This window comes from Rahnella inusitata (assembly GCF_965118895.1).
Lineage (GTDB): Bacteria > Pseudomonadota > Gammaproteobacteria > Enterobacterales > Enterobacteriaceae > Rahnella > Rahnella inusitata_A.
Genome location: NZ_CBCPJJ010000001.1, coordinates 288,358 through 346,028 on the forward strand (window position 1 = coordinate 288,358; position 57,671 = coordinate 346,028).

The following is a 57,671-nucleotide window of genomic DNA, read 5'->3' on the forward strand; positions in this document are numbered from 1 at the left end:
AAGCTCAGCAAGATTGATCGCTGGGGATCGATGATGGTGCAGGAAGCGCTGGCCGATCAGTTCGGATTGCTGATGTGCCTGACGCCGCAGGTCGCCGATGGATTACAGCTCGACCGTAACGTGCTGGCGCGGATCTACTTCCTCGAGATCCTGCGCTATCTGCGCCGGGGGCCGTCGAGTTACCCCGACGCCGGAGCGGCCTGGATCCAGTTCAATTATTTGCGTGAACACGGCTGCATTGAGCTGTCGGCAGAGACCATCGGTTTTCACCCTGAGCTGTTCTTTACCCAGATGGCCAGCCTGACGCGGCTGATGAGCGAAGAACTGCTGGGTGGAGATACTGAGCGTGCGAAAGCCTTTATGCAGCAGCATTGCCCGCACACCAACCCTGAAGACGTTGAGATCCTGATGGCGCGCCTGGGCACCACTAACGACATGATCGAGTACAACCAGCTGATCAAGCGAGTCCCGCTATGATGCCGTTTTCCAATGGATTTTTGCTCAGCCTGTCGTTGTGTCTGGACATCGGCATCGCCAATATTGCGATGATCACGCTGGCGATGCAGCGCGGCTATTTTCACGGTTTCTGGCTGGGGATCGGCACCTGTATCGGTGACCTGATTTACGCGGTGCTGGCGCTGGCAGGGATGACGATTTTGCTGCAATACCAGAGTGTACGCTGGGTGTTGTGGGTCGGCGGTTCCCTGATGCTGATGTGGTTTACCTACAAAATGATCCGGGCAGCGCTGGCACCGGCAGAGAATATGTCCGCCAGCGATAACGGCCAGCCGCGCTCAGTGATGCGTAATTTCGGGCGCGGCGTGGTGCTGGCGATGTCGTCACCGACGGCGATCTTGTGGTTTGCGGCGGTCGGCGGCGCGCTGATTTCCCGCATGGGGCAGGGCGGTACGGCGAATGCTTCATGGTTCCTGACCGGCTTTTTTATTGCTGGCGTATTCTGGACGGTGGTGTTGTGCTGCGTCGGCAGCTGGGGCGGGAAAATGCTGGGCACTAAAATGCTGAAATATTCCTACGTCGCCTCGGCGGCGATCTTCTCGTATTTCGCCATTTACGTGGTTATCTCCGGTTACCGCGAATTTATTTTGGTATAGGCGTCAATGGATCGCTTAACTGCGTACACCGCAGGCATGCAGCGACTGCGAATACAGATGGGGAGTGATCCCCATCATTTTGCGGAAGGTATTAATGAAGTGACTTTGATCGTAAAAACCGAGACTGATAGCCACGTCCAGCGCATTGTTGTTTTTACGCAGCTGATTGCGGGCTTCCAGCAACCGTAACTGCATGTGGTACTGCAAGGGCGGCATACCGATGTGCTGGCGGAACAGCCGCACAAAATGGAATTTACTCAGCCCGCTGACCTGCGCCAGCGTGTCGAGGTGGATCTTGCGGGTCAGGTGATCGCGCATGAAATCCAGCGCCAGCGTGACAGGCCGCAGCGACTGCTCCTGCTCTTTCGCCGGTTCTTCCAGCAACGCGCCCAGCAGCCACAATAAGTTTTGTTCCTGATCGTCGTCGTTCAGGGTGCGTTTGTAATGGCGCAGCGCGGAAAACAGCGCCGGATTACTGAGCACGCCTTCGGTCAGCACCGGCGCGCAGTGATCGGAACGCAGATTGTGATCAACCGAGACCTGTCGCAGCAACGACTGGGGAATATGTACGCTGAGGAATTCGACTTTCTCATCGCCAAACAGTGAGGATTGCACGGTCGAAGGATTATAAATTGTGATTTCCCCGGCGCGAACCAGTTCGGTTTTGCCGTGCAGCCAGATCTCTTCCGTACCGGTCAGATTGGCGCTAATCACATATTCGTCGTGGGTGTGACGCGGGAATGAGGAGTTACTCGCGGTCAGATGCGAGCACTCAATATCGTTAGCCATCGTCCATTCAGAAATTGAAAGAGACACGTAACACCCCAGAATTCATTGCGGCGAAAAAGCAGGCATTTCTTATTTTCGATTTTTTCGATCAAATCCTTTTCATTCTTGCTACATGTCCGGTTTTTGTAAACTCTGAACACGTAAAAGAGCGCACCAACCGGAATTTTAGGATTTTGCCCATACCTCTCCGGTGATGCGCTGGCCGGGTTTTGTGAGGCGTAAATGTTAATCAACAGGCTTAATCGTTATTTTTTAATAGCCATTGTCGCCGCTTTATAAAACGAATAACCCGCCAGCGCCTTTTGTTTTACATCCCAAAAACAATTTATAAACCCGCAGAAAAAGCAATGTGGCAATACGTGCCAGATTTCGCTGCGTATTTTGTTTATTGCCTGCGTTTGGCCTTCAACGGCTTGTCATTTCGGCTATTAATAAGGCAAAATATGCGCCCCGCAAAACGGGGATAACCCGTTTTGACGTCATTTAAGAACACATTCTTCTTACAAGAAAACATTCAAAAACCAGAGGCCGGGCTTCGTACCGGATAGATATTTACTTTCAAATACCGACAGTCATGTCGCAAGGAAACATAAATGGTGCATCACTCTCTTTATGTGGCGTTCTCCGTCATGGGAATTAAAAATCATGTCAGATAACGTCATCTCAGGTAGCACTTCCCGCGTGGAGCTGCGTAAAACACTTACGCTGGTTCCGGTTGTGATGATAGGCCTGGCCTATATGCAACCTATGACCCTGTTCGATACGTTCGGTATTGTCTCTGGTTTGACCGACGGCCATGTGCCGACGGCTTACGCCTTCGCCCTGATTGCGGTCCTGTTTACTGCGCTGAGCTACGGCAAGCTGGTGCGCCGCTATCCTTCGGCGGGATCGGCCTACACCTACGCACAAAAATCTATTCATCCGGTGGTCGGATTTATGGTCGGCTGGTCGTCTTTGCTCGATTACTTATTCGCGCCGATGATCAATATTCTGCTGGCAAAAATCTATTTTGAAGCGCTGGTGCCTTCGGTGCCGTCGTGGATATTTGTCGTGGTGCTGGTCGGCTTTATGACCCTGTCGAATCTGCGCAGTATTAAAACCGTTGCCAACATTAATACGCTGGTCGTGGTGTTGCAGATTATCCTGATAACGGTGATCACCGGCATGGTGATTTACGGCGTTGATCACGGCACCGGTTATGGCACGCTGACCAGCACTAAACCGTTCTGGGGTGAGAATACGCATACTGTACCGCTGATTACCGGCGCGACGATTTTGTGTTTCTCATTCACCGGTTTTGACGGTATCAGCAATCTTTCGGAAGAAACCAAAGATGCCGGGCGCGTTATTCCACGGGCGATTTTCCTGACGGCGCTCATTGGCGGCGCGATTTTCATCACTGCAACCTATTTCCTGCAACTCTATTTCCCGGACATCTCCAGCTTCAAAAACCCGGATGCGTCGCAGCCGGAAATTATGTTGCAGGTCGCGGGCAGGGCGTTCCAGTTCGGCGCGCTGATTTTCTCCAGCATCACCGTTCTGGCCTCCGGCATGGCGGCACACGCTGGCGTTTCCCGTCTGATGTACGTCATGGGCCGCGACGGCGTCTTCCCGAAACGCTTCTTTGGCTATATTCATCCGAAATGGCGCACGCCGTCCTTTAACGTGATTCTGGTCGGCGCGGTTGCGCTGATGGCGATTAACTTCGATCTGGTCACGGCAACGGCGCTGATTAACTTCGGTGCGCTGGTGGCCTTTACCTTCGTTAACCTTTCAGTGATTTCGCAGTTCTGGATCCGTGAGAAGCGCAACAAGACCTTTATGGATCACTTCCAGTATCTGTTCCTGCCGATGTGCGGCGCGCTGACGGTGGGCGCACTGTGGGTGAATCTGGAAGAAAGCTCGATGATCCTGGGGCTTATCTGGGGCGCGGTCGGTTTCGTCTATCTGGCCTGCGTAACCAAAAGCTTCCGCAATCCGGTGCCGCAGTATGAGGATGTGGCGTAAGGCTTTCGGCAGATACAGTGGCTAAAAATAAAGAGCGACTCATTTCACAATGCGTCGCTCTTTTTGTTTTTCCTCTGTCACGCTATTCCTGCCAGCCGAAGGAAAGCCGTTACCACTGCCGCCGCGATAATAATCACGATCAGCGGCGCCTTTCGCCATGCTAAAAACAGCGCCACGCCGACGCCGGTCACGCGGGCGAATCCGGCAAACTGCGCGCCTTCAAACAGCGCAGTTGTGGCGGCAACCGCCAGCAATAGCGTCGTTGCTGAGTCTGATAGCATCGTCTGCGTTGCAGGGGATAAATTCAGGCGCGAGCCCAGACGGTAACCGGCTACGCGCATCAGGAAGGTTCCGGCGGCCAGCACGGCAATACCGGCAACCCAGAGCGTTTGCTGCGTCATTTTCTATTTCTCCAGGTCAGTAATCCCAGCAGCGAAAACAGCACCGGCATACCGGCGGGAACGAACGGCACCGCCGCTACCGAAATCAGCGCACCGGTCGACGCGGGGATGAGTGTCCGGCGATTTTTCAGTGCCGGGAATATCAGCGCCAGCAGAATGGCGGGGAAAACCGCATCCAGCCCGATAGCCTTAATATCAGGAATAAATTGCCCGATAAATGCGCCCGCGATAACACTGACCGGCCAGAACAGCGCGATACCTGCGCCGCACAGCCAGTACGCCGTTTTGCGCTTTTCATGCGTCGGCTGGGAAATCCCGAACACCACGCTTTCGTCATTCATGATATGGCAGCCGAGCCAGCTAAGGTGCTTATGGCCGACCAGATCTTTGACCGCAATACCAAACGGCAAATGTCGCGCATTCACCAGCAATCCGGCCGCCGCGGCGGCGAACGGGCTGCCGCCTCCACCGACAATGGCGATAAACAAAAACTCCGAGGCACCGGCGAGTACCAGCAAAGAGAGTGTGAGAGGCACCCATAGCGGGAAGCCGCCGGCAACCGCCAGAGAACCATAAGAAATACCGACCAGACCGTCGGCCAGACAGACCAGAAAGATGGCTTTCACCACATCATTTCCGAGCGGAGAAAAGAGTCGCTGACGCATAATTTAATCCCATAACGAACGAATAATCATTATAATGAACGTATCTGGGTCGTTCTTCAAGTCGAACGATCGTTCGTTATAGATAAAAAGGGACTGCAATGTCACAACCTATCAGCGTTATTTCAAAAGGTCTGGTGCGCGAACGTCAGCGGACCGGACTGTCACTGGCGGAAGTTGCCCGTCGGGCAGGGATAGCGAAATCCACGCTGTCGCAGCTGGAGGCGGGTAACGGCAACCCGAGTTTAGAAACGCTATGGGCCCTGTGCGTCGCGCTGGATATTCCTTTCGCACGCCTGATGGAGCCTGAGCAAAATAAAATGCAGGTGATCCGCCGTGGCGAGGGCCCAACGGTGGTCGCAGAGCTGGCGGATTACAAAGCGGTGCTGCTCGCCACCTGCCCGCCGGGCGCACGTCGGGACATTTATCTGCTGACTACCCAGCCGGGCGCTGACCGCGTCTCCAGCCCTCATCCCCAGGGTTCGGTCGAGCACATCATTATCACGCAGGGCCGCGCGCTGGTCGGTCTGGTGGAATCGCCGGTTGAGCTAAACGCCGGTGACTATATTTCCTATCCGGCAGACGTGGAACATATCTTCCGCGCGCTGGAACCGGACACCATGGCGGTACTGGTGTCGGAGCAGAGCTGATCAAAACGTAATCAGTCTTCTGGTCACTTTGTTTTTTAGCAGCAGCGTGGAAGATGCCACAGAAAGCAAAAACGTTAGCAGGATGACAAAGAGTTTGGCGGTCAGGGAATGGATCGGGATCCACTCGATCAGCAGGTTGAAAAAGCTGTAGTGGAGGATATAAACGCCGGTCATGGTTTTACCTAGCGCGCCAACCATTTCGCCAACCGGCCTTTTTATGGCGTCCGCTTTCACACCGTTGGCCGCGATAATGATCAGCACCACCAGCAGGTATACCTGCGAACCGGTCAGAATGAAGCTGTTTTGCTCGACCTTGAAGAGTGAAAAGAAAAAATGCTTTTCGTACATCCAGGTAAAAATATACACAAAGGGAATGGCAATCGCGGCAGCAACCGCCACTCGCGGGCGGCCATACAGCCGTGAAATCTTGTGGTCGAAGAGCAACTGGCCGGTGAGATAGTAAAGGATCCACGTCCAGATGCGGAACTGCGCAGGGATGGAGAAGACCTGATTTTGCGGATGATAGAGCGCCAGCAGGTCGTAGGCGAAGGAGAAAATCAGTAACGCGCCAGTCACGCAGGCCAGTATGCAGGTGCGCTTTGCCAGCCATTCCACCACCGGATGAAAGGTATAGATAACAACCAGCGAGAAGATAAACCACGGCTGGATCAGATACCCTTTCTGATAGGGTTCCCACAGGTAATAGACGGTGAACCAGAAAATAAAGAGGGTTAAAATTGCGCGAATTTTTCTCATCTGCCACTCCGAGGTGTTTTCCTCTGAGCAGGAACCCGCGTCCATATAACCGTTGACGACGAAAAACAGCGGCGTCGCAATGGTCGAGATGAAGGTCAGAAAAGCCAGAATCGTGTCGTAGTTATAGTTGTAATCGTCATACGTGTTGTACACGGTGAAAAAAGTCACGGCAGTCAGGCAGCCGAGGGTTTTAATAATATTGAGTCCCGTGGTGTTCATTATTTGCTGCGTTTTCCTTCACGATGAAAACAGTTGTAAATCACAGGCAGAACCAGAAGCGTCAGCACTGTGGCAAAGCCCAGTCCGAACATGATAACAACGGCCATACTTTGGAAAAATACATCAAGTAACAACGGCGCGAGACCCAGCACGGTAGTAAAGGCGGTCAGCAGGATAGGGCGCAGACGCGATGTCGCCGCATACACGATGGCTTCTGCCTGACTTTTTACCTTTTTCTGCTGATTGATTTCTTCGACCAGCACGATCCCATTGCGGATCAGCATCCCGCTCAGGCTGAGCAGGCCAATCAGCGCCATAAATCCAAACGGAATACCGGTCAGCAGGAAACCCAGGGTGACGCCGATCAGTGCCAGAGGAACGGTCAGCCAGATGGCGATGGCATTTTTTACCGAGCTGAACATCAGCACGGTGATGATGAACATCATCAGGAAGCCGATCGGCAGCGTGGTGAATAATCCCTGTTGCGCCTCGGCGGAATTCTCCGCGTCACCTCCCCACTCAATGCTGTAGCCGTGCGGCAGTTGCAGTGCTTCCACTTTCGGTTTGATGCGCGCCAGCATATCGCCGGAGGTTTCACCGGTGGCCGCGTCCGGGTCGGTCTGTACGGTGAGCATACGCATACGGTCACGGCGCATGATGAGCGGATCTTCCCATTCGACGCGGAACTCGCTCACCACGTTGCTCAGCGGAATAAATTGCTGACGCGTCTGGCTCCAGACCATAATGTTCGCCATATGATCCACGTCCAGCCGTTCGTCAGCCGGCGGTCGTAAGACTACGGGCATCAGCGTCGAGCCGTCACGGTAAATCCCCACTGTGCTGCCGCTGAAATTCATCTGCAACGCACTGTCGACTTCTCTCCTGTCGACGCCCAGCTCGCGGCCAAGGTAGGGCGAGAAGGTCGGACGGACCATTTTGCTGCGCTCCTGCCAGTCGTTGCGCACGCCGTCGGCAGTGCCGTCATCGAGGATAATCTGATCCACCTGACTGGCGATATGGCGCAAAGTATCCGGATCCGGCCCTTTGATCCGCACCTCGATCGCGCTGTCGCCTGAGGGACCAAACATAATGCGTTTGAGCCGCGCATTCACTTCGGGGAAGTTTTGGTGGATATTCTGCTCGGTGCGTTGGACAAGCCCGGCGATTTTGCGCTGATCGTCCATCCGCACCATGATTTGGGCATAGTTGGAATACTGGCGCTGGCCGTTGTAGGTCAGAATAAACCGCATCCCGCCCTGACCGATGGTGGTCACGGTATTTTCGACGCCTTCCTGTTCGTTGATATTTTTTTCGATTTCTCTGGCGACTTTTGCGGTGTAATTAATGTCGGTGCCGTAAGGCAGCCAGAGATCGACGAAGAAAATCGGCGTATTCGAAGAAGGGAAGAAGTTTTGCCGCACGAAGCTGAACCCCCAGACCGAGGCGACCAGCAGCGTTGCCAGCACGGTAAGGGTGAGCGTCTGACGGGTCAACAGCGCATTGAGCATGCGGCGGTAGACGCGAAATATCCAGCCGCCGTAAGGGTCAGCCTGCTCATCCGGTTTCCTCTCCGCCAGCGGCATATTGGCAAACGCCCATTTCACCAGCACCGGCGTCAGTGTCAGCGCCGTCACCCAGCTAAGCATCAGTGAAATCAACAGCACCTGGAACAGTGATTTACAGTATTCGCCGGTCGAATCCTGTGAGAGACCGATGGGCGCAAACGCCAGAATGGCGATGACCGTCGCGCCAAGCAGCGGCAGGGCAGAGCGTTTGATGATATGCGAAATGGCGTTCATCAACGGATTGCCTTGCTGACGGGAAATCAGCACGCCTTCCACCACCACAATCGCATTATCCACCAGCATACTGAGCGCGATAATCAGTGCGCCCAGCGAAATACGCTGAAGCTCAATGCCGGACAAATACATGATAAGCAATGTACCGAGCACGTTCAGCGCGAGAGAAACCGCAATAATAATACCGCTGCGCAGCCCCATGAAGATAAGCAGAGTACCGACCACAATCGCCAGCGCCATCAGGAAATTAATGATAAATCCGTCGACGGATTTTTTAACTTCGGCGGCCTGATCGTAGAATACTTTAAGCTCGATTCCGGCGGGTTTCTCAGCCTGCAGATCCTGCATTTTGGCTTTGATGGCGTGACCGATATTCATCACATTGACGCCGGGAATATAAGAAACGCCGAGGGTCAGCGCGTTACGTCCATTGGCGTGATAAATATTACCCGGATGATCGGTGACACCCTGAGAAATGACGGCAATATCCCGCAGATAAATACTGTGCGTCGAGCCCGCCGGGCTTATCAGCACATCATTAAGCTCATCAATGTTTTGAAATCCGCCGGTGGGATGCAGGCGGATCGACTCACTGCCGACGGTCATGCTGCCTGCATCAGAGACGACATTTTGCCGGTTGAGCACATCCGCCAGCCGCGCCAGCGTGACGCTGTACGCCGCCATTTGTGCGCGGGAAATTTCGATCGTCACCTGCTCAGGAATGATGCCGCCAATCGCGACTTTGCCGACGCCGGGTACCAGCACCAGTTCCCTGCGCAGTTGTTCAGCGTATTTACGCAACTCAGGATTAGTAAAACTGTCGCCATAAATCGAGAAAAAATAGCCGTACACGTCGCCGAAATCATCGTTAACAAACGGCGGGCTGACGCCGGGCGGAAACTGCAACGTGGCGTCGTTGACCCGGCGACGCAGCTCATCCCAGATCTGCGGCAGCTCAGAAGAGTGATAGCGGGAATCGATATTGACGGTGATTTGCGATAAGCCGACGGCGGAAATCGAGGTGATATTATCGACGTAAGGCAACCGTTGCAGGGCGTTCTCCAGCGGTAGTGTGACTTCTTCTTCCACCTGCTGCGACGACGCGCCGGGATATTGCACCGAAACGACGGCGGTTTTGATAGTAAACGCCGGATCTTCCAGCCGCCCGATGTTGAATAACGCGATCAGCCCGCCCACGCCGAGCAGAAGGATCACCAGCCACACCCGCGTCGGGTTATTGATAAAACTGTCGTTGATCCCCATTACAGACCCCGTTCCCGCGTCCAGATGCGCACCGGCTGTTGTGCGTGTAACTCACCCACGCCGGCCGCCACCACCCGTTCTCCTTTCTCCAGTCCGGTGGTGATTTCAATCCCCCGCGACGTCAGTTCCCCCACTGTCACCTTTCTGTCCTCAACGTGCAGTTTGTCGCCATCTCCGGCGATCACCCAGACATGTGCTTCGTTGCGCTGCTGGCTGTCCGGGTTGAAGACCGCTTCCACCGGGATCACCAGCATATTATCAGACGTTGCGGTCGCGAGGTTAGCCGGATTGATCGTCACCGTGCCGCTGAGCCCCGCCACTGCCGGGAAATTTTCAGGACGCGGCATGGTCAGCGTAACCTGCCACGTTAAGGTATTGGCTTCGCTGCTGGCGGTATGTTCTTTATAGCTGGCGGTAAATTCACGTCCGGGCAGGGTATTGATACGAACCAGAGGGCGATACTGCGCGTTACGGATATCCAGACTGGTGAACAGGTTTTCCGGCACGCTGAAGATAACGTCCAGCACATCTGAACGGCTGAGCATGGCAACCGGCTGTCCGGCGGCGATGACCTGATGATTACGCACGTTCAGTCTGGCGACAACGCCGCTGAACGGCGCGATAAGATTCAAATCATTGAGTTCTTCCTGAGCAATTTTTAAGGCGGCGACGGCAGAATCGCGGCTGGCTTTATGCACTTCCAGCTCAGCCTGTGAGACCACGTGTCGCCGGGCAAGGGTTTGGTAACGCTCGAACTGGCGCTGCGCCAGCTTTGAAGCACTGCGGCGATCGTTAAGCCGCTGACGGGCGTCATTGTTGGAAAGGCGGGCGAGGACTTGCCCCTGTTTGACCGCCTGCCCTTCGCGCACGTCTAAGGCATCGAGCTGACCTGCGCGTTTGAAGGCAATTTCCGTATTATCACCCGCCAGGATCCGCGCCGGAAAAACCCGCGTACTGGCAAGGCTTACCGCGTCTGCCGTGGCAACTTTAACCTGACGCGGTAATACCGGCGCTTCAGGGGTTTTCTGGTCGCAGGCGCTTATCAGCAACGCAATGACCAGCGAGAGAGAAAAACGAATTTTCAATATACTTCCCCTCATTGAACAACCCGTGAAAATAATAAATACAAACAGAATGTGCAGGGTTTTTTCTGTCACCCGGCTGCTTATTTCATTCTGTCTGTGTTTCATTAAGGTGTGAGTGAGTTATTGTTTTTGTTTGCTTATTTGATTTTCCGTTCCGCTTATTAACACTATTTAACACGGTATATTATAGTTTATACAGCTTTACGCATCTTGCCAGAAACCTGCACGATAATTCGTTCGTTATTCTCTTTATTCGTGAACCATTTCAGGGGTCAAAGAATTATGGATAATACAACGCCACGCTCTGTGGAACCGACATCATCGGATAAACTTTGGTATCAGCTAAGCGTAGAAGAAAGCCTCGCAGGGCTGCAGTCCGGTCTCTCCGGGCTCACCGCAGAGGAAGCCCGGAATAAACTCAGGCAACATGGCCCGAATGTTTTACCGCAAAAAGAAGGTAAGTCTTTATTTATTAAGTTTATCTCTCACTTTAAAGATATTCTCATTTATATATTACTGGCTGCCGCCGTTGTCACCGGGATTATGGGGCACTGGGTGGATACGCTGGTCATATTAGCCGTGGCGGTTATTAATGCACTGATAGGGTTTATTCAGGAAAATAATGCTGAGAAATCATTGAAGAGCATTCAGAATATGCTGTCCAGTGAGGCACTGGTATTACGTAACGGACAACACGTTACCGTAGGGACGGATGAAATCGTACCGGGGGATATTATTCTGTTGCGGCCAGGGGACAAAATCCCCGCCGATTTACGCCTGATCGACGTGCATAATCTTCGTGTTGAAGAAGCCATTCTGACCGGTGAATCCACCGTTGTCTCGAAAAAAACTGACCCGCTGGAAGGTGAGAAATCCATTGGCGATCGTAAGAACCTCGCCTACTCAGGCACTACCGTAAGTTCCGGGACGGCCAGCGGCGTGGTGTTCGCCACCGGCGGCCATACGGAACTCGGGCATATTAACGAGATGCTCTCATCGATTGAAGACAACAAAACGCCGCTGCTGGTGCAGATCGACAAACTGGGGAAATCTATCTTCGTCATTATTTTGTTCATGATGGCGGCGCTGCTGATCTTCGGTTATTTGCTGCGGGATATTCCATTCGGCGAGCTTCTGCTTTCGGTCATCAGCCTGGCGGTGGCGGCGGTGCCGGAAGGGTTACCGGCGATTATTTCGATCATTCTGTCGCTGGGTGTTCAGGCGATGGCGCGATCTAAAGCCATCATCCGTAAGCTTCCGACCGTCGAAACGCTGGGCGCGATGTCGGTCATTTGCTCAGATAAAACCGGCACGCTGACCATGAACGAGATGACCGTCAAAGCGGTCATTCTGGCGGATAATGTCTGGACGGTGGAGGGCAGCAGCTACGAACCGACGGGGAGTTTCACCGTCGCGGGGCAGGTGAGCCCGCAACCGGCGGATTCTTCGCCGCTACTGACGCAGTTCCTGCGCACGGTGGATATCTGTAATGACAGCACGCTGTCGCAGGATGCGCAGGGGCACTGGAAAATCACCGGCGGACCGACTGAAGGCGCGCTCAAAGTGCTGGCCGCCAAGGCGCGTCTGCCTGAAGTTTCGCATCAGGTGAGCAGCAAAATCCCGTTTGATTCGCTCTATAAATACATGGCGATTGCCTGCGAGAAAAACGGTCAGTCGCAGGTCTTGCTGACCGGTGCGCCGGACGTGTTGCTTAAACTGTGTCAGTTCCAGCAAACGCCGGAAGGGGCGCAACCGCTGGATCTGGCTTACTGGGAATCGGCGATCACACAGTACGCCAGCGAAGGGCTGCGCATGGTTGCGGCGGCGTGGAAACCGGTCGATCAGCCGGTGGCCTTACTTGATCACCCGGAGTTGCATCAGGGCATGGTGCTGATAGGCATTGCGGGCATGATGGATCCGCCGCGGCCTGAAGCGATTGTCGCGATTGGTGAATGCCAGCAGGCGGGGATCCGCGTCAAAATGATCACCGGCGATCATCAGGAAACCGCGATGGCGATTGGTAAGATGTTGGGGATCGGCAACAGCGAAAACTCCATCACCGGCTACGAGCTCGAGCATATGGATGATGCACAGCTCAGAACGGCCGCCGTGCAGTTCGACATCTTTGCCCGCACCAGCCCTGAACATAAACTCCGGCTGGTTAAAGCGTTGCAGGAGACCGGTGAAATTGTCGGCATGACCGGTGACGGCGTGAACGATGCGCCTGCGCTGAAACAGGCTAACGTCGGGATCGCAATGGGGATCAAAGGCACGGAGGTGACGAAAGAATCTGCTGATATGATCCTGGTGGATGATAACTTCGCGACCATCGCCAATGCGGTCAGGGAAGGGCGCCGGGTTTACGATAACCTGAAGAAAACCATCCTGTTTATTATGCCGACTAACCTTGCTCAGGGGCTGCTGATAATTATCGCTATCCTGATGGGTAACCTTCTGCCGCTCACGCCGGTGCAAATCTTATGGATGAACATGGCAACCTCCGCAACGCTCTCCTTCGGGCTGGCGTTTGAGAAAGCCGAAAGCCGCGTAATGCGTCGTCCGCCACGTAATGTCAGTGCGCATGTGATGGATAAATACGCCATCTGGCGCGTAGCGTTCGTTGGCTTACTGATTTCTGTCAGCGCCTTTATGCTGGAAGCCTGGCTGCAACCGCGTGGCTATGAACCGGAATTTATCCGCACCGTGCTGTTACAGACGCTGGTGACCGCGCAATGGGTTTACATGATCAACTGTCGCGATTCGGATAAATTTTCTCTCAGCCGGGGGCTGCTGCAAAACAAAGGCATCTGGATTGTCACCGTCGTGCTGTTCACCCTGCAGGCCATCATCATTTACGTCCCGCTGATGAATACGCTGTTCGGCACGCGTCCGCTGCCGTTCATTTATTGGATAATCGGATTGCTGATAGGCGTGGCGCTGTTCGTGATTGTCGAGATAGAGAAGGTGCTGACCCGAGGATGGCGCAAAGCGGGATGATGTAATTGTGGCGAATCAGTACCCACAGATAGCAAAAAACCAGCCGTTAGGCTGGTTTCTTTAAATATGGTGCCCGGACTCGGACTAACGCCGCAGGCGTTTGAACAACGGCTTTGCCGTTGGCCCGCAGGGCGAGCCTGCTAAGGCGAGTCATCGAACGGAGTTCGATGGAGAGTCCGTACCACAGAAAGCAAAAAACCAGCCGTTAGGCTGGTTTCTTTAAATATGGTGCCCGGACTCGGAATCGAACCAAGGACACAGGGATTTTCAATCCCTTGCTCTACCGACTGAGCTATCCGGGCAACGCGGCGCATTAAACCGTATTGGGCATGTATCGTCAACGGGTTTTTATGACAAACGGCGGGTTGGTCACTCGAGTGATGTTTTTTACAACGATTTGCCGGTTTTCCCTTCAACGTATTTACAGAGCCACGAAAGCCTCTGCGGCCTGAGAAAATTCGCGCTCCGGCGGTGTCGCATTCTGTAAGAATTTGGCGCTATGTTCAGGGTTGAACAGGGGGTGAAAAGATGACATTATTGCGCCGATTTATTAAACAACTCCCGTTCCCGTTTTCACGCGACAGCTCAAGAGGGTTGCGGCATGGCTGGTTTATCACATCGCGCTTTACGGTTTTCCTCTAAGCGCAGAAAACATCTGATGATGATCTCCGGGTGCTGTAAACGCCACGATTTCAGTTTTCCTCCTTTTGCAGATCCTTTCATGCGGTAAGGCTACCGTTTGCCCGCTGTAGGCATTATTAAAAACAGAGAATTCACCGACTGCTCTGATTTTACTGTTGTCTATCAGACGTGGCTGAGCCTGAAACGCCAACTGTCACCACCTTGCCGCACCGGCATCGTCACGTCACATTCGACGTCTCACTCAGGCCAACGTCAATTGCCGGGCTGGACTCTGCGCATTGTTTTCTTGTGACGTAAGTACCAGCTCATTGCCGTGCCCTGTGGCACACCCTCTTACTTAACCGTTTGAGAGTCTGAATGAAACTTTTAAAACTTGCAGCAAGCACCTCCGTTTCCCCTTATCTCCAGACCGCGCGTCTGGTGGCTGACCTGCGTCGCGCCGATTTTGCCGACGTCGCCGCCATCATTATCTCCGTCGGGGATTTAAACCACGGCAGGCTGGCAGAAATTGAAAAGCTGGGGTTTGGTATTCCCGCGTTTGTGGCTGTGCAGGGAACCGAGCAGGTTTCGCCTGAGTTTTTACCAGCGCTGAAAGGCGTGATCACCTTATCGGACGCCAATCAGGCATTTTATGCCGCGCAGATTGAATCGGCGGCGCAGGCCTATGAAGAAGCTTTGTTTCCGCCGTTTTTCGACACGCTGAAAAAGTATGTCGAAATGGAGAACTCCACCTTCGCCTGCCCGGGGCATCAGGGCGGTGAGTTTTTCCGTCGCCATCCGGCAGGGCGTCAGTTCTATGATTTCTACGGCCCAAACATTTTCCGCTCTGACATGTGCAATGCCGACGTCAAGCTGGGCGATTTGCTGATCCACGAGGGCTCGGCGAAAGATGCGCAAAAGTATGCCGCCAAAGTCTTTAACGCGGATAAAACCTATTTCGTGCTCAACGGCACGTCGGCGGCGAATAAAGTGGTGACCAATGCGCTGCTGACCCGCGACGATCTGGTGCTGTTCGACCGTAACAACCATAAATCTAACCACCACGGCGCGCTGCTCCAGGCGGGCGCGACGCCGGTATATCTTGAGACGGCGCGCAACCCGTTCGGCTTTATCGGCGGTATCGATGCGGCCTGTTTTGACGAAGACTATTTGCGCCATCAAATCAAACAGGTTGCGCCGGGTCGCGCCGGTGAGAAGCGTCCGTTCCGCCTGGCGATCATACAGCTCGGCACCTATGACGGCACCGTATACAACGCGCGTCAGGTGGTCGATAAAATCGGGCATCTGTGCGATTACATCCTGTTTGACTCCGCATGGGTCGGTTACGAGCAGTTCATCCCGATGATGAAAGAGTGCTCGCCGCTGCTGCTGGAGCTGAACGAGAACGATCCGGGCATCATTGTCACGCAATCAGTCCACAAGCAGCAGGCCGGGTTCTCACAGACTTCGCAGATCCACAAAAAAGATAACCATATCAAGGGGCAGAAGCGCCATTGCAGCCATAAAAAGCTCAATAATGCGTTCATGATGCATGCTTCCACCAGCCCGTTTTATCCGCTGTTTGCCGCGCTGGATGTCAATGCGCGCATACACGCCGGTGGCAGCGGTAAACATATGTGGATGGAGTGCGTGAAGCTCGGCATCGAAACCCGCAAAATGTTGCTCGAACAGTGCTCGATGATTTTGCCGTTCGTGCCGCCGGTTGTTGACGGTATCGCCTGGCAGAATCATGAAACGGAGCAAATGGCCAACGACGTGCGCTTCTTTGATTTCGTGCCGGGTGAGCGCTGGCATGCCTTCTCGGGCTATGCCGAGAAGCAATATTTTGTCGACCCGTGCAAACTGCTGCTGACCACGCCGGGCATTGATGCAACGACCGGAAAGTACACTGAGTTCGGCATTCCGGCGACCATCCTGGCGAACTATTTGCGTGAAAACGGCATCGTGCCGGAGAAATGCGACCTGAACTCGATCCTGTTCCTGCTGACCCCGGCGGAAACCCCGGCCAAAATGCAGTTGCTGGTCGAGGAAATCGCGCGCTTTGAGCAATACATCGAAGAAGATGCCCCGCTCAGCGAAGTGCTGCCGACGGTGTATCGTAAAAACGAAGACCGTTACCGCAATTACACCATCCGCCAGCTGTGCCAGGAGATGCATAATCTGTACGTGAGTTTTGACGTCAAGGAACTGCAAAAAGAGATGTTCCGTCAGAAGAGTTTCCCGCAGGTGGTGATGAACGCACAGGACGCGCATAACGAGTTTATCCGCGACAACATTGAGTTGGTGCCGATTGGGGAAGCTGAAGGCCGTATCGCCGCAGAAGGCGCGCTGCCTTATCCTCCAGGCGTACTTTGCGTGGTGCCGGGCGAACAGTGGGGCGGCGCGGTGCAGCGTTACTTCATGGCGCTGGAAGAGGGCATCAATCTGCTACCGGGCTTCTCCCCTGAGTTGCAGGGGGTTTATATCGAGAAGAAACCGGTGGGCTGGAAACGCGTGATGGGGTACGTGATAGCCGGGTAATGTGTTAATTTTATTGTGAATAAGGGGCGAAAGCCCTTTATTTACTTCATTAATAAAGGTGATTTATTCTGAGCTAGTTGCTGGATATATATATTAGCCTTTAAATTATTATTTTTAATGGTTCGTTGATTATCATATAAATAATGTATTGAACATTCCTTATCAATTAGTTGACTTATTATTTATTCTTGGTATTTTACACACTATCATTTAGCCCGCTGACTATTGTCGATATATTTATTTATTGTCTGTTTTATACTCAATTGATTTTAAATCTATAAACGATTTTTTATTATTCGTTTTTTTGTTTTTGTTGTCGCTATTTAATTCAAGGAAAAGAATAAATGGGAGTATGTAAAGGGCTGCCTTTAATTATTATGATAACACTCCCCCTATTAAGTGCATGTACGGTTGTTCCCGGGAGTCACTTGCCACTTTTAGGGAAAGCGGTCAAACACTCAGAGAGTGCTACTGTTAATATTAATGACCTCGTCGATGTTTACCCGATCACTCCAGATCTCGTTGCGCATATGCAAAGTAAGCCTGTCATCGCACAAACGAATCCTGTCTTAGAAAATGAGTTAAAAGCTTACGAATACCATATTGGTATTGGTGACGTTATTATGGTGACTGTCTGGGATCACCCGGAACTGACAACGCCAGCGGGGCAGTATCGCAGTGCCGGTGATACAGGAAACTGGGTGCATGCCGACGGTAGCATCTTTTATCCTTACATCGGAAAGGTTGACGTTGTGGGTAAAACAGTAACAGACGTTCGGGAAGATATTACTGAAAAACTTCGTAATTTTATCGAGTCACCTCAGGTCGATGTGAGCATTGCGACTTTCCGGTCTCAGAAAGCGTTTGTTTCAGGTGAAGTGGTTAGAAGCGGGCCACAGGCAATTACCAATATTCCTTTGACCGTCATTGAGGCAATCAATCAGGCGGGAGGGATTACGGAGTTTGCTGACTGGAATAACGTTACGCTGACAAGAAATGGAGAAGAAAAACATATATCATTATTGGCGCTTTTGCAAAATGGTGATTTGACTCAGAATTATCTCTTATATAATGGTGATATTCTCTATATACCGCGTAATGACGCGCTCAAAATTTTTGTTATGGGTGAAGTCAATAAACAAGCGACGTTAAGGATTGATCGAAATGGAATGTCGATCACCGAGGCTTTGGGTAATGCGGGAGGAATTGATCAACTAAGTAGTGATGCCAGTGGCGTTTTTGTCATTCGATCAAATAAGAATAAATCGTCAGCAAACAAAAAAATAGCCACGATTTATCAGTTGAATATCCAGGATGCATCATCACTCGTTCTCGGTACTGAGTTCTTACTTGAACCCTACGATATTGTCTATGTCACAACAGCGCCTGTTGTGCGCTGGAATCGCGTTGTGAGTCAGTTAGTGCCCACGATCACGGGTATTAACAGTGTAGTTGAGGCGGCGAGGTGGACACACAGTTGGGGAACATAATTTGTAAAAATATTCTGGTTGTCTGTGTGGGAAATATTTGTCGCTCACCCGTCGGTGCGGAAATTTTGCGCCGACGACTGCCCCGACAAAACATTTATTCAGCCGGACTCTGTGCGCTGGTTGGGCATTCTGTTCATCCCTTTGCCTTACAGGTTGCATCGCAACATGGAATAGTTATAGAACACCATTACGCACAGCAGGTTACCCGGGCATTATGCCATCAGGCTGATCTGATCCTTGTTATGGAGACATCGCACATTCCTTTACTCGTCAATATCGCGATTGAGGCCAGAGGAAAGATAATGCTTTTCGGCGGCTGGCACAAAAATAAAAATATCCCCGATCCTATAGGTTGTGATGAAACCATGTTTAACACCATGTTTCGTCATCTTCTTGAAGCCGCCGATGGATGGGTAAGATTTTTCGATAAATAAAGTTTCAGTTTTTATAAGGAAGTAATATGTCAAAGAATATACATACCCTTACTCCTGAATCCAAACAAGAGGAAATAGATATCTCTCACATTCTGGGTGTGTTAGTGGATGGTCGTTATTTTATAATCGTAATCATGCTGATCGCTATTATTATTACAGTCGCCATTCCTCAATTATCTACGCCAGTTTATCGAGCTGATGCATTAATTCAACTCGAGAAAGATAAGAATAATAGTTTTTTCCCGGAATTAATGACGGATTTACCGGGGGCAGCACCGGTATCATTATCTGAAAGCACACTGATTAAATCCCGATCCGTACTGTCGCAAACAGTCGATGAATTTGATCTGGATTTAGAAATTTCTGAAGAAAAAAAGAGTATCTGGAATAAATTCTCCTCCTTTTTTTTAAGCGTGACAAAACCGACGCTTAAAATCCGGCAGTTTGATATTCCAGATTATCTGCAGGATAAACCGTTTGAGTTGACTGTTCTTGCAGGAGAAAAATATGTATTGCAGAGTGATAATTATCAGGCAACAGGGAGTATCGGAAAAATACTCAATGATAACGAACTGAGTGTTTTCATTGAATCAACGGATGCAGTGCCGGGGACGCATTTCACCATAAATAAGATCGATCAGGTTGAAGCGGTGGAACAACTCCTGAAACGGCTTTCAGTAACGGATATCGGTACGAATAGCGGCATGCTGAAGCTTTCATTAACAGGAACAAATAAAAAAAAGATTTCCGTTGTATTAGATTCTATTTGCAATAATTACATACGCCAAAACATAGCAAGAAACTCCGAGGTCGCCAGAAAAAGTCTCAATTTTTTACAAACGCAAATTCCGAAGATCAAAAAACAGCTGGAAGAATCTGAGAGTGCACTCAACTCATACCGGGAGATGAATGACAGCGTGGATATCTCTTTGGAGACGAAGGTACTGTTAGACAAAAGTATTGCTAACGCTACTCAGATTAATGAACTGGCGCTGGAAGAAGCCTCTGTCTCTGAGAAATACACGAAGGGACATCCCTTGTACAAAGCATTAAATGAAAAACAGATGATGCTCAATAACAAGAAAAAAGAGATCGATGCAAAAATCAATGCGATGCCTAAAACTCAGCAAAACATCATGCGCCTTACACGTGATGTGCAGACCGGAAATGAGATTTATATGCTCCTGCTGAGTAAGCAGCAAGAATTGAGTATTACTCAGGCAAGTGAGATTGGGAATGCGCGTATTATTGATGGGGCTGCGGTAAATTATCACCCGGTGAAAACTGCCAAATCTCTGTTATTGGTCATTGGTGCTATGTTGGGTTTTGTTATTTCTGCCGCAATCCTTTTTATTCGTGTTTTCCTTCAGCGCCTCGTGACGACACCCGAACAACTGACACAGCTGGGGTTGACGGTATACAGCGAAGTGCCTTATGTCCGCAGGAATAAGGCAAATGCATCAGGACTCATAGTCCTGAAAGAACCCTATCATTTAACAGTTGAGGCCATCCGAAGTTTGAGAACCAGCCTTTATTTTACGATGAAATCCTCCAAAAATAAGATCATCATGATCTCAGGCCCTGACAGCGGTGTCGGGAAGAGTTTCATCAGTGGTAATCTTGCGGCAGTATTTTCTCAGTCAGGATTGCGTGTGTTATTGATTGATGCTGATATGCGGCTTGGGCATATGCATACACAACTGGAAGTTTCAGTAGGTTATGGCGTATCTGATATTTTATCGGGTAAAAAAAGCATTCAAGAGTGCATTGTTCATACACCGCTCGAGAAGCTGGATTTTATTTCCAGAGGTTCTATTCCGAACAATCCTTCCGAGTTATTGCTAGGTTCATCGCTCGCCAGTTTATTGAATTATGCAAATGATAATTATGATTTAGTACTTGTAGACTCGCCCCCTCTTTTGCGGGTAGCCGATGCCATTATTATTGCAAAACTCACGGGGACAAATCTGATCATCTCCCGTTTCGAACTCACTAAGTTGCATGAGATCAGCGCGACTATTTCTCGTTTTGAGCAGGCAGGATGTCGTATCAATGGCGTGGTATTAAATGCGATTAAAAGACGCTCATCGCGATCCCTTCAGGGCAAGTATTACGGGTATTATGGTGAGGAGAAACGTCAGCCTTAGATAAAAAAACGGAGACCCTCTCGGATCTCCGCTTCCATTTCTCATGCCACAAACCTCAATCCACGCGGCGGTAACTGCGCTGCGTGTTGTTCACTTTGTACAGATAACGGCGTGATTCGGCAGAGGGGTGTTTCGTCGTCAGCGTGGCATAGACGTCACCGGCGGACATGCTGTTGATGATGTTGAATGCCTGCGTTTTATCGCGAGAGAACACGCGTAATACGCTGCCCGCACCGCCGTTGTAAGCGGTGATCACCGCATAGCGTCGCGCAGTCGGATCGTTGATGTTGCCTAGATAGGTTTTCTGCAAAATCGCAAGATACGCCGTACCGGTGTTGATATTATTCTGCGGATCAAACAGATAGCTGCGGCTCGGCTTGCCCCATTTCCCTTCGGATTTAAATACATCAACGCCTGCGGTGTGTTGCACGACCTGCATCAGCCCCAGCGCATCGGCGTTACTCACTGCATACGGGTTAAACGCGGATTCGGTTTGCATAATCGCCAGGATCAGTGACTGATCGACACCGTATTTGGCAGACGCTTCGCGGATCATTGGCAGATATTTGTGCGCACGCTGATTCAGGTGGTTAGGCACCATCTGGATAGTTACGGAATAGATAACGTGCAGACCGGACTGGCGGCGCATCAGCTTGTTCTGTATCAGATAATCAGCAAAGCTGGCGGCGCGGCCTTCCCAGCGAATCGGCTTACCGGTGTTATCGAGCACCTGCCCGTACAGCATCGGTTCGCGGCTGATCTGGATGTCGTTGGCGTCAGAATAGAGGTCGACGTTGCCCGGATCTTCACCCACCAGCAAGGTGCTGATGATTGCCTGACGCAGGCTGGCGGCTGGATCGGTGCCTGAAATGGTTTCGAGGGTGATGGTACCCGCATCAAAGTTGATGTGGCTGCGGGTGTAATATTGATCGCTGTATTTTACGTAGTCTTTCGGACCGGCGATCAGGACTTCATTCATCCCCCAGATGTTTTCGATATTATGGGCAAACTGACCCATCAAAATATCAAACCCATTGGTGTCTTTGACATAAGCTTCGTTGAACTGGTCTTTCTTACTGCCTGAGCAGGAGATCAGCATCGGGGCGATAACCAGCAAAGCTAAAATTTTCTTCATCTTAAAACCATTTCTGGTGAAAGAAGCAGACACCCGAAAGCGGCTGCTTTGTTGTTATTGATGATTATTTTTCAACGATCAGTTTGAAGGCGGGGTATAGCCTTCAATATGCACATCCTGACCTTCGAACAGAAAATTCACCATTTCCTGTTCCAGCAGTTTGCGGTCTTCGGGGTTCATCATGCTGAGTTTCTTTTCGTTGATCAGCATCGTTTGCTTGCTCATCCAGCGCGACCAGGCTTCTTTCGAAATCTCGTTATAAATGCGTTTGCCAATCTCGCCAGGGTACAGCTGGAAATCCTGCCCTTCGGCATCCTGCTTCAGGAAAGTGCAAAAAATTGTTCTGCTCATACTGATTCCTTATCGATCGTTTTTGGGGACGGTTCTTTTGCCAGTTGCGTCAGTAAACGCTCCACCGGCGCGGCCAGCCCGACGAATTGTGGTTGCGCTAAGTTATACCAGAGACCCGCACCTTCATCCATGCAACCCGCAGATGTTCGCAGATTTAACCACATCGGGACGATATCCAGATGGAAATGGCTGAACGTGTGGCGAAAAGCGGTCTGCTGTTGAAGCTGATTTGGCGTCGCGCCGTATTTATGCAACCCCAGCGCCAGCTCTTCTTCGGTAGCGTATTGCGGGAAGCAGAACAAGCCGCCCCACAGGCCGACCGGCGGACGCTGCTCCAGCCACACTTTGTCATCTTGCTGAATCATCAGCATAAACGCGGTGCGTTCCGGCAGGGTTTTCTTGGGTTTCTTGCCGGGGTATTTTGCCCAGCTGTTGTGCGCGTAAGCTTCGCAGCCGGTTTTCACCGGGCAGAGCTCGCATTTCGGCTTGCTGCGCGTGCAGACCATCGCACCGAGATCCATCATCGCCTGATTAAACTGCGCGACGCCTTTTGCTGGCGTTACGTCTTCGCTTATTGCCCACAACCGGTTCTCAGTTTTCTTCTCGCCTGGCCACCCGTCCACGGCGTAACACCGCGCCAGCACGCGCTTCACATTCCCGTCTAAAATGGGATAGTGCTGATTAAGCGCCAGCGAAAGGACGGCGCCCGCCGTCGAGCGTCCAATACCGGGCAGGGCGAGGATTTCGTCGAATGTCGTCGGGAATACGCCGCCGTGCTGGCTGGCGATAGTCTGCGCCGCTTTATGCAGATTGCGTGCACGGGCGTAATAGCCAAGGCCGGTCCACAGGTGCAGCACTTCGTCGAGCGGTGCGGCTGCGAGATCGGACACCGTCGGGAAACGTTGCATAAAGCGTTCAAAATAGGGGATCACTGTCGCAACCTGAGTCTGCTGCAACATCACTTCTGAAAGCCAGACTTTGTAAGGTGTTTTTTCGATTTGCCACGGCAGCGTTTTGCGGCCATAACGCTGATACCAGTCGAGCACCAGCATTGAGAAATTTTTTGCTTCCATGAAACCAGGGGTTTCCATCATGGGTGAATTACAGTCCGGCAGGGTTAAAAGACGGGGGTGATCACATCACAGTTGTTATCGGGCTGTAAACCGGAACTTTCCGGACTGTATTGACGGATTTCGTGCCCGCAATCCTTGCTTATCGGGAGTAAGTTTGGATAATGCGCCATTCTTCATAGTTAATGACCAAAACACCGCAGTGACCGAATACCGCGTCTTGCCAAACGGAGTGGAAACACCATGAAAAACGACGTCATTTCACCGGAGTTCGACGAGAACGGTCGCGCTATGCGCCGTATCCGCAGTTTTGTCCGCCGTCAGGGCCGTCTGACTAAAGGTCAGCAACACGCGCTGGACAACTTCTGGCCGGTGATGGGCGTGGAATATCAGGCAGAACCGCTGGCAATTGATGCACTGTTTGGTCGCGAAGCGCCGGTGGTGCTGGAAATCGGTTTTGGCATGGGCACATCCCTGGTGACCATGGCGCAGAACAATCCGCACCAAAACTTCATCGGTATTGAAGTGCATTCGCCGGGCGTCGGTGCGTGTCTCGCGACCGCCCACGAAGAGGGTGTCAGCAACCTGCGCGTGATGTGTCACGATGCGGTAGAAGTGCTGGAAAAAATGATCCCCGATGGCTCGCTCGACATGGTGCAGCTATTCTTTCCTGACCCGTGGCACAAAGCGCGTCATAATAAGCGCCGTATTGTTCAGCCAGCGTTCGTTGAACTGCTGCGCAGTAAACTGAAAGTGGGCGGCGTATTCCATATGGCAACCGACTGGGAGCCGTATGCCGAACACATGCTTGAGGTGATGACCAGCTTAGAAAACTGGAAAAACCTCTCGCAGGAAAACAACTATGTCCCGCGCCCGGAATCGCGCCCGGTGACCAAGTTCGAAATGCGTGGCCAGCGTTTAGGCCACGGCGTATGGGATCTGATGTTTGAGAGGAAGCAATAATGGCTAAGAATCGCAGTCGTCGTTTACGTAAGAAGTTACACATTGCCGAGTTCCAGGAACTGGGCTTCTCTGTAAAATGGCGTTTCCCGGAAGGTACTCCGGTTGAAACCATCGACGAATCACTGGATCTGTTTATTGAAGGTGTGATCGAGCCAAACAAACTGGCCTTTGATGGCAGTGGCTATTTGCAGTGGGAAGGCCTGGTTTGCCGTCAGGAAATCGGTCATTGCACCGATGAGCACCGTGAGCAAATCAAAAAATGGTTGGAAGACCATAAAATGGAAGCGGTTGAAGTATCAGAGCTCTTCGATATCTGGTGGGATTGATCTGCGCAGATTGATTAAGAACGCTGAAATTAAAGGTGCCTTTCCGGCACCTTTGTTACATCTGGAGGCAGGACGTTGGGTACCGAACTCGATAACAGTTTGCTGGAAGAGATCCTCCAGCAGGTCAGGCCGCTGATAGGCCGTGGCAAAGTCGCCGACTATATCCCTGCGCTGGCTGAAGTCAGCCCCGATCATTTAGGGATCGCCGTGTGTACCACGAAAGGAGAAATCTTTCGTGCCGGTGATGCCGATACCCGGTTCTCTATCCAGTCAATCTCCAAAGTGCTGAGTCTGACGCTGGCACTGACCCGTTATCAGGAAAGTGAAATCTGGCAGCGCGTCGGCAAAGAACCCTCCGGCCAGCCGTTTAATTCGCTGGTGCAGCTGGAGCTGGAGCAGGGAAAACCGCGTAATCCATTTATCAATCCTGGCGCGCTGGTAGTGTGCGATATGTTGCAAACCCGCCTGACCGCGCCGAAGCAAAGAATGCTGGAAGTGGTACGTCAGCTGGCTGGATCGCCAGATCTCAACTACGATCGGCACGTTGCGCGTTCAGAGTTCGATCACTCCGATCGCAACGCGGCCATTGCGTACCTGATGAAATCTTTCGGGAATTTCGAGAATGACGTCATCACCGTTTTGCATACCTATTTCCACTACTGCGCTCTGCGTATGAGCTGCGAAGAACTGGCGCGTACTTTTGTCTATCTGGCCAATAAAGGCCATCCGTTAGGCAGTGAACAGCCGCTGATCGATGCCCGTCAGGCACGGCAGATTAACGCCATGATGGTGACCAGCGGCATGTACGACGGTGCAGGTGAATTCGCCTACCGCGTAGGGATGCCGGGGAAATCGGGCGTCGGCGGTGGCATTCTGGCCGTGGTACCGGGGGAGATGTGCATTGCAGTATGGTCACCGGAACTTGATGCGGCAGGGAACTCTTTGGCTGGTATTGCTGCCTTAGAACTGCTGGCTCAGCGTATTGGCCGTTCAATTTTTTAGTTTGCTGTCTTAGGGAGAGTACATGTTAGTGAAAACCGGTGTTGTGAAAAGTAGGGTTTTAAAGACATCAGTGGCCGCGATGCTGGCGCTGACGGCATGGAGTGCGCAGGCAGATTACCAGTGCGCCGTGCAGCCAAAAGAAGACGTCGTCATCAAGCCGCAAACCGTGCAGGTTGTGGGCACCAGCAGCGACTTGCTGATCACGCCAAACGGTAACGTGACGCTCAACGGTAAAGAAATCACCCTGAGCGCGAAACAGCGTCAGGAAGCCATCGACTATCAGGCCTCCCTGCGCCGTGATTTGCCGTGGATAGATCAGGGCGCCACTGCGCATCTTGAAAAAGGCCGAGTGGCCGTTGACCGCGTCATTGTCGAAAAACTGGGTAGCGACAGCAATGTGCGCAACCGTCTGGTTACGCTCGACAAGCAGCTCAAGCAGCAAATGAACCTCATCATCGAGCATCGTACCGATGGTCTGACGTTCCACCATAAAGCGGTCGATCAGGTTAAGCAGAATGGTCAGAAGCTGATGGAACAGACCATGGGCGGCGTGATGCAAGACAGCATCAATGAAATGGGCCTGAAACAGGCGGCCAGCGGCGGTAATCCGCTACAGGCGATGATGGGCAATCTTGGCGGTCTGCAACAGGCGGTCCAGGATGAGTGGAACAAGCAGGAAAAAGAGTTCAAAGCCTTTGGTGATGATGTCTGTAAGCGCGTGACTGCACTCGATACGCAGCATAAAACCCTGCTGGCAGATTTGAAACAGTAAGATCGCAATATATAACAGGGGGAGTGATCCCCCTGATATGAGTTCCTGATTCAAATAAGAAAGTGGCCGTATTTTCACCAAACATATTGGACTCTGAACATCCAGGTCGAAATATCAGGCGATCCTGATTCCTCCTGTGTTGTATCGGTATAGGCAACGGCCCCGCCAAATTGTGGTGATAACATAAATCCCAATGACGCGCCCAATAATACATTCTGTTGCTTATTATTTTGCAGGCGACCATCAATACGCGTCTCACCGCCTTTACTGAACGTGCTATCTAACGAAATCCACATCGCCTGATTCACCGTCAGGCTGAAATGTCCTTCAGCAGTATAGAGAGGGCGCTGTGCGAGATGATGACTGCCGAGATATTCGTCATTATCCTGATAGAAAGAAACCATTGGATTGATCTCAATCCAGAATGGCCCGATCGGATAACCAAAAGCCAGTTCAGGTTTCATTACCCAACGGTTTGCCCCAATATTAAGCAGCTTGTGTTTATCGTAATCTCCGGTAGGTGCGGTTATCCATAACGCCGTGGTTAAAAACATTTCGGGTGTCCAGAGTCTGAACTCCTGACTGTTTAACGCGGGCGCACCAAAAATATTATAAACGAGCGCGAGTTGGAAATCGCCTATTCCATTATTAGTATGCGTATCTCCATTAAATGTTGATCCATCCAGAGACGCCCGAATATTGGCAACGGGTTGCATTAACTGGATACCCGCGGTATGCCCCTGCAGGTTGAATGAACGGGCATAACGGAGAATATACAAATCAGCATCCACAGAAGCATTATCTACCGGAAGAGAAGAGTCGATAGAAGTATTGCTATTAATATTACTGTAATAACCAAATAGTATATCAATATCATCGGGCACATTCTGCCAGTCGCGAGCGTTATCAGCATGACCCGCACATGGCAATATTAAATAAAAAAACGCAACCGGTCGTATTTTATTTAACATCCATTTATAAATCATTCTATTTCATCCTGGTGATGAGATTATTGTTAATAGATGGATTTTCGATAAGTTATGGTGTCACAATCTTGAACATACCAGGGAATATATCGAGCATCCCTTGTAGTTCTTTTACTTTATCCTGGTTGCCTTCAATTATGGTCTCGGAGCTTTTCAGTACATTATCTAATGGCTCACCTTGCATGAACAGGCGAGAGAACGTGGTTTTATCGGTTTTTAGCAAAACATCTGCCTGAGGGAACGGCCTGTTAAGATTATATAGGATGACGGAGTTTTTTAATTCGATGCCATAAACGGTGCCATCCGGCATCTGCCAGTTGATAACAATGTTTTTATTTAATGCTTTTTCCGCATTAAGACGCACTCCCATATAGTCCAGAATAAGCTCAGGATCCATCGCGCGAACCATATCGATGCTGGCGGTATTGATTGGAGCATTATCAGGAACGCCATTACGCAATTCATACGCGCCCATCAGATACTCATTTCGCCATGTTGCATTCTCCGACTGATAACCCAATTGCTCGAAGGCATCAGCCTGCAAATTTCTCGCTATCTGATTTGTCGGGTCAGAAAAGACCACATGTTTTAAGACTTCAGCAGCCCAACGATACTCTCCGGCGGCGATAGATTTTCGCGCTTTTTCTAAGACCTGATTTTCACCGCCCATAAATTCAACATATTTTTTGGCCGCTTCACTGGGTGGTAAAGGATTAAGATCGGCAGGATTACTGTTGTACCAGCCTATATATCGTTGATATACCGCCTTGGCGTTGTGACTGACTGAACCATAATATCCACGGTTATACCATTCATTTGCAAGGCCTGGTGGAAGAGTCAACGTTTCGGCTATTTCGCTCATGGTCAAACCTTTATTTACCAGATTCAATGTTTGATCATGAATGAATTTAAACATATCTCTCTGATTAGATAAGTAACTTATTATTTTTTGATTTCCCCATGTCGGCCATTGATGCTGGGCAATCACAATCTCAACGTTGTTAAGGTGTTCATTGATGGCAAGATTCAGCACCTTCCACCAGGAGCTCGCGTCGCGAACCTGCGCCCCGCGCAGAGTATAAATATTGTGCAGGGTATGCGTGGCATCTTCGGCAGTATCCAGCATTTTGAACTGTGGGAACCAGATGAGCATCTCTGCTGGCGCCTCAGTATCCAGCGCCATCTGGAATTGCATTTCGACTCCTGCAATAACCCGTTTTTCACCGGTTTTCCTGACAGTATCGGTTGGCGGTATCAGGGTAAATGTCCCGATTGACGTCGTTTTCCCTAAACCCGCATCAACCTGACCGCGAGCACTGCGGGGCAACATTGCGCCGTACTGATAGAGCGTTCTTCTGCTCATGGCTGTCCCTGCAAGCACATTTTCGCTGACCGCTTCTTTCATGAAACCGTCCGGGGCAATAATGGTGACTTTGCCTGAAGCAATATCTTTTTCATCCACGACGCCACGTACGCCGCCATAGTGATCGGCATGGCTGTGTGTATAAATCACCGCGACAACAGGTTTAAAAGGACGATGTTGGTAATAGAGTTTTAACCCTGCGCTGGCTACTTCGGTGGTGACCAGCGGGTCAATAATAATAATACCTTTATCACCCTCTATAATGGTCATGTCGGAAAGATCAAATCCTCTAATCTGATAGACTGAATCTGTTACTTTAAATAAACCATTCAGCATGTTTAGCTTTGCAATTCTCCACAAACTAGGATTGACGGTGTCAGGTGCATCACCCTTAATGAAACCATAACTTTCCATATCCCAGGAGATATTTCCTGCCGAATCTTTAATCATCATTGGAGTCAGCGTTGCGATAAAACCTTTAGCGGCATCCTGAAAATCGTCCTGATTATGGAAGTTTGACTCTTTATAAACGGCGTTATTCATCGCCCGTGTATAGGCACTGGCATCTTTTGGTTGTTCGGCTGAAAAAACGACGTGACTACAGGTTGTCAGTGTCAGAAATAAAGCAATCTTGGAAAGTTTCATTTGATCCCTCAATTAAATTAATTACTGCTCTTATGGCGGCATTCAAACTAACCGAACAGTATTTATATGTTAAGGATCAAAAACAGCTAACAAAGGTAGCGTGTTACTAGTTTTAATTATAATAGTAACCATTGAAATTAGTAACAAGCACATTTGTTTCATGAATTAATAATCATGCGGTAATTTTTATTAATTATTAATGTGGCTTTGTTAACTTTTAAAATGTGAACTGTATTATTTAGGAAGACGGCCAGATCCGCCGTATAGGCTTGTTTTAAGCCAACAGTTTTTTTACTTTGTGAAAGGAGGGAAATGCATTAAGAAAAGAGAGTATTTCTATATGTTTCTTAGTGTTTTGATTTATTAATGATAAGCTCTGTTCATTTGTTAATTTATAACTTTATTTGTAGCCTTAATGATTAAGCATGATAAAAAAAGTCGGCTACAGATAGCCGACTCACCTTCATTAATAAATAAAAATCATGTATTTACTCCGCTAAAAAAATCTCCAGCAGTGAATTCAGGAACAATTTCCCTTTACGGGTAATCTGCCAGTGCGTCGGGTTTTCAATCAGATATTCTTTCCCGATAGCTTCGTCCAGCTCTGCACGGATCGCGGATTCTTCCAGTCCGGTATACAGGCTGAACTCTTCGCGCGGAGCCGCTTCCAGCAGGCGAAAACGGTTCATGAAGAACTCAAACGCCAGATCTTCGGTTTCGACCGCATGCTGTTTGTCCATGTAACGCCCCTGCATGTAGCCGCGCGGGTGTTTGGTCTTCACGGTCCGCAGGATCCGCCCGTCAGGCTGTGTCAGCTTACCGTGCGCGCCACAGCCGATGCCGAGATAATCCCCGAATCGCCAGTAGTTGAGATTGTGCTGGCACTGATAACCCGGCTTGGCATACGCGGACGTTTCATATTGCTGATAACCAGCTGCCGTCAGCAGTTGATCGCCTTTCTCGAAAATATCCCATAGCGCATCGTCATCCGGCAGCGTTGGCGGGCGCGAGGCATACATCGTATTGGGCTCGATGGTCAGCTGATACCACGACAGGTGCGGCGGATTCAGCGCGATGGCCTGACGCAAATCATCCAGCGCTTCTTCCAGCGTCTGATCCGGCAAGCCGTGCATCAGATCCAGATTGAAGCTGCGCAGGTTAAGGCCTGTGGCCAGATGCGCGGCGCGTTTAGCTTCTTCAGGACCGTGAATGCGCCCCAGACGCTCCAGTTTTTGCGCATCGAAACTTTGTACACCAATCGAAATACGGTTCACACCGGCGCGCTGATAAGCGCTGAAACGGTCAGCTTCGACGGTGCCGGGGTTGGCTTCCATCGTGATTTCAGCACCGGCCTCCAGTGGCAAACGTGCCCGCACGCCGTCGAGCAGGTCCTGCATCGCTTTGCTGCTCAGCAGGCTTGGCGTTCCGCCGCCGATGAAAATCGTCCCTACGCTGCGATCGCCCACCAGATGCAGATCGGCATCCAGATCCGCCAGCAGATGTGCGACATAATCGTCATGCGGTACTTCGCCTTTTAACGCGTGCGAGTTGAAATCGCAGTAAGGGCATTTTTGCACGCACCACGGAATATGAATGTAGAGACTCAGCGGCGGCAACTTACGCATTCTTTTGTACTGCCTCTTTCATCGCAGCCAGCAACAGTTTCAGCGCCTGACCACGGTGCGACACCGCGCTCTTTTCTTCACGCGTCAGCTCTGCGGCCGTTTTGCCAGACTCAGGCACGAAGAAAATCGGGTCATAGCCAAAACCGCCTGCCCCGGCTTCGGCGAATGCAATCTCACCCGGCCAGCTGCCGTGGCAAACCAGCGGCGTCGGATCTTCCGCATGGCGCATATATACCAGCACGCAATGGAACTGCGCAGCGCGCTGCCCCTGCGGCACGTCTTTCATTGCAACCAGCAGCTTGTCGAGATTTTGCTGATCGCTGGCATCGACACCTGCGTATCGGGCGGAATAAATCCCCGGTGCGCCTCCAAGGAAATCGACCGCCAGACCGGAGTCATCGGCAATTGCAGGCAAACCGGTTTCGGCTGCGGCGTGGCGCGCTTTCAGGATGGCGTTTTCAATGAACGTCAGACCGGTTTCTTCGGCAGACTCAACGCCGAGTTCGGTCTGTGCGACCACGTCCAGTCCGAAATCTGCCAGCAGATGGGCGAGTTCACGGACTTTACCGGCGTTGCCGGTAGCTAATACGACTTTCTGCATGGGAAGATCCTGATTTAACGAATTATTCAGCGAGCAGTACCGCGACCTCGGCCGGGATATTTTGCGGATGGGTAATGCGGACTTGTTTATGGCGGCCCAGCTCGCCCTTTTCAATGCTGACCTGACTTTTGGCGACTTTAAACTGTTTAGCGAGAAATTTCACCAGATGCGTGTTCGCCTGACCGTCAACCGGTGGGGCGGTGATGGCGACTTTCAGTTCATCGCCATGCAAACCCACCAGGCTGTCACGGCTGGCTTTGGGCTGGATAACCAGCCGCAAAACCAGTTCGTCAGACTGCCAGTAAACCGGACTTAGAGCTGGAACCACAAGGCACCCAGCAGATCCATACCCAGATAATTCAGCATGTAGAGGATCAGAATCACTACCATCGCCGAGAAATCAATGCCGCCCATTGCCGGAAGAATACGCCGAATGGGTGACATCAGCGGTTCGGTCAGCTGTAAAAGCAGGAAATCCATCGGGCCGCGACCCTGGCTCACCCAGCTCATCAGTGAACGGATGATCACCAGCCAGAACACCAGATAACCGGCGGCTTTCACCAGACCGATCAGGCCGATCAGCAAATTGCTCAGCCCGATATAAATGCCGCCGCTTTGGATCAGCAACAACAGCGGGAATTTCAGTGTGCAAAGCAGGAAAGCCAGCAGCAGACTTGCGCTGTCGATCGGCCCCAGCGGCGGAATAATACGGCGCAGCGGCCCGATAACGGGCTGTGTAATCTTCACCACAAACTGTGAGAACGGGTTATAAAAGTCCGTGCGTGCCCACTGCATCCAGATGCGCAGTAGTAAAACCATGACGTAGAGGTCGATAAGTGTTTTGACCAGAAAAGTCAGCGTAAGCATAAAAAACCTTATGTGGTGTCGAAATTATTATGAGTCCTGAATCAGAACAGTTTTTCCATTTCCTGCGCGCGGGTAATGGCGGCCTGCATGGCCTCGGAGACAATCTCCGGTAATTTACGGTCGGTGAAGACTTTCAGTGCTTCAAAGGTTGTACCGCCTTTGGACGTCACATTCTCACGAAGTTGTGACAATGGCGTGTCCGGGCTGGCGGCCACTAGCGCGGTGGCACCGCTGGCGGCTTGTTCAACCAGCATCCGCGCTGCCTCGGCGCTGAACCCCAGACGCTGCGCTTCGGCCTGCATTGCTTCCATAAACAGGAAGAAATACGCCGGTGCGCTGCCTGCGGCGGCAATAATGTGGTTGATGCCTTCTTCGGTATCCACCCAGCAAATTTTGCCGACCGCAGTCATCAGTTCGCCGCTGTAATCGCGATCCGCCTGCGATACCTGTTTCGGCGCATACAGCCCGCTCATGCCTTTTCCCACCAGGGATGGCGTATTCGGCATGATGCGCACGATGTTCAGATTATCACCCAGCAGCTCGCAGAAACGCGCGACGCTGACGCCTGCGGCAATCGACAGTACCAGTTTGCCGCTAAAATCCACGTCTTTTTGCAGTGCTTTACACACATCCGCCATCATTTGCGGTTTGACGGAGAGCACCACCACGTCCGCTTCTTTAGCACAGCCGTTATTATCGCTGCTGCTTATCACGCCGTATTTTTCAGCCAGCGCATCGCGATGGGTGGTGGAAGGTGCACAAACGCTGATAAGCGCCGCCGGGTAGCCACTTTCGACCAGACCCGAAACGATCGCGCCTGCCATGTTACCTGCGCCGATAAAACATAATTTGCGATGTTGCATTCATGCTCCTTGCTTTTTATAGGGACTGAATTGAGCCAATCAATAGTAAAGCAGTAAACCGCCTAAGGCCGGTTACTGTTTTGCGCTGTAATCACGGGCACCAAAAATGGCGGTGCCGATACGTACCATGGTGCTGCCAGCGGCAATCGCAGCGGGCATATCGTCGGTCATGCCCATCGACAGCGTATCCGCCTGCGGGCAAATCGTCTGCAAGTCTTTCAGTGCCTCACGCATCTGGCCGAAGACCTCAAGCTGGCGCGCATAATCGGTTTCTGCGGCCGGGATCGTCATCAGGCCGCGCAGTTGCAGATTCGGCATCGCCATAATCTGCGTCGCCAGCGCTGCGACATCACCGACGGCAATGCCGGATTTACTGGCTTCATCGCTGATATTCACCTGAATCAACACGTGTAACGGCGGTAAACCGGCAGGGCGCTGTTCGTTGAGGCGCTGGGCGATTTTCAGCCGGTCGATGGTGTGGCACCAGTCAAAATTCTCTGCCACTAAACGGCTTTTGTTCGACTGTAAAGGCCCGATAAAGTGCCAGGTGAGTGCGGGCTGATGTCCGGCAAAGTGGGCTATCTTATCCACCCCTTCCTGCACATAGTTTTCACCGAACGCCAGCTGACCGGCGGCAATTGCTTCTTCGACAGCGCTCGCAGGTTTTGTTTTGCTGACTGCAAGCAACGTAATTTCTTCTGAAGACCTGCCGCAAAGCTGTGCAGCGGCTGCGATTTTCTCGCGGACATTCTGTAAGTTCTGCTCAATAGCGTTTTGCTGACTAAGGCTCATAGGGACTCAGGAGGATTTCAACATGGATATTGATGGATTAGTGGTGCGTAGTGTAAAGCAAAATGCCTCCGATCTGCACCTTTGTACCGGCTATCCGCCGATGTTGCGCATAGATGGCCAATTATGCCGTTGTGAGGATCTGCCGGTACTCAACGCGCCACAGATGCAGGCGCTCTGCAGCCAGTGGCTGGATGACGCGCAGCAGACGGTTTTGCAGCAGGCAGGGCAGGTGGATAAAGCACTGATGCTTGGCGAAGGCGTGCGGATGCGACTCAATGTCTTCAGGCAATGGCACGGATTGTCTGCGGCGCTGCGGCCAATCCCCGCACGCTGCCCCGAGCTGGCAAGTTTGCTGGCACCGGAGATTTTGCAGCACGTCATCATGCAGGAGGATGGCCTGATTCTGGTCACCGGTGCGACCGGCAGCGGAAAATCTACCACGCTGGCGGCGCTGATTGACCATCTCAACCGTCATTCGGCGCGGCATATTATTACGCTGGAGGACCCGATCGAGCTGATTCACGTCAGCGAGCGATGTCTTATCCAGCAACGCGAGCTGGGTTTGCATACGCGATCGTTTGGTGAAGCGGTACGCGGCGCGCTGCGGGAGGATCCTGATGTATTGCTGCTTGGCGAGCTGCGCGATACTGAAAGCATCCGGCTGGCGCTGACGGCAGCGGAAACCGGGCATCTGGTGCTGGCGACGCTGCATACGCGCAATGCGACGCAGGCCATCGACCGGCTGGTCGACGTCTTTCCGGCAGAAGAAAAGGCTTTCGTACGGGCACAGCTGGCGGGGAGTTTACGCGCGGTGGTGGCGCAAAAACTGGCGGTGACGCAAGCGGCAGAAGGCAAAAAGGCGGGCAGGGTGGCGCTGTTCGAAGTGCTGACATCGACGCCCGCCGTGTGCAATCTCATCCGCGAAGGCAAAACGCATCAACTGGCGGACATTCTGCAAACCGGCGCGCAGGCCGGAATGCAGACGTTTGCGCAAAGCCGGCAGCAACGGCAGAGCGACGGATTACTGGCTATGACGCAGGCTGACTCCATTGCTTCTCAAACCAGCTTTCCAGGATGATCACCGCCGAGGCGGCATCCACACTGCCTTTGTCGAGCGCGCGGAAACCGCCACGGTCGAACAAATCAGCGCGGGCTTCGACGGTACTCAGACGCTCATCATGCAGCTCCACCTGAACGCCAAAACGTCCGTGCAGACGATTGGCGAATTTACGGGCGCGGGCGGTCAGCGGCTGTTCGGTGCCGTCCATGTTCAGCGGCAGGCCAACCACCACGACGTCCGGCAGCCACTCTTTGAGCAGCTTCTCGATCTTTTGCCAGTCCGGCGTGCCGTCCTGCGCTTTAAACGAGGTCAGCGGGCGTGCAGTACCGGTGACTTCCTGACCGATGGCCAGGCCGATGCTTTTGGTGCCGAAGTCGAAAGCAAACACCGTGCGGTTCGCCATTATGCGTGCCCCGCGTGGGTGGCGAGCTGGCTGACATCAATGCCGATCATTTTCGCGGCTTCGCGCCAGCGGTCAGCAATCGGCGTGCGGAACAGGATGTCGCTGCTGGCTTCAATCGTCAGCCACGCGTTATCCAGCAATTCTTTTTCCAGCTGGCCCTGTTCCCAGGCGGCGTAACCGAGCGCCACCAGCACATCTTTCGGCTGGTCGGGCGTCCCAAGAGTTTCCAGCACGTCTTTAGAGGTGGTGATCATGGTGCTGTCGGAAATAAGAATGCTGGAGCCAAAACCTTCGCGCGGGGTATGCAGGATAAAACCGCGATCGTCGGCCAGCGGACCGCCGGAGAAGACCGGGCGATCAAGGCGAATACTTGGGTCGCGTGGTTCAGGGTTGATATCCAGCTTGTCGAGGACATTTTCAATGGTGAAATCGTCGACCAGCTTATTAATCACCAGACCCATTGCGCCATCTTCATTGTGCTCACAGATATACACAACAGAACGTTTGAACTGGGGTTCATCCAGCCCGGGCATCGCAATGAGAAAGTGATGTTGTAGATTCATGGTATGCAGGATGTTTAACCTCAGAAAGTAATGATGGCGCAGTCAACTGCGCCATTGTGCAGCAGTTTTGTTTAGCGCGCAGCGAGGCGCTTTTCGATAGCGTCCATCAGCATGCCGGTGACGGAAATCGGGAAGGCTGCTTCAATTTCACGTGCACAGGTCGGGCTGGTGACGTTAATTTCAGTCAGGCGGTCACCAATGATATCCAGACCGACAAAGATCAGGCCCTTCTGCTTGAGGATTGGCGCCACGGTGCGGGCAATCTGCCAGTCACTTTCGCTTAACGGACGCGCTTCGCCACGGCCACCTGCGGCCAGATTACCGCGGGTTTCGCCCTGAGCAGGGATGCGTGCCAGACAGTAAGGCACCGGTTCGCCATCGACCACCAGAACGCGCTTGTCACCGTCTTTGATAGCAGGCAGATAGTTTTGCGCCATGCAGAAACGGGTGCCGTGCTCAGTCAGGGTTTCGATAACCACCGAGACGTTAGCGTCTTCCGGCTTCAGACGGAAGATAGATGCGCCGCCCATGCCGTCCAGCGGCTTGAGGATCACATCGGTGTGCTCTTTATGGAAGGCTTTCAACTGCGCGGAATTGCGTGTCACCAGTGTATCTGGCGTCAGTTCCGGGAACCATGCGGTGAACAGCTTTTCGTTACAGTCGCGCAGGCTCTGCGGTTTGTTAACGATAAGCGTGCCTTTCTCTTCTGCACGTTCGAGGATGTAAGTGGCATAAATGAATTCGGTATCGAACGGCGGATCTTTACGCATCAGGATCACGTCGAGTTCCTGCAGGGCGATATCCTGCTCGGTGCCGAATTCATACCAGCCGTCGTAATCTTGTTTTACGCTGAGTTTTTTGGTCGTCGCACGGCCTTCACCGCCGCGCAGATATAGGGAATTCATTTCCATGTAGTGCAGTTCGTAACCACGACTCTGCGCTTCCAGCAACATAGCGAAACTGGTGTCTTTTTTGATGTTGATGGATGAAATCGGGTCCATCACGATGCCAAGCTTGATCATGTCGTTTCCTCTTATCCCAGATCGCCGAAACGGACCTGTAAGGCCGTTATCGCGGTGAGTGCTGTGGTTTCTGTACGCAGAACACGGGGTCCCAGCAGGATATCAGTAAATCCGTAACCGGAAGTCATTGCAATTTCATCGGCGGACAAACCGCCTTCCGGGCCGATCAGCAGACGGACATGCTTCACCGGCAGCGGCAGGGTATTGATGCTGTGGCTGGCGCGCGGATGCAGGTTCAGCTTCAGGCTGTCATCCTGCTCTGCACACCAGGCTTCCAGTTGCATCGCCGGACGAATTTCCGGGATACGGTTGCGGCCACACTGTTCGCAGGCGGCAATGGCGATTTTCTGCCACTGCTGTAATTTTTTCTCCAGACGCTCGCCGTCCAGTTTGACGCCGCAGCGCTCGGAGAACAGCGGAGTAATGGTGTTTGCACCCAGCTCGATGGATTTCTGAATGGTGAATTCCATCTTATCGCCGCGCGAAATCACCTGGCCGAGATGCAGATTTAGCGGAGACTCGTTGTCAGACAGCACGCCTTCGCCGAGGCTGACGCGCACACTTTTCTTATCCACCTGCGTAATGCTGGCCTCGAAGACCTGATTGCTGCCATCAAATAGCTGGATTGCCTGACCAGGCTGCATACGCAGAACGCGTCCGACGTGGTTAGCGGCATCTTCGCACAGTGCAATTTCGCTGTGGGCGGTCAGTGTTTCAGGGTGATAAATGCGGGGTATGCGCATGTGTGGCTGCTGTCCTTAAAGTGTTTAAGCGGGCTATTTTGGCGTGATTAGCCCGCAATGTCGCGAGCTAATGTGCTCTGATGGCGTGTTTAATACTAAGTTAGCTTTTTCTCTGAGCGCAAGCTTGCTGCACGTAAGGATTATGATTCCCCTGTACGTCAGCGATGCGATTATCGCGTTCGCATTCCCACGCGGTGACCGGATACTGGCGATCCCAGGCGCTAAATAGCTGTGTTTGCTGGCGGGAAAGATTGAGTTTGTACTGGTCGCGCATATAGAAATAGGTGCGGGCGATAGCGCCGCGTGCGCGGACAGGCGGCTCGGCGGATTTGGCTTTAAAGTCGACTTTCATCTCGCAGCGCCCGTACTGGCCTTGGCCGCCATTCCACTGGCTGTACATAAAGTTGTTGCGGTCACCGTTCACTTCGCCAATTGCCGGCTGAAGATTATGCAGATCGGTTTCTACCTGACGATAATCGGCATTTTTCGCACAGTTTTTGCGCCCGCCGTCCTGCCAGCACTGCATCTGGTGGCCGAACTGCCACGCAGGCACCACGTGTTCCCATTCAATCCGGCTGGCGCGCTGTTCACTTTTACGTACCGCATAACCGCAGGATTTCAGATCCGGCGTACCTTTTTTGCCCTGCCAGCTGATGTCACATCCGCAATAGAAAGAGGGTGCACCCTGATTGATTTTGACGGCCGCGGCTTTAGCCTGGCTGAAATTGTTGATGTTCTTGCCGGACTGGCTGAATGCGCTGAGCGGTGCGAGTGCCAGGATAAACAGAAAGGCTGAAAGTGTTTTACGAAACATGTTTCCAAATGACCTGATGTGAAAAGGTCGGAAGGGTAACGGATGCGGCGCGGTGTGACAATGGGACATTGCTGCTATTTAGTGATTGAAAAATCAGCAGTTAGTCGTGCCATTAGCGTTAAACCGTAACAGTTCACCGCAATGACGGCAGCGGTATTCCGACTCTTTACGCATCACTTTATTGTGACGACGTACGGTCAGCTGGTGATCGCGGCAGGCGCACAGATAAGGATACGTTTTACTCTGCACCGAGGCGACTTCGAACTTGTGAGTACGGCTGGCAGAAACGCCGAGGACGTGCTCCATCATCCAGCGCCACTCTTTACCGTGGGGCGCAGGTGCGCGGCCAAATCGGCGGAAGACCAGCAAATGCGCCAGTTCGTGCGGAACCACTTCATCAATAAACGGTTGCTGATTTTCCTGTAAGAGCACCTGATTCAGCCGGATTTGCCAGTGTTGCAGATATGCACTGCCCGCGCTGGTGCCGCGTTGCTGATAGGTGATTTCCGGCTCCGGATAGTCGGTGCCAAAAAACTGATTTGCCATCTGGAGTTTTTCCCGCAGGCAGCGCATAACGGCTTGTTGCAGGGCGATGGGGAGGCGTGAGGTTTTCATCAGGCGAAGGATAAAGGCGGTGGAGAGGAGATGCAATATAGAATTCCCCCCCTTTGCAGGGGAGGAATGTGACGCTTACTTACCGATGTCGCGCAGTGCTTCGCCTTTCATCAGATTGCGTTCAATGTGTTCCAGAGAGACGTTTTTGGTCTCAGGGATTAGCGCAATGGTGATGAAGATGAAGACCACGTTCAGCGCGGCGTACACCCAGAAGGTGTTGGCGTTGCCGAGCGTTTCCAGCATGGTCAGGAAGGTGGCACCGACTATCATGTTAGCAATCCAGTTGGTTGCCGTGGAAACGGTGATACCAAAATCGCGACCTTTCAGCGGCTGAATTTCGGAACACAGCACCCAGATTAGCGGGCCGGCACTCATCGCAAAACCTACGATGAACATCAGCAACATGGCGATAGAGAAGTATTTCGCAAAGTCAGATTCCACACCGATGTGCAGCATCGTACCGAGAATACCCATACCGACTGCCATCACCAGGAAGCCCAGTTTGAGCGTAGGTTTACGACCCCAGCGGTCAACCAGACCGATAGCAATGAAGGTCGCCAACACGTTGACCAGACCGACAATCACCGTGCCCCACATTTGCTGAGAAGTACTGGCGAAACCGGCGATGCCGAAGATTTTAGGTGCGTAATACATGATGACGTTCATACCGGTGAACTGCTGCATCACCTGCAACAAAATCCCAAGATAAACCGCACGACGGAAGTTTTTGTTGTTGATGAATAACCCCCAGCCGCTCTGTTTCACTTTCAGGCTTTCACGGATTTCATCCAGTTCGCTTTTCGCCTGCGCGGTGGAATCGCGCAGTTTTTCCAGCACGCGGCGGGCTTTGTCGTCATTGCCACGTGCGGCAAGCCAGCGCGGGCTGTCCGGCAGGAAGAACACGCCGATCAGCAGCAGCAGGGCTGGAATGGTGATCACGCCCAGCATCCAGCGCCATGCGCCGCTGTAGCTGAAAGCGGTATCCGACAGATACGCCACCAGAATACCGATGGTGATCATCAGCTGGTACATAGAAATCATGCTGCCACGGATTTTCTCCGGTGCGATTTCTGACAGATAAATCGGCGCGGTGTAAGACGCGACACCCACCGCCAGGCCCAGCAGAACTCGGGCGACGATCAGCACTTCGGTGTTTGGCGCGAAGGCGGAACACAGCGAACCGACCACGAACAGAACCGCGCCGATCATCAGGCTGTATTTACGGCCAAGACGGAAGTTCAGCCAGCCACTGCCGACGGCACCAACAGCGGCACCGAACATCATTGAGCTGACCACCCACTCCTGCTGATGGTTGGTTATCTGAAAATCATGGCTAATAAACGGCAGTGCGCCAGCGATGACACCGATGTCCAGACCGAACAGAAGTCCGGCCAGTGCAGCGAGAAAACAGACAAAGAAAGTGACGCTTTTATTCGAGCGTTTTCCTTTGGTCGACGTTGAGTTGTTCATCCGGTCTCCAAAATAGTGCAATCGTATAGTGTTTGTAATAATGCTTAGGCTGTTATGTTATTAACCCTGCCTCCAGCTTAACGTGAACCCGGTCACAGTGTTGTAATCGCTTACACTAATGGCTGTGGTTGGAATCATTGTTCTGGAAGGGATTCAAAGAGATGCAAAGCAGGAAGGGGGAAAGCCGTTAAAGTAATAGTGCATAAATTGATTTATATCAATCAAATTTCTGTTTCAAACTTTTACCTATGGAAATAATGCATTATTTAATAACAAGTTATTAGCTGTAACCGTTTTCATTCTGGGCGGTGTTTATGTCGTTTTAGGAATTTTCCTCAAATTTCAGATAAAAAAAACCCTGCCACAAGGACAGGGTTGATGTGCAGAACTGTCTGAAAAATGACTTACAGGTCAGCAGCGTCGCGCAGTTGTGCGGCACGGTCGGTTTTTTCCCAAGGGAAATGTTCGCGACCAAAGTGACCGTACGCAGCGGTTTCTTTGTAGATTGGGTGCAGCAGATCCATCATCTGGATCAGACCGTATGGACGCAGGTCGAAGAACTCGCGCACCAGCAGGGTCAGTTGCTCGTTAGAAATTTTACCGGTACCGAAGGTTTCCACCATGATGGACGTCGGTTCTGCCACGCCGATAGCGTAAGACACCTGAATTTCACAACGGTCAGCCAGACCGGCAGCCACGATGTTTTTCGCCACGTAACGGGCAGCATATGCCGCTGAACGGTCAACCTTAGACGGATCTTTACCGGAGAATGCACCGCCGCCGTGACGGGCCATGCCGCCGTAGGTATCGACGATGATTTTACGCCCGGTCAGACCGCAGTCACCCATTGGTCCGCCGATAACGAAGCGACCAGTCGGGTTGATGTGGTATTTGGTGCCGGCGTTCAGCCATTCTGCTGGCAATACAGGTTTGATGATTTCTTCCATCACCGCTTCCTGCAAATCTTTCAGGCCAATCTCTTCAGAATGCTGGGTGGAAAGGACGACCGCATCGATACCGACAATTTTGCCTTCGTCATACTGGAAAGTGACCTGGCTTTTCGCATCAGGGCGCAACCACGGGAGGGTGCCCGCTTTGCGAACTTCAGCCTGACGCTGCACCAGACGGTGTGCGTAAGTGATTGGGGCTGGCATCAGCACGTCGGTTTCGTTGGTCGCGTAACCAAACATCAGACCCTGGTCGCCGGCGCCTTGCTCCAGCGGATCCTGGCGGTCAACGCCCTGGTTGATGTCCGGAGACTGCTTACCAATGGCGCTCAGTACGGCACAGGAATTGGCATCGAAGCCCATCTGGGAATTGACATAGCCAATCTCACGGATGGTCTGACGGGTGATTTCTTCTACGTCGACCCAGGCGGTAGTGGTGATTTCACCGCCCACGAGGACCATGCCGGTTTTGACATAAGTTTCACATGCAACACGTGCTTTCGGGTCTTGTTCTAAAATCGCGTCCAGTACGGCATCGGAAATCTGGTCAGCGATTTTATCTGGATGTCCTTCAGAAACTGATTCGGACGTGAAGAGGTGTTTAGCCATTATGTTCTTTACCTTCATACGACGGGTTAGATATCACTGCATAGCACTGGGGAGACTGGCAGATGAGGAGCGGTGCTCGCCATTGTCGCAATGCGTCCTGCATGTCCCCATAAGGCAAAGCCTTGAAGCAGTTTGAGCATTAATCCGCAAGTTTGCTACGGACGGATTAACATCTGGACGGCTATTTTAGGATAGCAGGTGTTACGAAAGCCAGTCATTTTTGTGATGAACATGGCGTTTTCGTGCGTCTTTGCAGTGATATTCACGCATTGAAACCATCAAGGCTGCATTTTCATTTTGCATTTACAGCGTGTTGCCGGTATAAACGCCGCGCGCCCGGCACTTTCTCGACGCCCGCGTATCCCAGTAATTACTGTTTTCTCAGCTCGAATGCCCGCGGGTGATGCGTGGCACGTGTGGAGGTGGTTAGGTTAATGACCCACTTTTTACCGCTTGTTACATTTCAACAGCATCCCCGGCAGACATTGTTTATCGCTGCCGCACGCCTTTCTGAAAAATTTCTGTCATCAATCCGATGTTATAAACAGCCTGTCCGTCGGATGGACGCGTTTATGCAGCCTGACTATAGACAGTTCAGTCTGCGACATCTGAGCGCTACTCAGCCACATCGGGCCGGTTAACAGCCGCTTCCCCCGTTAAAACTGACGTAGCCTGCAACCTTAGGGGCGTTATTCCTATGGTTTCTTCTGACCCGTTCCACGGAGTCTAATGATGAATTCTATAATCACATGAGTGAAAAACAGTTTGCCAACCCTGGCGCACAGGTTTTTATCCTGTCTGAAAGCCATTCGTTCGGGTTGTTCTCACCTGTTGTTACTGCGATAGTGGCTGGCCATGTTGTCAGTGTAGAAAGAGGATTTACCTATGTCTGATGACATCCAGTCCCACCGTCCGTCACATGCGGGCGATACCGTTTCTTTGCGCTCCATGCAGGAGGTTGCCGTGAACGATCGTGATGCCAGTAAAATGCTGCGCACTTACAACGTTGCCTATTGGGGTAACAATTATTATGACGTCAATGAACTGGGCCACATCAGTGTTTGCCCGGATCCCGATGTCCCTTCAGCACGCGTGGATCTGGCGCAACTGGTGAAAGACATGCGTGAGCAGGACGGTCAGCGTCTGCCGGCGCTGTTCTGCTTCCCACAAATTTTGCAGCACCGTCTGCGTTCGATTAACGCCGCGTTCAAACGTGCGCGCGAATCGTTCGGCTACGAGGGTGACTACTTCCTGGTGTACCCGATTAAGGTGAACCAGCATCGCCGCGTGATCGAATCGCTGGTCGAATCCGGCGAACCGCTGGGTCTGGAAGCCGGTTCGAAAGCCGAACTGATGGCGGTTCTGGCCCATGCGGGCATGACCCGTTCGGTGATTGTCTGTAACGGCTATAAAGACCGTGAATACATTCGTCTGGCGCTGATCGGCGAGAAGCTCGGTCACAAGGTGTATCTGGTTATCGAGAAGATGACTGAGATTAAGCTGGTGCTGGAAGAAGCTGAACGTCTGAACGTGATCCCGCGTCTGGGTGTACGTGCGCGCCTGTCTTCGCAGGGCTCCGGCAAATGGCAGTCCAGTGGCGGCGAGAAATCCAAGTTTGGTCTGGCAGCATCACAGGTTCTGCAACTGGTCGAAATGCTGCGTGAAGCAGGGCGTCTGGAAAGTCTGCAATTGCTGCACTTCCACCTCGGCTCCCAGCTTTCCAATATTCGTGATATCTCCACCGGCGTTCGTGAATCCGCGCGTTTCTACGTTGAGCTGCACAAGCTGGGCGTCAACATTCAGTGCTTCGACGTCGGCGGCGGTCTGGGTGTGGATTACGAAGGGACCCGCTCGCAGTCTGACTGCTCGGTGAACTACGGTCTGAATGAATACGCTAACAACGTGATCTGGGGGATTGGCGATGCCTGTAACGAACATGGCCTGCCGCACCCGACGGTGATCACCGAGTCTGGCCGTGCCGTGACCGCGCACCATACCGTGCTGGTGTCTAACATCATCGGCGTTGAGCGTAATGAGTTCCGCGATCCGATTCAGCCAGCCGATGACGCGCCGCGTGCGCTCGGCAGCATGTGGGACACCTGGAACGAAATGCACGATCCGGAAAACCGCCGCTCGCTGCGTGAATGGTTGCATGACAGCCAGATGGATCTGCACGACGTTCATTCGCAATATGCACACGGTATTTTGGATCTGACGCAGCGCGCCTGGGCGGAAGACATCTACCTGAACATCTGCAACATGATTCAGGGTCAGCTCGATCCGAGCAACCGCGCACACCGTCCAATCATCGACGAATTGCAGGAACGCATGGCGGACAAACTGTACGTCAACTTCTCGCTGTTCCAGTCAATGCCCGACGCGTGGGGTATCGATCAGCTGTTCCCGGTTCTGCCGCTGGAAGGCCTGGATAAACCGCCGGTAGGTCGTGCGGTACTGCTGGACATCACCTGCGACTCTGACGGCACTATCGATCACTATATCGATGGTGACGGCGTGGCGACGACCATGCCGATGCCCCCGTATGATCCGGAAAATCCGCCAGTGCTGGGCTTCTTTATGGTCGGCGCGTATCAGGAAATTCTCGGCAACATGCACAACCTGTTCGGTGATACCGCAGCAGTGGACGTGTTCGTCTTCCCTGACGGCAGCATTGAAGTGCAGCAGTCGGATGAAGGCGATACCGTCGCTGATATGCTGGAATACGTGCAGCTGGATCCGAACGTTCTGCTGGCCCGTTTCCGCGATCAGGTGAAAGAAACCGATCTGGATGCCGACCTTCAGGCGCAGTTCGTCGAAGAGTTTGAATCCGGTTTGTACGGTTATACTTATCTGGAAGAAGACGAGTAAAAGCGCACAATAATCCGGCTTGAAGCTGAGCCGGATTAAGGTAAAATTCGCGCCAACAGCAGTACAATATGAATTTGTAGAAATCCCTTTCAGGTCGGGCAAACGACGTGGTGGGGATTTTTTTTCATCTATACTTCACCACTCTGTGTCAGCAGCAGGCTGCACGGCGATGCAAAAAGAGGACATTTTTATGAGTAAATTAGTGAGCACTTTAGGTAATGAGCCTGATAACTCCCTGGTTTCCAACGCATTTGGTTTTCTGCGTTTCCCGCTGAACTTCCAGCCGTACACTGCGGAAGCTGACTGGGTCATCACCGGTATTCCTTTCGACATGGCGACCTCCGGCCGTTCAGGCGCACGTCTCGGTCCTGCCGCTATCCGTCAGGTGTCTGTGAATCTGGCGTGGGAAGGTCAGCGCTGGCCGTGGGATTTCGATCTGCGCGATCGTCTGAACGTCATCGACTGTGGCGATCTGGTGTTTAACTTCGGTGATGCACAGGATCTGACGGATAAACTGCAACAGCACGCTGATAAAGTGCTGTCGTCCGGCAAGCGTATGCTGTCTTTCGGCGGTGACCACTTTGTAACCCTGCCACTGCTGCGCGCACACGCTAAACATTTCGGTAAAATGGCGCTGGTGCATTTCGATGCGCACACCGACACTTATTCCAACGGCAGCAAATTCGACCACGGCACCATGTTCTTCCATGCGCCGAACGAAGGCCTGATCGACCCGAATCACTCTGTGCAGATCGGTATCCGCACCGAGTTCGACAAAAATCTCGGTTTCACCGTTCTGGATGCCGCGCAAGTTAACGACCGCACCGTGGATGATATTCTGGCGCAGGTGAAGCAAATCGTCGGTGATCTGCCGGTTTACCTGAGCTTTGACATCGACTGTCTGGATCCGGCACATGCACCAGGCACCGGCACACCGGTCATCGGTGGCCTGACGTCAGACCGCGCGCTTAAACTGGTTCGCGGCCTGAAAGACTTGGATCTGGATATCGTGGGTATGGATATCGTGGAAGTGGCTCCGGCTTACGACCAGTCTGAAATCACTGCGCTGGCCGCTGCGACCCTGGCGCTGGAAATGCTGCACGTGCAGGCGTCCAAAAAAGGCTGATAATCAGTCCATTTCGTCATTCTCTTAAGGCACCCATCGGGTGCCTTAATTATTTGTATCGTGAATGTATTTTTATTGATTATATAAAATTAAAATTAGTTTTTAACTCAACTCTAAGCGTAAAAATCATTTTCCCGCATATAACCGTCATCCGCACAGTTTCATAATTAAATTACCCCGCTCATCCTTTATTCTGCACGCCGTTTAAATTCGCACCGGCTTACGATGTATTTGTTGAGTGAATAATAAAATTGAAATCAATTCATAATTTTTATAAAAATAAAATAATCCCTCCGTTTATTTTTCTGCCTCTCTTTATTTCACTCAGCGGCTGCGCGTGGGTGCATGATGAAAAACCGGCAATCGCTGAAACCGATATTGCGCAACTGCGCACGCCGCAAATTCCAAAGGCCGCGATGCAAAAATGGCCGGGTTCTGACTGGTGGACGGACTATCACAATCCGCAACTTAACGCGCTGGTGGCGCAGGCGCTGAAGGACTCCCCGTCGATTGCCGTGGTGCAACAGCGCGTGGAAGTGGCGAAGGCGCACATCAAAATGAGCGAAGCGAGCGACGGGCCGCAGGTCGATTTCGGCGCTGACCTCGAGCGGCAGAAAATGTCGGCAGAAGGCGTGATGGGGCCGTTTGCGCTTGACGATCCGGCGGCAGGCACTACCGGCCCGTGGTACACCAACGGGACATTTGGCCTGCAGGGCAGGTATGAGCTGGATCTGTGGGGGAAAAATCGCGCACATATCCAGTCAGCGCTTGGTGTTTATCAGGCAAAGCAGGCTGAACTGGCCGAGGCACGTCTGCTGGTCTCTTCTGCGGTGGTGGAGCTTTACTGGGATATCCAGACTTACATGGCGCTCAAGCAAACGCTGATGGATCTGCGGGAACAGGAAACGCTGATCGCCAAAACTGATCGTCAGCTTTACGAACAGGGCGTCACGTCGTCGATTGATGATACCAGCACGTCTATCAGGCTGGCGAAAATCGACGAACAGATCGATGTGTCGAAAGGGCGGCTGCGCCTGTTGCAAACCTCATTGCAGGCGATGCTGGGTATGAATGCGCCGGCGGTGCATTTAACGCCGGTCACTTTGCCTGAGATGAAAGACAGCCTGCCGTCGGTATTGGGCTATGAACTGCTGGCGCGCCGCCCGGATTTGCAGGCCGCACACTGGTATATCGAGGCGTCACTGAGTGCAGTTGATGCGGCCCATGCGGCGTTTTATCCGAGTATTAATCTCATGGGCTTTCTTCAATACGATGCACTGCACATGAGTGATCTGTTCCGCAGTTCGGCGCAGCAGATGGGCGCGATTGCCGGACTGACGTTGCCGGTGTTTGACAGCGGCAGGCTGAATGCCAATCTGGGCATTGTGCGCGCCAACAGCAATCTCAGTATTGCGTCGTATAACAAAGCGGTGGTGGAGGCAGTGAGTGATGTGGCGAAAAACGCCAGCCAGGTACAGACGTTATCGGATGAAAATGCGCATCAGCAAACCGTACTGGACGGCAGCCAGCATATTTACTCGCTCGCGCAACAGCATTTCAGCGTGGGAATAATCAGCGGCGCGCAGGTGGCAAAAGCTAAATTACCGCTTCTGCAGGAGCAGGCTAAAAAGATTCAGTTGCAAGGGGAATGGATCAGCGCCGATATTCGTCTGATCCGTGCAGTTGGCGGTGGTTATCGCGCTCAGAATACGGAAACCGTCCATCATGGCTGAACAGTTTGGAAATGAAAAGCGCAGCGTTCTCTGCGAACACTGCGCTTTATCTGGTGGGGCGGGGCGTTATTTATCTTGCGCCATCCGTTCTTTCATATGATCGGCGCGTTCCTGCGATGGCGGGTGTGAACTGAACAAACTCTTCTCGCTGCCACCGCTCAGTTTTGCCAGTTTCTCAAACGCCGTCACCAGACCTTTGGTAGGCAGTTTGCGTTTTTTCAGTAAATCGTAAGAATAATCATCGGCGTCAGATTCCTGCTTCTGTGAGAACTGCGCGTTGATCAGATCTTCGCCCAGATCTGCCAGCTGAGTGCTGGAAAGCTGGCCGACGACGCCACCCGCCGCGCCGGCTGCGGTATGTGCTGCGGCCGCACTATAAGCCACCTGCATGGCTTTTTTGGTATGGCCCAGCGCCACATGCCCCATTTCGTGGCCCAGTACGCCTTCGATTTCATCGTCGTTCATCATGTCCATCAGACCGCTGTAAACGCGGATACAGCCGTTGGCCATTGCCCAGGCATTGACGTCGCTGGTCAGGTAAACTTTATAGTTAGCCGGGGTACCGTTAATGTTATTACCGAGGTTTTTGGCAATCTTATTCAGGCGTTTGGTATATTTACTTTTTGCTGATGCAATGCTGGAACCGGCATCCATTTCTTTGCAGGCGCCGTCAGTCATGTTTTTCACATCCTGATCGGTCAGCGTGGCAGCTTTATAAGCCTGGGAGCCTGAATCCAGTAATGCATTGGTATTCAGACCGTTTTGACAACCGCTTAATAATACCGTTATGCCAACCGCAATGGCTGTTACGCGAAAATCCATAATCCATCTTCCTTTGATAGTGAATGCAGAAAGTTAACTAAAAATATCGCAGGAAGAATAACTAATCATTCTGAGTTAGCGAGAAAAAGAAGGCGGGTGATGTTATTTCAGATTTTGTGCGAATTAATTTCCATTAAACAGAAGTTAAAGAATTAATAGAAAGTGGTAAGTCGTTATAATAAGAGATGCGCCCTGAGACGCATCTCTTTATTTATTATTTCCCTGCGGCGATGCGCTCGCGAATATGTTTGGCACGCGCTTCTGACGACGGGTGATCGTCAAACCAGCCGATGCTGCTACCCTGATCCAGTTTCGCTAATTTATCGAAGCTGGTCGCCAGACCGGTCGGATCGATGCCGCGTTTTTTCAGCAGATCAAAAGAGTAATCGTCGGCTTCGGATTCCTGCTTTTGGGAGAACTGGGCGTTAACATATTTCTCGCCCAGATCCGCCAGCTGCGACTGTGACAGCGTGGCGCTGACGCCGCCGAGTGAGGAAATCGCTGAGCGTGCTGCCGTTGCGCTGTACGCCACCTGCATGGCTTTGCGGGTGTGGCCGAGGGCGACGTGGCCCATTTCGTGGCCAAGTACGCCTTCGACTTCATTATCGTTCATCATATCCATGAGACCGCTGTAGACGCGGATACAGCCGTTAGCCATCGCCCAGGCATTGACGTCTTTGGTCACGTAGACCTTGTAGTTGGCTGGTGTGCCGTTGATGTTGTCGCCCAGCGCGGCGGAGATTTTTTTCAGACGCTGTGCATACTCGCTGCTGTCTGGTGCGATTTGCGCTTTTTTATCCATCTCTTCGCACGACTGAACGCTGAGGGTTTTCACATCAGCGTCGCTCAGGGTATACGCCTGATAAGCCTGCGCGCCGGATTGCATTAAAGTATCGGTATTCACTGTTGCACAACCGCTCACCAGAGTGGTGGCCAGCAGGCTCAACATTACAGGATGAAATTTCATCAATTCAGGTTCCCAGAAAAAGTGAAAAAATCAGTCAATGAAGCCTGAAAAAGGCTCTCATTGTAAGAATAGCGTTAAGGTAGGATTTTCGCAGTGCCCGATCTATAGTGTAAGTCCGAAAAAACGCACTGATTTAAAAGCGTATTCTGTGAACTTCATCACGTGAGTGATTAGAGATTGCCGATTTAATGCCGAGTCTGAGAAAATGACTTCCTTGACTGCTTTATTAATCCGACCTGGAGTAGAACATGTCCTCTCGTAAAGAGCTTGCGAACGCAATCCGCGCACTTAGTATGGATGCCGTGCAGAAAGCGAATTCCGGCCACCCTGGCGCCCCTATGGGCATGGCTGACATTGCCGAAGTCCTGTGGCGTGACTACCTGAACCATAACCCGACTAACCCAAACTGGGCTGACCGCGACCGCTTCGTGCTGTCCAATGGTCATGGTTCCATGCTGATTTACAGCCTGCTGCACCTCACAGGCTATGATCTGCCGATCAGCGAACTGGCAAACTTCCGCCAGCTGCACTCCAAAACCCCAGGCCACCCGGAATACGGTTATACCGCTGGCGTTGAAACCACTACCGGCCCGCTGGGTCAGGGCATCGCCAACGCCGTCGGTTTTGCTATTGCAGAACGCACGCTGGCTGCGCAGTTCAACAAACCAGGCCACGACATCGTTAACCACCAGACCTACGCATTCCTGGGTGATGGTTGCATGATGGAAGGCATTTCTCATGAAGTGTGTTCACTGGCCGGTACGATGAAACTCGGCAAACTGACCGCATTTTATGATGACAACGGTATTTCCATCGATGGCCACGTTGAAGGCTGGTTCACCGATGACACCGCTAAACGTTTCGAAGCGTACGGCTGGCATGTCGTCCGTGGCGTTGACGGTCACAACCCAGACTCGATCAAAGCCGCTATCGAAGAAGCACACAGCGTCACCGACAAACCTTCCCTGCTGATGTGCAAAACCGTGATCGGTTTCGGTTCGCCGAACAAAGCCGGTACGCACGATGTACACGGTGCCGCACTGGGCGCAGCTGAAGTTGCCGCGACCCGTGAAGCGCTCGGCTGGAAATATGCTGCGTTTGAAATTCCACAAGATATCTACGCACAGTGGGATGCGAAAGAAGTCGGGAAAGCCAAAGAAGCTGCATGGGACGAGAAATTCGCCGCCTATGCCAAAGCACATCCTGAACTGGCAAAAGAGTTCAAACGTCGTGTGAACGGCGAGCTGCCAGCTAACTGGGAAGCGGACGCACAGAAATTTATCGAAGAGCTGCAGGCAAATCCTGCCAACATCGCCAGCCGTAAAGCATCTCAGAATGCGCTGGAAGCTTTCGGTAAAGTCTTACCAGAATTCCTGGGCGGGTCTGCTGACCTGGCACCAAGCAACCTGACTATGTGGTCTGGTTCCAAGTCTATCGGTGACGATCAGGCGGGTAACTACATCCATTACGGCGTGCGTGAATTCGGTATGACTGCGATCACCAACGGTATCGCGCTGCACGGCGGTTTCCTGCCGTACTCTGCGACCTTCCTGATGTTCGTCGAATATGCGCGTAATGCCGTGCGTATGGCAGCTCTGATGAAGATCCGCAATGTGTTCGTCTACACCCATGACTCCATCGGTCTGGGCGAAGACGGCCCGACGCACCAGCCGGTTGAGCAAATCGCCAGCCTGCGCGTCACGCCAAACATGAGCACATGGCGTCCGGCTGACCAGGTTGAATCTGCGGTTGCGTGGAAATACGCCATCGAACGCAATGACGGCCCGGTTACCCTGATCTTCTCCCGTCAGAACCTGACCCAGCAACCACGTACCGCTGAGCAGCTGGCAAACGTGGCGCGCGGTGGTTACATCCTGAAAGATTGCGACGGCACGCCTGAGGTTATCCTGATCGCGACCGGTTCAGAAGTCGGTATCACCGTAGAAGCCGCAGACAAACTGGCCGCGGCGGGCACCAAAGTGCGCGTTGTATCCATGCCGTCTACCGATGCCTTCGACAAACAGGACGCGGCTTACCGTGAATACGTCTTGCCGAAAGCGGTTTCCGCGCGCGTTGCGGTGGAAGCGGGTATCGCTGACTACTGGTTCAAATACGTTGGCCTGAACGGCGCTATCGTCGGCATGCACAGCTTCGGCGAGTCAGCTCCGGCAGACCTGCTGTTCAAAGAGTTCGGTTTCACTGTTGATAACGTAGTTGCGCAAGCACAGTCGTTGTTGAAGTAATTCCATTCTTTAGTGAATCTCAAAAGCACCTTCGGGTGCTTTTTTTACATCCTGATACCCTGAGCAGGCTTGCAGTTTCCTTGCTAAATGACACAGGTCAAACCGTTCACAGGTGAACCTCGTTACACTCGCTTAATTCTGAAACTGTTTTAATCTTTCGGTTTTTGAGAGGAATCACTGTCTGAAACGTGATGAAAAAGTAAAATCACTGTGAATGCGCGGATTTGTATGGTGTTTTTTTAAGCGATCGAAGCGATTCGCACGGTGAAATTCCTGGAATTATTCCTTTTAGACATAGTTTCGTTTATTCTCAGCTGAACCGTTTCAGTCAGGCTATTTGAGCTTATCGTCGTCACCACGTAGTTAACGTGGAGGAAAAGGACATTTTTCTGAGGCACGTATTGTGCGAACCGATGATGATGGTTATTCACCGTAAACGCACGCTGCATTACTATAGGTGTTACTGATATTGAGTAACAACCGTGTAACAGGGAGAAGTATGCCAATACGTATTGCAATTAATGGCTTTGGTCGCATTGGCCGTAGCGTATTGCGCGCGTTATACGAATCCGGGCGTCGGGCGGAAATCTCCGTTATCGCTATCAATGAAATTGCCAGCCCTGAAGGCATGGCCCATCTGCTTAAATACGACTCCAGCCACGGGCGCTTCGCCTGGGATGTCCGCCAGGAAGGTGAAAACCTTTACGTCGGCGATGACTCTATCCGATTATTCCATCAACCTGATGCCAGCCAGCTGCCGTGGGGCGAGCTAAGTATAGACGTCGTGCTCGATTGCACCGGCGTTTACGGTAGCCGTGCAGACGGCGAAACTCAGCTTGAGGCCGGAGCCAAAAAAATTCTGTTCGCGCATCCGGGCGGTCACGACCTCGACGCCACCGTGGTGTACGGTGTAAACCACCAGTTGCTCGAACGCCAGCATCGCATTGTGTCCAATGCGTCCTGCACTACCAATTGTATTATCCCTGTGATCAAGCTGCTCGACGATGCCTACGGCATTGAGTCCGGCACCGTAACGACCATCCACTCTTCGATGAATGACCAGCCGGTTATCGACGCCTACCACGCCGATTTACGCCGTACGCGCGCCGCCAGCCAGTCCATTATCCCGGTCGATACCAAGCTTGCCGCGGGGATCACGCGCATCATGCCGAAGTTCTGCGATCGCTTTGAAGCGATCTCCGTGCGTGTGCCGACCATCAATGTCACAGCCATTGATTTGAGCGTATTTGTCGAGGGTTCAGTGACGGTTGACGAGGTGAACCAGCTGCTGCAAAAAGCCGCAATGGGCGCTTTTCGTGGTATAGTTGACTATACCGAACTACCATTAGTCTCGACAGATTTTAACCACGATCCCCACAGCGCCATTGTTGATGGAACGCAGACGCGGGTAAGTGGAAAGCACCTGATAAAAACACTGGTCTGGTGCGATAACGAGTGGGGCTTTGCCAACCGAATGTTGGATACAACATTGGCAATGTCCGCTAGCGGTTTCTAGTACGGTTGTTGCGGCCCTTCCTGGCCGAAACTGCCTTCAAGCAACTTTAAAGAGAATCAACGAGAGGATTCACCATGTCTGTTATTAAGATGAGCGATCTGGATTTAGCAGGTAAGCGCGTATTGATCCGTGCGGATCTCAACGTGCCGGTTAAAGATGGCAAAGTAACGTCAGATGCACGTATCCGCGCTTCTTTACCTACCATCGAAATTGCCCTGAAACAAGGTGCACGCGTGATGGTTACCTCACATCTGGGTCGTCCGACTGAAGGCGAATATAACGAAGAGTTTTCTCTGCTGCCGGTTGTTAACTACCTGAAAGAACATCTGAAATCTCCAGTTCGCCTGGCGAAAGACTACCTTGATGGCGTTGAAGTTGCAGAAGGCGAGCTGGTTGTTCTGGAAAACGTTCGCTTTAACAAAGGCGAAAAGAAAGACGACGAAGCGCTGTCCAAAAAATATGCTGCCCTGTGTGACATCTATGTGATGGACGCCTTCGGTACAGCGCATCGCGCACAAGCTTCTACCCACGGCGTCGGCAAATTTGCCCCAATCGCGTGTGCGGGTCCTCTGCTGTCAGCTGAGCTGGAAGCACTGGGCAAAGCTCTGGGTAATCCGGCGCGCCCAATGGTGGCGATCGTTGGTGGTTCTAAAGTGTCTACCAAACTGACCGTTCTGGATTCCCTGTCCAAAATCGCTGACCAGCTGATCGTTGGCGGTGGTATTGCGAATACCTTTGTTGCTGCACAAGGTAACAACGTTGGTAAATCCCTGTACGAAGCGGATCTGGTTGATACAGCAAGCAAACTGCTGGAAACCTGCGATATTCCTGTCCCTACAGACGTTCGTGTGGCCACTGAGTTCTCTGAAACAGCCGTCGCTACCGTGAAGTCTGTTAAAGACATCAAAGATGACGAACAAATTCTCGACATGGGCGATGAGTCTGCTTACCGTCTGGCTGAGATCATCAAAAACGCCAAAACCATTCTGTGGAATGGCCCGGTAGGCGTGTTCGAGTTCCCTAACTTCCGCAGAGGAACCGAAATTGTGGCGCAGGCCATTGCTGACAGCGAAGGTTTCTCTATCGCAGGCGGCGGCGACACTTTAGCGGCTATCGATCTGTTCGGTATCGCTGACAAAATTTCCTATATCTCCACTGGCGGTGGCGCATTCCTCGAGTTCGTTGAAGGGAAAGCACTGCCAGCGGTTGTGATGCTGGAAGAGCGTGCTAAGAAGTAATGAACCCTGAACAGGAAACATAGGGTTTCCTGTTCTTCTTTGCCGCGCGAGGGGCTGCACAGTGGAACTCGCGCGACATAGCAAACCGATTCAATCCATCTACGGCCGACGAATACAGGACAAAGAACTATGTCTAAAATTTTTGATTTCGTAAAACCAGGCGTTATCACTGGTGATGATGTACAGAAAGTTTTCGCTGTTGCTAAAGAAAACAAATTTGCTCTGCCAGCGGTTAACTGCGTAGGCACCGACTCTATCAACGCCGTTCTCGAAGCTGCTGCGAAAGTTCGTTCCCCGGTTATCGTTCAGTTCTCTAACGGCGGCGCTGCGTTCATCGCAGGCAAAGGCCTGAAAACTGACGTGCCGCAAGGCGCTGCAATCCTGGGTGCAATCTCTGGCGCACACCACGTGCATCAGATGGCAGAACATTACGGCGTGCCGGTTATTCTGCACACCGACCACTGTGCTAAGAAACTGCTGCCATGGATCGACGGTCTGCTGGACGCGGGTGAAGCTCACTTCGCCAAAACCGGTAAGCCACTGTTCTCTTCACACATGATCGACCTGTCTGAAGAATCTCTGGAAGAAAACATCGAAATTTGCAGCAAGTACTTAGCTCGCATGGCAAAACTCGATATGACTCTGGAAATCGAACTGGGTTGTACTGGTGGTGAAGAAGATGGCGTAGACAACAGCCATATGGATGCTTCTGCACTGTACACTCAGCCGCAAGACGTTGATTACGCTTACGAAAAACTGAACGCTATCAGCCCGCGTTTCACTATCGCTGCGTCATTCGGTAACGTACACGGCGTGTACAAACCAGGTAACGTTAAACTGACTCCAACGATTCTGCGCGATTCTCAGGAATACGTTTGCAAGAAACACAACCTGCCACACAACAGCCTGAACTTCGTGTTCCACGGCGGTTCTGGTTCTACTGCAGCAGAAATCAAAGAATCTGTAGGCTACGGTGTTATCAAAATGAACATCGATACCGACACCCAATGGGCAAACTGGGACGGTATCCTGCAGTTCTACAAGAAAAACGAAGCTTACCTGCAAGGTCAGTTGGGTAACCCGGAAGGCGCGGACAAACCTAACAAGAAATTCTATGACCCACGCGTATGGCTGCGTTCTGCACAGTCTTCCATGGTGACTCGCCTGGAACTGGCATTCAAAGAACTGAACGCGATCGACGTACTGTAATTCTTATCCTTCTGGTGCTTGACCACCGGAATGTGAGGATCATAACCAAAGGGGCTTCGGCCCCTTTTTTAATGTCTGCTTTCCGGCCACAATAGCCCGTCCTGCGCGTTCCCGCATGAATCCCCCGAAGAGAGAGCCATGAAGCCAAAATCTGTCACCCTCGATGATGTTGCGCGCCACGCCGGTGTTTCTTATCAGACCGTTTCCCGCGTGCTTAATCAGGCGGCGCACGTCTCGACCAAGACGCGAGACAAAGTCGAGAAGGCGATGGCTGAGCTGAACTACGTGCCGAACCGCGTGGCGCAGCAGCTGGCGGGTAAACAAAGCTACACGCTGGGGCTGGCGACCACCGAACTGGCGCTTCACGCACCGTCGCAAATTGCCTCGGCGGTGAAAACCCGCGCCAATCAGTTAGGCTTTAACGTGGTGATTTCTATGACGGACAACCTGAGCCTGTCTGCCTGCCGCACGGCGGTGAGCGAGCTGATGTCACAACGCGTCGATGGCGTGCTGATCAACGTGCCGCTGTCCAACGACAGTGCGGATGCAATAGCGCAGATGTGCGGCAACTTACCGGCGCTGTTTCTGGATGTCGATCCGCAGGCTGACGTGTTCAAAATTTTGTTCGATCCGCACTGCGGGGCAGAACAGGGCGTGGAACATCTGCTGACACTCGGGCATCAGCAAATTGCGTTACTGACCGGTCCGCTTGAATCCATTTCTGCACGTCTGCGCTATGAAGGCTGGCTGGAGACACTGGCAAAGCACGATGTGACGCCCTGTGCGGTGCAGCACGGCGACTGGAGCGCGGCATCCGGCTACCAGCAGGCATTGTTATTATTGAACCAACCTGCGCGACCTGGCGCGATTCTGGTAGCCAACGATCAGATGGCGCTCGGCGTGTTGCGTGCGGTACATGAGTATGGCCTGCGCGTGCCGGAGCAAATCTCGGTCATCGGGTATGATGATACGGAAGACAGCGCATTTTTCTTCCCGCCGCTGACCACCATCAAACAAGATTTCCGCCTGCTCGGGCATGAAAGTGTTAATCGTTTGGTTGATCACCTGCACACCCACGGCGATCGTCGCCGCTCATCGCTGTTACTGCCGACCTCTCTGGTAGAGCGCCACACCACGGCGGCGCCCGGTGAAAAGCCTGTTTCACAGGAGGCATTGTCCCAGGAACTGATCCGCATCGCACGACAGCTCAGCGCGCTGTAATTCTCAAAATCAGAACGTACTGACGCGGAATTTGTGATCCGCGTCCCTTTCCTGCTTCCCTTCGCTTTACTTACTGCCTCGCGTTACGCATCTTTATTCATATTGTGAGCGCATAACAATTTTGCAGAGGATTAACGATGAGTACATC

50 protein-coding genes and 1 tRNA gene (2 of these 51 only partly in view) are annotated in these 57,671 nt (G+C 52.1%); 23 read left to right on the forward strand and 28 right to left on the reverse strand.

What is annotated here, in order from left to right; genetic code table 11:
- Window positions 1-477 carry the 3' portion of a hypothetical protein gene (locus tag ACMHLI_RS01275; protein WP_413527913.1) on the forward strand. It extends 816 nt beyond the left edge of the window, so 477 of the gene's 1,293 nt are visible here — the last part of the coding sequence; its start codon lies off the left edge, out of view; the stop codon is at window positions 475-477.
- Entirely contained in the window at window positions 474-1,112 is a 639-nt protein-coding gene (locus ACMHLI_RS01280; protein WP_413527914.1) for a LysE family transporter, read from the forward strand. The genes ACMHLI_RS01275 and ACMHLI_RS01280 overlap by 4 nt, the downstream gene beginning before the upstream one ends.
- A gap of 15 nt (window positions 1,113-1,127) precedes the next feature.
- On the opposite strand, the gene ACMHLI_RS01285 is transcribed toward ACMHLI_RS01280, so the two are convergent.
- Window positions 1,128-1,928: an AraC family transcriptional regulator gene (locus tag ACMHLI_RS01285; RefSeq protein ID WP_413527915.1), complete on the reverse strand. Its 801-nt coding sequence runs from the start codon at window positions 1,926-1,928 to the stop codon at window positions 1,128-1,130.
- A 618-nt stretch (window positions 1,929-2,546) separates the two neighbouring features.
- Between ACMHLI_RS01285 and ACMHLI_RS01290 the strand changes: the two genes are divergently transcribed.
- Window positions 2,547-3,908, forward strand: coding sequence for an APC family permease (locus ACMHLI_RS01290; RefSeq protein ID WP_413527916.1), 1,362 nt, complete (start codon window positions 2,547-2,549; stop codon window positions 3,906-3,908).
- A gap of 77 nt (window positions 3,909-3,985) precedes the next feature.
- Here ACMHLI_RS01290 and ACMHLI_RS01295 read toward each other — a convergent pair whose 3' ends face one another.
- Both ACMHLI_RS01295 and ACMHLI_RS01300 read right to left on the reverse strand, forming a co-directional pair.
- On the reverse strand, window positions 3,986-4,309 hold the full coding sequence (locus ACMHLI_RS01295; protein ID WP_413527917.1) for an AzlD domain-containing protein: 324 nt from the start codon (window positions 4,307-4,309) through the stop codon (window positions 3,986-3,988).
- A complete protein-coding gene (locus ACMHLI_RS01300; RefSeq protein WP_413527918.1) occupies window positions 4,306-4,974 on the reverse strand; it encodes an AzlC family ABC transporter permease in 669 nt (222 codons plus the stop codon). The genes ACMHLI_RS01295 and ACMHLI_RS01300 overlap by 4 nt, the downstream gene beginning before the upstream one ends.
- A gap of 98 nt (window positions 4,975-5,072) precedes the next feature.
- Here ACMHLI_RS01300 and ACMHLI_RS01305 point away from each other — a divergent pair, with 98 nt between their 5' ends.
- A complete protein-coding gene (locus ACMHLI_RS01305) occupies window positions 5,073-5,621 on the forward strand; it encodes a helix-turn-helix domain-containing protein (protein ID WP_413527919.1) in 549 nt (182 codons plus the stop codon).
- Here ACMHLI_RS01305 and ACMHLI_RS01310 read toward each other — a convergent pair whose 3' ends face one another.
- From ACMHLI_RS01310 to ACMHLI_RS01320, 3 genes are read right to left on the reverse strand one after another with little or no spacing between them, the layout of a single operon-like run.
- Window positions 5,622-6,596 carry an acyltransferase gene (locus tag ACMHLI_RS01310; RefSeq protein ID WP_413527920.1) on the reverse strand — a complete coding sequence of 325 codons (975 nt, stop codon included), beginning with the start codon at window positions 6,594-6,596 and terminating at the stop codon, window positions 5,622-5,624.
- Complete coding sequence (locus tag ACMHLI_RS01315) at window positions 6,596-9,658, reverse strand: efflux RND transporter permease subunit (protein ID WP_413527921.1); 3,063 nt, start codon at window positions 9,656-9,658, stop codon at window positions 6,596-6,598. The genes ACMHLI_RS01310 and ACMHLI_RS01315 overlap by 1 nt, the downstream gene beginning before the upstream one ends.
- Window positions 9,658-10,758 (reverse strand): efflux RND transporter periplasmic adaptor subunit, encoded by a 1,101-nt coding sequence (locus tag ACMHLI_RS01320; RefSeq protein ID WP_413527922.1) that lies wholly within the window; start codon window positions 10,756-10,758, stop codon window positions 9,658-9,660. Before ACMHLI_RS01320 ends, ACMHLI_RS01315 begins: the two co-directional genes overlap by 1 nt.
- 267 nt (window positions 10,759-11,025) lie before the next feature.
- On the opposite strand from ACMHLI_RS01320, the gene ACMHLI_RS01325 reads away from it, so the two are divergent.
- Entirely contained in the window at window positions 11,026-13,740 is a 2,715-nt protein-coding gene (locus ACMHLI_RS01325; RefSeq protein WP_413527923.1) for a cation-transporting P-type ATPase, read from the forward strand.
- 226 nt (window positions 13,741-13,966) lie between these two features.
- Here ACMHLI_RS01325 and ACMHLI_RS01330 read toward each other — a convergent pair.
- Window positions 13,967-14,042: transfer RNA gene (locus ACMHLI_RS01330), tRNA-Phe, on the reverse strand.
- A 697-nt stretch (window positions 14,043-14,739) separates the two neighbouring features.
- Here ACMHLI_RS01330 and speF point away from each other — a divergent pair.
- The 4 genes from speF to ACMHLI_RS01350 all read left to right on the forward strand — a co-directional run bounded on the left by speF (window position 14,740) and on the right by ACMHLI_RS01350 (window position 20,973).
- Window positions 14,740-16,902 carry an ornithine decarboxylase SpeF gene (speF, locus tag ACMHLI_RS01335; protein ID WP_413527924.1) on the forward strand — a complete coding sequence of 721 codons (2,163 nt, stop codon included), beginning with the start codon at window positions 14,740-14,742 and terminating at the stop codon, window positions 16,900-16,902.
- Between the two features lie 344 nt (window positions 16,903-17,246).
- The gene (locus ACMHLI_RS01340; protein ID WP_413527925.1) at window positions 17,247-18,392 is read left to right on the forward strand and encodes a polysaccharide export protein; all 1,146 of its coding nucleotides are present in this window, start codon (window positions 17,247-17,249) and stop codon (window positions 18,390-18,392) included.
- Window positions 18,368-18,826, forward strand: a complete 459-nt coding sequence (locus tag ACMHLI_RS01345; RefSeq protein ID WP_413527926.1) for a low molecular weight protein-tyrosine-phosphatase — start codon at window positions 18,368-18,370, stop codon at window positions 18,824-18,826. The genes ACMHLI_RS01340 and ACMHLI_RS01345 overlap by 25 nt, the downstream gene beginning before the upstream one ends.
- A 26-nt stretch (window positions 18,827-18,852) precedes the next feature.
- On the forward strand, window positions 18,853-20,973 hold the full coding sequence (locus ACMHLI_RS01350; protein ID WP_413527927.1) for a polysaccharide biosynthesis tyrosine autokinase: 2,121 nt from the start codon (window positions 18,853-18,855) through the stop codon (window positions 20,971-20,973).
- 55 nt (window positions 20,974-21,028) lie between these two features.
- Here the strand turns inward: ACMHLI_RS01350 and mltC are convergent, their stop codons facing one another.
- The 3 genes from mltC to mutY all read right to left on the reverse strand — a co-directional run bounded on the left by mltC (window position 21,029) and on the right by mutY (window position 23,532).
- The gene (mltC, locus tag ACMHLI_RS01355) at window positions 21,029-22,108 is read right to left on the reverse strand and encodes a membrane-bound lytic murein transglycosylase MltC (RefSeq protein ID WP_413527928.1); all 1,080 of its coding nucleotides are present in this window, start codon (window positions 22,106-22,108) and stop codon (window positions 21,029-21,031) included.
- 78 nt (window positions 22,109-22,186) lie between these two features.
- Entirely contained in the window at window positions 22,187-22,459 is a 273-nt protein-coding gene (locus ACMHLI_RS01360) for an oxidative damage protection protein (RefSeq protein WP_056773291.1), read from the reverse strand.
- Window positions 22,456-23,532: an A/G-specific adenine glycosylase gene (gene mutY, locus ACMHLI_RS01365; RefSeq protein WP_413527929.1), complete on the reverse strand. Its 1,077-nt coding sequence runs from the start codon at window positions 23,530-23,532 to the stop codon at window positions 22,456-22,458. Before mutY ends, ACMHLI_RS01360 begins: the two co-directional genes overlap by 4 nt.
- Before the next feature lie 240 nt (window positions 23,533-23,772).
- Here mutY and trmB point away from each other — a divergent pair, with 240 nt between their 5' ends.
- From trmB to ACMHLI_RS01385, 4 genes are all read left to right on the forward strand, one after another.
- The gene (gene trmB, locus ACMHLI_RS01370; RefSeq protein WP_413527930.1) at window positions 23,773-24,492 is read left to right on the forward strand and encodes a tRNA (guanosine(46)-N7)-methyltransferase TrmB; all 720 of its coding nucleotides are present in this window, start codon (window positions 23,773-23,775) and stop codon (window positions 24,490-24,492) included.
- Complete coding sequence (locus ACMHLI_RS01375; protein ID WP_112164158.1) at window positions 24,492-24,818, forward strand: YggL family protein; 327 nt, start codon at window positions 24,492-24,494, stop codon at window positions 24,816-24,818. Before trmB ends, ACMHLI_RS01375 begins: the two co-directional genes overlap by 1 nt.
- Before the next feature lie 75 nt (window positions 24,819-24,893).
- Window positions 24,894-25,820 carry a glutaminase B gene (gene glsB / locus ACMHLI_RS01380; RefSeq protein ID WP_413527931.1) on the forward strand — a complete coding sequence of 309 codons (927 nt, stop codon included), beginning with the start codon at window positions 24,894-24,896 and terminating at the stop codon, window positions 25,818-25,820.
- A gap of 22 nt (window positions 25,821-25,842) precedes the next feature.
- On the forward strand, window positions 25,843-26,592 hold the full coding sequence (locus ACMHLI_RS01385; RefSeq protein ID WP_413527932.1) for a DUF2884 domain-containing protein: 750 nt from the start codon (window positions 25,843-25,845) through the stop codon (window positions 26,590-26,592).
- Window positions 26,593-26,666: 74 nt separating this feature from the next.
- Here the strand turns inward: ACMHLI_RS01385 and ACMHLI_RS01390 are convergent, their stop codons facing one another.
- The 8 genes from ACMHLI_RS01390 to ACMHLI_RS01425 form a co-directional block, all read right to left on the reverse strand.
- A complete protein-coding gene (locus ACMHLI_RS01390) occupies window positions 26,667-27,578 on the reverse strand; it encodes a transporter (protein ID WP_413527933.1) in 912 nt (303 codons plus the stop codon).
- A 52-nt stretch (window positions 27,579-27,630) separates the two neighbouring features.
- A complete protein-coding gene (locus ACMHLI_RS01395) occupies window positions 27,631-29,586 on the reverse strand; it encodes an alkyl/aryl-sulfatase (RefSeq protein ID WP_413527934.1) in 1,956 nt (651 codons plus the stop codon).
- A 488-nt stretch (window positions 29,587-30,074) separates the two neighbouring features.
- Window positions 30,075-31,211, reverse strand: a complete 1,137-nt coding sequence (gene hemW / locus ACMHLI_RS01400) for a radical SAM family heme chaperone HemW (RefSeq protein ID WP_413527935.1) — start codon at window positions 31,209-31,211, stop codon at window positions 30,075-30,077.
- Window positions 31,204-31,812 (reverse strand): XTP/dITP diphosphatase, encoded by a 609-nt coding sequence (locus ACMHLI_RS01405; protein ID WP_413527936.1) that lies wholly within the window; start codon window positions 31,810-31,812, stop codon window positions 31,204-31,206. The genes hemW and ACMHLI_RS01405 overlap by 8 nt, the downstream gene beginning before the upstream one ends.
- Before the next feature lie 22 nt (window positions 31,813-31,834).
- On the reverse strand, window positions 31,835-32,140 hold the full coding sequence (yggU, locus tag ACMHLI_RS01410) for a DUF167 family protein YggU (RefSeq protein ID WP_413527937.1): 306 nt from the start codon (window positions 32,138-32,140) through the stop codon (window positions 31,835-31,837).
- Entirely contained in the window at window positions 32,125-32,679 is a 555-nt protein-coding gene (locus tag ACMHLI_RS01415; protein ID WP_112164164.1) for a YggT family protein, read from the reverse strand. Before ACMHLI_RS01415 ends, yggU begins: the two co-directional genes overlap by 16 nt.
- 41 nt (window positions 32,680-32,720) lie before the next feature.
- A complete protein-coding gene (gene proC / locus ACMHLI_RS01420; protein WP_413527938.1) occupies window positions 32,721-33,542 on the reverse strand; it encodes a pyrroline-5-carboxylate reductase in 822 nt (273 codons plus the stop codon).
- A gap of 72 nt (window positions 33,543-33,614) precedes the next feature.
- Window positions 33,615-34,334 carry a YggS family pyridoxal phosphate-dependent enzyme gene (locus tag ACMHLI_RS01425; protein ID WP_413527939.1) on the reverse strand — a complete coding sequence of 240 codons (720 nt, stop codon included), beginning with the start codon at window positions 34,332-34,334 and terminating at the stop codon, window positions 33,615-33,617.
- Between the two features lie 22 nt (window positions 34,335-34,356).
- Between ACMHLI_RS01425 and ACMHLI_RS01430 the strand changes: the two genes are divergently transcribed.
- Complete coding sequence (locus tag ACMHLI_RS01430) at window positions 34,357-35,412, forward strand: type IV pilus twitching motility protein PilT (RefSeq protein ID WP_413527940.1); 1,056 nt, start codon at window positions 34,357-34,359, stop codon at window positions 35,410-35,412.
- Here the strand turns inward: ACMHLI_RS01430 and ruvX are convergent.
- The 8 genes from ruvX to metK form a co-directional block, all read right to left on the reverse strand.
- Window positions 35,363-35,797 carry a Holliday junction resolvase RuvX gene (ruvX, locus tag ACMHLI_RS01435; RefSeq protein ID WP_413527941.1) on the reverse strand — a complete coding sequence of 145 codons (435 nt, stop codon included), beginning with the start codon at window positions 35,795-35,797 and terminating at the stop codon, window positions 35,363-35,365. The two genes, ACMHLI_RS01430 and ruvX, sit on opposite strands and share 50 nt — an antisense overlap.
- Window positions 35,797-36,360 (reverse strand): YqgE/AlgH family protein, encoded by a 564-nt coding sequence (locus tag ACMHLI_RS01440; protein WP_413527942.1) that lies wholly within the window; start codon window positions 36,358-36,360, stop codon window positions 35,797-35,799. Before ACMHLI_RS01440 ends, ruvX begins: the two co-directional genes overlap by 1 nt.
- A 71-nt stretch (window positions 36,361-36,431) precedes the next feature.
- Window positions 36,432-37,382 carry a glutathione synthase gene (gene gshB, locus ACMHLI_RS01445; RefSeq protein WP_413527943.1) on the reverse strand — a complete coding sequence of 317 codons (951 nt, stop codon included), beginning with the start codon at window positions 37,380-37,382 and terminating at the stop codon, window positions 36,432-36,434.
- 11 nt (window positions 37,383-37,393) lie between these two features.
- The gene (gene rsmE / locus ACMHLI_RS01450) at window positions 37,394-38,125 is read right to left on the reverse strand and encodes a 16S rRNA (uracil(1498)-N(3))-methyltransferase (RefSeq protein WP_413527944.1); all 732 of its coding nucleotides are present in this window, start codon (window positions 38,123-38,125) and stop codon (window positions 37,394-37,396) included.
- A 100-nt stretch (window positions 38,126-38,225) separates the two neighbouring features.
- Window positions 38,226-38,939 carry a deoxyribonuclease I gene (gene endA / locus ACMHLI_RS01455; RefSeq protein WP_413527945.1) on the reverse strand — a complete coding sequence of 238 codons (714 nt, stop codon included), beginning with the start codon at window positions 38,937-38,939 and terminating at the stop codon, window positions 38,226-38,228.
- A 93-nt stretch (window positions 38,940-39,032) separates the two neighbouring features.
- Window positions 39,033-39,554: a SprT family zinc-dependent metalloprotease gene (locus ACMHLI_RS01460; RefSeq protein ID WP_413527966.1), complete on the reverse strand. Its 522-nt coding sequence runs from the start codon at window positions 39,552-39,554 to the stop codon at window positions 39,033-39,035.
- Window positions 39,555-39,629: 75 nt separating this feature from the next.
- The gene (locus ACMHLI_RS01465) at window positions 39,630-41,024 is read right to left on the reverse strand and encodes a sugar porter family MFS transporter (protein ID WP_413527946.1); all 1,395 of its coding nucleotides are present in this window, start codon (window positions 41,022-41,024) and stop codon (window positions 39,630-39,632) included.
- Between the two features lie 404 nt (window positions 41,025-41,428).
- Window positions 41,429-42,580 carry a methionine adenosyltransferase gene (gene metK / locus ACMHLI_RS01470; RefSeq protein WP_413527947.1) on the reverse strand — a complete coding sequence of 384 codons (1,152 nt, stop codon included), beginning with the start codon at window positions 42,578-42,580 and terminating at the stop codon, window positions 41,429-41,431.
- A gap of 885 nt (window positions 42,581-43,465) precedes the next feature.
- Here metK and speA point away from each other — a divergent pair.
- The 3 genes from speA (at window position 43,466) to ACMHLI_RS01485 (ending at window position 48,307) form a co-directional block, all read left to right on the forward strand.
- Window positions 43,466-45,448: a biosynthetic arginine decarboxylase gene (gene speA, locus ACMHLI_RS01475; protein WP_413527948.1), complete on the forward strand. Its 1,983-nt coding sequence runs from the start codon at window positions 43,466-43,468 to the stop codon at window positions 45,446-45,448.
- A 202-nt stretch (window positions 45,449-45,650) separates the two neighbouring features.
- Window positions 45,651-46,574, forward strand: coding sequence for an agmatinase (speB, locus tag ACMHLI_RS01480; protein ID WP_112164330.1), 924 nt, complete (start codon window positions 45,651-45,653; stop codon window positions 46,572-46,574).
- 260 nt (window positions 46,575-46,834) lie between these two features.
- Window positions 46,835-48,307: an efflux transporter outer membrane subunit gene (locus tag ACMHLI_RS01485; RefSeq protein WP_413527967.1), complete on the forward strand. Its 1,473-nt coding sequence runs from the start codon at window positions 46,835-46,837 to the stop codon at window positions 48,305-48,307.
- Window positions 48,308-48,373: 66 nt separating this feature from the next.
- On the opposite strand, the gene ACMHLI_RS01490 is transcribed toward ACMHLI_RS01485, so the two are convergent.
- Window positions 48,374-49,129: a M48 family metallopeptidase gene (locus ACMHLI_RS01490; RefSeq protein WP_413527949.1), complete on the reverse strand. Its 756-nt coding sequence runs from the start codon at window positions 49,127-49,129 to the stop codon at window positions 48,374-48,376.
- Between the two features lie 214 nt (window positions 49,130-49,343).
- Window positions 49,344-50,096, reverse strand: coding sequence for a M48 family metallopeptidase (locus tag ACMHLI_RS01495; RefSeq protein ID WP_413527950.1), 753 nt, complete (start codon window positions 50,094-50,096; stop codon window positions 49,344-49,346).
- A gap of 248 nt (window positions 50,097-50,344) precedes the next feature.
- On the opposite strand from ACMHLI_RS01495, the gene tkt reads away from it, so the two are divergent.
- From tkt to ACMHLI_RS01525, 6 genes are all read left to right on the forward strand, one after another.
- Complete coding sequence (gene tkt / locus ACMHLI_RS01500) at window positions 50,345-52,339, forward strand: transketolase (protein ID WP_413527951.1); 1,995 nt, start codon at window positions 50,345-50,347, stop codon at window positions 52,337-52,339.
- Between the two features lie 499 nt (window positions 52,340-52,838).
- Window positions 52,839-53,855: an erythrose-4-phosphate dehydrogenase gene (gene epd / locus ACMHLI_RS01505; protein WP_413527952.1), complete on the forward strand. Its 1,017-nt coding sequence runs from the start codon at window positions 52,839-52,841 to the stop codon at window positions 53,853-53,855.
- A 74-nt stretch (window positions 53,856-53,929) separates the two neighbouring features.
- Window positions 53,930-55,093, forward strand: a complete 1,164-nt coding sequence (gene pgk / locus ACMHLI_RS01510; protein ID WP_056773202.1) for a phosphoglycerate kinase — start codon at window positions 53,930-53,932, stop codon at window positions 55,091-55,093.
- Between the two features lie 129 nt (window positions 55,094-55,222).
- Window positions 55,223-56,302 carry a class II fructose-bisphosphate aldolase gene (gene fbaA / locus ACMHLI_RS01515; protein ID WP_413527953.1) on the forward strand — a complete coding sequence of 360 codons (1,080 nt, stop codon included), beginning with the start codon at window positions 55,223-55,225 and terminating at the stop codon, window positions 56,300-56,302.
- Window positions 56,303-56,440: 138 nt separating this feature from the next.
- On the forward strand, window positions 56,441-57,523 hold the full coding sequence (locus ACMHLI_RS01520; RefSeq protein ID WP_413527954.1) for a LacI family DNA-binding transcriptional regulator: 1,083 nt from the start codon (window positions 56,441-56,443) through the stop codon (window positions 57,521-57,523).
- 137 nt (window positions 57,524-57,660) lie between these two features.
- On the forward strand, window positions 57,661-57,671 hold part of the coding region annotated (locus tag ACMHLI_RS01525; RefSeq protein ID WP_413527955.1) for a sugar-binding domain-containing protein (this coding region is incomplete at its 3' end). Its footprint extends 1,169 nt past the window's final position; 11 of 1,180 annotated nt are visible.

What these genes read in the sequence shown, in the direction of transcription:
- ACMHLI_RS01280 (WP_413527914.1), top strand. Translation starts at nt 474, where the DNA reads ATGATGCCGTTTTCCAATGGATTTTTGCTCAGCCTGTCGTTGTGTCTG.
- ACMHLI_RS01290 (WP_413527916.1), top strand. Translation starts at nt 2,547, where the DNA reads ATGTCAGATAACGTCATCTCAGGTAGCACTTCCCGCGTGGAGCTGCGT.
- ACMHLI_RS01295 (WP_413527917.1), bottom strand. Translation starts at nt 4,309, where the DNA reads ATGACGCAGCAAACGCTCTGGGTTGCCGGTATTGCCGTGCTGGCCGCC.
- ACMHLI_RS01300 (WP_413527918.1), bottom strand. Translation starts at nt 4,974, where the DNA reads ATGCGTCAGCGACTCTTTTCTCCGCTCGGAAATGATGTGGTGAAAGCC.
- ACMHLI_RS01305 (WP_413527919.1), top strand. Translation starts at nt 5,073, where the DNA reads ATGTCACAACCTATCAGCGTTATTTCAAAAGGTCTGGTGCGCGAACGT.
- ACMHLI_RS01310 (WP_413527920.1), bottom strand. Translation starts at nt 6,596, where the DNA reads ATGAACACCACGGGACTCAATATTATTAAAACCCTCGGCTGCCTGACT.
- ACMHLI_RS01315 (WP_413527921.1), bottom strand. Translation starts at nt 9,658, where the DNA reads ATGGGGATCAACGACAGTTTTATCAATAACCCGACGCGGGTGTGGCTG.
- ACMHLI_RS01320 (WP_413527922.1), bottom strand. Translation starts at nt 10,758, where the DNA reads ATGAGGGGAAGTATATTGAAAATTCGTTTTTCTCTCTCGCTGGTCATT.
- ACMHLI_RS01325 (WP_413527923.1), top strand. Translation starts at nt 11,026, where the DNA reads ATGGATAATACAACGCCACGCTCTGTGGAACCGACATCATCGGATAAA.
- speF (WP_413527924.1), top strand. Translation starts at nt 14,740, where the DNA reads ATGAAACTTTTAAAACTTGCAGCAAGCACCTCCGTTTCCCCTTATCTC.
- ACMHLI_RS01340 (WP_413527925.1), top strand. Translation starts at nt 17,247, where the DNA reads ATGGGAGTATGTAAAGGGCTGCCTTTAATTATTATGATAACACTCCCC.
- ACMHLI_RS01350 (WP_413527927.1), top strand. Translation starts at nt 18,853, where the DNA reads ATGTCAAAGAATATACATACCCTTACTCCTGAATCCAAACAAGAGGAA.
- mltC (WP_413527928.1), bottom strand. Translation starts at nt 22,108, where the DNA reads ATGAAGAAAATTTTAGCTTTGCTGGTTATCGCCCCGATGCTGATCTCC.
- ACMHLI_RS01360 (WP_056773291.1), bottom strand. Translation starts at nt 22,459, where the DNA reads ATGAGCAGAACAATTTTTTGCACTTTCCTGAAGCAGGATGCCGAAGGG.
- mutY (WP_413527929.1), bottom strand. Translation starts at nt 23,532, where the DNA reads ATGGAAGCAAAAAATTTCTCAATGCTGGTGCTCGACTGGTATCAGCGT.
- trmB (WP_413527930.1), top strand. Translation starts at nt 23,773, where the DNA reads ATGAAAAACGACGTCATTTCACCGGAGTTCGACGAGAACGGTCGCGCT.
- ACMHLI_RS01375 (WP_112164158.1), top strand. Translation starts at nt 24,492, where the DNA reads ATGGCTAAGAATCGCAGTCGTCGTTTACGTAAGAAGTTACACATTGCC.
- ACMHLI_RS01385 (WP_413527932.1), top strand. Translation starts at nt 25,843, where the DNA reads ATGTTAGTGAAAACCGGTGTTGTGAAAAGTAGGGTTTTAAAGACATCA.
- ACMHLI_RS01390 (WP_413527933.1), bottom strand. Translation starts at nt 27,578, where the DNA reads ATGATTTATAAATGGATGTTAAATAAAATACGACCGGTTGCGTTTTTT.
- ACMHLI_RS01395 (WP_413527934.1), bottom strand. Translation starts at nt 29,586, where the DNA reads ATGAAACTTTCCAAGATTGCTTTATTTCTGACACTGACAACCTGTAGT.
- hemW (WP_413527935.1), bottom strand. Translation starts at nt 31,211, where the DNA reads ATGCGTAAGTTGCCGCCGCTGAGTCTCTACATTCATATTCCGTGGTGC.
- ACMHLI_RS01405 (WP_413527936.1), bottom strand. Translation starts at nt 31,812, where the DNA reads ATGCAGAAAGTCGTATTAGCTACCGGCAACGCCGGTAAAGTCCGTGAA.
- ACMHLI_RS01415 (WP_112164164.1), bottom strand. Translation starts at nt 32,679, where the DNA reads ATGCTTACGCTGACTTTTCTGGTCAAAACACTTATCGACCTCTACGTC.
- proC (WP_413527938.1), bottom strand. Translation starts at nt 33,542, where the DNA reads ATGCAACATCGCAAATTATGTTTTATCGGCGCAGGTAACATGGCAGGC.
- ACMHLI_RS01425 (WP_413527939.1), bottom strand. Translation starts at nt 34,334, where the DNA reads ATGAGCCTTAGTCAGCAAAACGCTATTGAGCAGAACTTACAGAATGTC.
- ACMHLI_RS01430 (WP_413527940.1), top strand. Translation starts at nt 34,357, where the DNA reads ATGGATATTGATGGATTAGTGGTGCGTAGTGTAAAGCAAAATGCCTCC.
- ruvX (WP_413527941.1), bottom strand. Translation starts at nt 35,797, where the DNA reads ATGGCGAACCGCACGGTGTTTGCTTTCGACTTCGGCACCAAAAGCATC.
- ACMHLI_RS01440 (WP_413527942.1), bottom strand. Translation starts at nt 36,360, where the DNA reads ATGAATCTACAACATCACTTTCTCATTGCGATGCCCGGGCTGGATGAA.
- gshB (WP_413527943.1), bottom strand. Translation starts at nt 37,382, where the DNA reads ATGATCAAGCTTGGCATCGTGATGGACCCGATTTCATCCATCAACATC.
- rsmE (WP_413527944.1), bottom strand. Translation starts at nt 38,125, where the DNA reads ATGCGCATACCCCGCATTTATCACCCTGAAACACTGACCGCCCACAGC.
- endA (WP_413527945.1), bottom strand. Translation starts at nt 38,939, where the DNA reads ATGTTTCGTAAAACACTTTCAGCCTTTCTGTTTATCCTGGCACTCGCA.
- ACMHLI_RS01460 (WP_413527966.1), bottom strand. Translation starts at nt 39,554, where the DNA reads ATGAAAACCTCACGCCTCCCCATCGCCCTGCAACAAGCCGTTATGCGC.
- ACMHLI_RS01465 (WP_413527946.1), bottom strand. Translation starts at nt 41,024, where the DNA reads ATGAACAACTCAACGTCGACCAAAGGAAAACGCTCGAATAAAAGCGTC.
- metK (WP_413527947.1), bottom strand. Translation starts at nt 42,580, where the DNA reads ATGGCTAAACACCTCTTCACGTCCGAATCAGTTTCTGAAGGACATCCA.
- speA (WP_413527948.1), top strand. Translation starts at nt 43,466, where the DNA reads ATGTCTGATGACATCCAGTCCCACCGTCCGTCACATGCGGGCGATACC.
- ACMHLI_RS01490 (WP_413527949.1), bottom strand. Translation starts at nt 49,129, where the DNA reads ATGGATTTTCGCGTAACAGCCATTGCGGTTGGCATAACGGTATTATTA.
- ACMHLI_RS01495 (WP_413527950.1), bottom strand. Translation starts at nt 50,096, where the DNA reads ATGAAATTTCATCCTGTAATGTTGAGCCTGCTGGCCACCACTCTGGTG.
- tkt (WP_413527951.1), top strand. Translation starts at nt 50,345, where the DNA reads ATGTCCTCTCGTAAAGAGCTTGCGAACGCAATCCGCGCACTTAGTATG.
- epd (WP_413527952.1), top strand. Translation starts at nt 52,839, where the DNA reads ATGCCAATACGTATTGCAATTAATGGCTTTGGTCGCATTGGCCGTAGC.
- pgk (WP_056773202.1), top strand. Translation starts at nt 53,930, where the DNA reads ATGTCTGTTATTAAGATGAGCGATCTGGATTTAGCAGGTAAGCGCGTA.
- fbaA (WP_413527953.1), top strand. Translation starts at nt 55,223, where the DNA reads ATGTCTAAAATTTTTGATTTCGTAAAACCAGGCGTTATCACTGGTGAT.
- ACMHLI_RS01520 (WP_413527954.1), top strand. Translation starts at nt 56,441, where the DNA reads ATGAAGCCAAAATCTGTCACCCTCGATGATGTTGCGCGCCACGCCGGT.